This is a genomic window from Escherichia sp. E2562, assembly GCF_005781075.1.
Classification (GTDB): Bacteria; Pseudomonadota; Gammaproteobacteria; order Enterobacterales; family Enterobacteriaceae; genus Escherichia.
The window spans coordinates 1-40,420 of the sequence record NZ_VATM01000014.1; the positions used below are offsets into that span (position 1 = coordinate 1).

25 protein-coding genes and 3 pseudogenes are annotated in these 40,420 nt (G+C 49.5%); 9 read left to right on the plus strand and 19 right to left on the minus strand.

The window, feature by feature from the left end:
- The coding region (locus tag FEK43_RS17750; RefSeq protein WP_138158662.1) for an autotransporter outer membrane beta-barrel domain-containing protein at positions 1-846 on the plus strand (846 nt) is incomplete at its 5' end.
- Positions 847-979: 133 nt separating this feature from the next.
- Entirely contained in the window at positions 980-1,612 is a 633-nt protein-coding gene (locus tag FEK43_RS17755) for a LysE family transporter (protein ID WP_130218317.1), read from the plus strand.
- Between the two features lie 312 nt (positions 1,613-1,924).
- Here the strand turns inward: FEK43_RS17755 and zorD are convergent, their stop codons facing one another.
- Genes zorD through zorA1 form a run of 4 tightly spaced genes read right to left on the minus strand, consistent with a single transcriptional unit; the run spans position 1,925 to position 10,252 of the window.
- A complete protein-coding gene (gene zorD, locus FEK43_RS17760) occupies positions 1,925-5,164 on the minus strand; it encodes a type I Zorya anti-phage system protein ZorD (RefSeq protein WP_135494346.1) in 3,240 nt (1,079 codons plus the stop codon).
- Positions 5,164-6,951, minus strand: a complete 1,788-nt coding sequence (gene zorC, locus FEK43_RS17765; RefSeq protein WP_138158664.1) for a type I Zorya anti-phage system protein ZorC — start codon at positions 6,949-6,951, stop codon at positions 5,164-5,166. The genes zorD and zorC overlap by 1 nt, the downstream gene beginning before the upstream one ends.
- Complete coding sequence (gene zorB1 / locus FEK43_RS17770; protein ID WP_130209798.1) at positions 6,948-7,685, minus strand: type I Zorya anti-phage system protein ZorB1; 738 nt, start codon at positions 7,683-7,685, stop codon at positions 6,948-6,950. Before zorB1 ends, zorC begins: the two co-directional genes overlap by 4 nt.
- 11 nt (positions 7,686-7,696) lie before the next feature.
- A complete protein-coding gene (gene zorA1 / locus FEK43_RS17775) occupies positions 7,697-10,252 on the minus strand; it encodes a type I Zorya anti-phage system protein ZorA1 (RefSeq protein WP_138158666.1) in 2,556 nt (851 codons plus the stop codon).
- Between the two features lie 311 nt (positions 10,253-10,563).
- Between zorA1 and FEK43_RS17780 the strand changes: the two genes are divergently transcribed.
- On the plus strand, positions 10,564-12,429 hold the full coding sequence (locus FEK43_RS17780) for a YaaW family protein (RefSeq protein WP_130209794.1): 1,866 nt from the start codon (positions 10,564-10,566) through the stop codon (positions 12,427-12,429).
- A 153-nt stretch (positions 12,430-12,582) separates the two neighbouring features.
- Here FEK43_RS17780 and FEK43_RS17785 read toward each other — a convergent pair whose 3' ends face one another.
- From FEK43_RS17785 to FEK43_RS17815, 8 genes and pseudogenes are all read right to left on the minus strand, one after another.
- Positions 12,583-13,965, minus strand: coding sequence for an amidohydrolase family protein (locus FEK43_RS17785; RefSeq protein ID WP_138158668.1), 1,383 nt, complete (start codon positions 13,963-13,965; stop codon positions 12,583-12,585).
- A 9-nt stretch (positions 13,966-13,974) separates the two neighbouring features.
- Positions 13,975-14,925, minus strand: coding sequence for a carbamate kinase family protein (locus FEK43_RS17790; protein WP_138158670.1), 951 nt, complete (start codon positions 14,923-14,925; stop codon positions 13,975-13,977).
- A gap of 49 nt (positions 14,926-14,974) precedes the next feature.
- Positions 14,975-15,229: pseudogene (yahH, locus tag FEK43_RS23350) on the minus strand (protein YahH); the annotation flags it as partial.
- 30 nt (positions 15,230-15,259) lie between these two features.
- Positions 15,260-15,515: pseudogene (locus FEK43_RS23355) on the minus strand (hypothetical protein); the annotation flags it as partial.
- Between the two features lie 35 nt (positions 15,516-15,550).
- The gene (locus FEK43_RS17800; RefSeq protein WP_000083461.1) at positions 15,551-16,969 is read right to left on the minus strand and encodes a DUF1116 domain-containing protein; all 1,419 of its coding nucleotides are present in this window, start codon (positions 16,967-16,969) and stop codon (positions 15,551-15,553) included.
- A complete protein-coding gene (gene fdrA / locus FEK43_RS17805; RefSeq protein ID WP_135408109.1) occupies positions 16,969-18,516 on the minus strand; it encodes an acyl-CoA synthetase FdrA in 1,548 nt (515 codons plus the stop codon). The genes FEK43_RS17800 and fdrA overlap by 1 nt, the downstream gene beginning before the upstream one ends.
- The gene (locus FEK43_RS17810; RefSeq protein ID WP_130261247.1) at positions 18,506-19,369 is read right to left on the minus strand and encodes a DUF2877 domain-containing protein; all 864 of its coding nucleotides are present in this window, start codon (positions 19,367-19,369) and stop codon (positions 18,506-18,508) included. The genes fdrA and FEK43_RS17810 overlap by 11 nt, the downstream gene beginning before the upstream one ends.
- 39 nt (positions 19,370-19,408) lie before the next feature.
- Positions 19,409-20,014, minus strand: coding sequence for an ankyrin repeat domain-containing protein (locus tag FEK43_RS17815; RefSeq protein ID WP_130261246.1), 606 nt, complete (start codon positions 20,012-20,014; stop codon positions 19,409-19,411).
- Between the two features lie 257 nt (positions 20,015-20,271).
- On the opposite strand from FEK43_RS17815, the gene FEK43_RS17820 reads away from it, so the two are divergent.
- Both FEK43_RS17820 and FEK43_RS17825 read left to right on the plus strand, forming a co-directional pair.
- Complete coding sequence (locus tag FEK43_RS17820) at positions 20,272-20,769, plus strand: DUF1097 domain-containing protein (protein WP_130261245.1); 498 nt, start codon at positions 20,272-20,274, stop codon at positions 20,767-20,769.
- A gap of 91 nt (positions 20,770-20,860) precedes the next feature.
- Positions 20,861-21,793 (plus strand): LysR substrate-binding domain-containing protein, encoded by a 933-nt coding sequence (locus FEK43_RS17825; RefSeq protein ID WP_135408111.1) that lies wholly within the window; start codon positions 20,861-20,863, stop codon positions 21,791-21,793.
- Between the two features lie 41 nt (positions 21,794-21,834).
- On the opposite strand, the gene FEK43_RS17830 is transcribed toward FEK43_RS17825, so the two are convergent.
- Together FEK43_RS17830 and FEK43_RS17835 are read right to left on the minus strand one after the other, a co-directional pair.
- Positions 21,835-22,923, minus strand: a complete 1,089-nt coding sequence (locus FEK43_RS17830) for an EAL domain-containing protein (protein ID WP_130209778.1) — start codon at positions 22,921-22,923, stop codon at positions 21,835-21,837.
- 139 nt (positions 22,924-23,062) lie between these two features.
- The gene (locus FEK43_RS17835) at positions 23,063-27,052 is read right to left on the minus strand and encodes an autotransporter outer membrane beta-barrel domain-containing protein (protein WP_135408113.1); all 3,990 of its coding nucleotides are present in this window, start codon (positions 27,050-27,052) and stop codon (positions 23,063-23,065) included.
- A 597-nt stretch (positions 27,053-27,649) separates the two neighbouring features.
- Between FEK43_RS17835 and FEK43_RS23185 the strand changes: the two are divergent.
- Positions 27,650-27,879, plus strand: a pseudogene (locus FEK43_RS23185) (choline dehydrogenase); the annotation flags it as partial.
- 95 nt (positions 27,880-27,974) lie between these two features.
- On the opposite strand, the gene FEK43_RS17845 reads toward FEK43_RS23185, so the two are convergent.
- The 4 genes from FEK43_RS17845 to FEK43_RS17860 all read right to left on the minus strand — a co-directional run bounded on the left by FEK43_RS17845 (position 27,975) and on the right by FEK43_RS17860 (position 32,198).
- Entirely contained in the window at positions 27,975-28,670 is a 696-nt protein-coding gene (locus FEK43_RS17845) for a lactate utilization protein C (RefSeq protein WP_135408115.1), read from the minus strand.
- Complete coding sequence (locus tag FEK43_RS17850; protein ID WP_135408117.1) at positions 28,663-30,090, minus strand: LutB/LldF family L-lactate oxidation iron-sulfur protein; 1,428 nt, start codon at positions 30,088-30,090, stop codon at positions 28,663-28,665. Before FEK43_RS17850 ends, FEK43_RS17845 begins: the two co-directional genes overlap by 8 nt.
- 10 nt (positions 30,091-30,100) lie before the next feature.
- Positions 30,101-30,820 (minus strand): (Fe-S)-binding protein, encoded by a 720-nt coding sequence (locus tag FEK43_RS17855; RefSeq protein WP_130218352.1) that lies wholly within the window; start codon positions 30,818-30,820, stop codon positions 30,101-30,103.
- A 508-nt stretch (positions 30,821-31,328) separates the two neighbouring features.
- A complete protein-coding gene (locus FEK43_RS17860) occupies positions 31,329-32,198 on the minus strand; it encodes an aldo/keto reductase (protein WP_135408119.1) in 870 nt (289 codons plus the stop codon).
- A 394-nt stretch (positions 32,199-32,592) separates the two neighbouring features.
- On the opposite strand from FEK43_RS17860, the gene FEK43_RS17865 reads away from it, so the two are divergent.
- Positions 32,593-33,444 carry a helix-turn-helix domain-containing protein gene (locus FEK43_RS17865; protein WP_135408122.1) on the plus strand — a complete coding sequence of 284 codons (852 nt, stop codon included), beginning with the start codon at positions 32,593-32,595 and terminating at the stop codon, positions 33,442-33,444.
- A 139-nt stretch (positions 33,445-33,583) separates the two neighbouring features.
- On the opposite strand, the gene fdeC is transcribed toward FEK43_RS17865, so the two are convergent.
- The gene (fdeC, locus tag FEK43_RS17870) at positions 33,584-37,837 is read right to left on the minus strand and encodes an inverse autotransporter adhesin FdeC (RefSeq protein WP_138158674.1); all 4,254 of its coding nucleotides are present in this window, start codon (positions 37,835-37,837) and stop codon (positions 33,584-33,586) included.
- 565 nt (positions 37,838-38,402) lie between these two features.
- Here fdeC and FEK43_RS17875 point away from each other — a divergent pair.
- Both FEK43_RS17875 and FEK43_RS17880 read left to right on the plus strand, forming a co-directional pair.
- Positions 38,403-39,254 (plus strand): aldo/keto reductase, encoded by an 852-nt coding sequence (locus tag FEK43_RS17875; protein ID WP_135408125.1) that lies wholly within the window; start codon positions 38,403-38,405, stop codon positions 39,252-39,254.
- A gap of 26 nt (positions 39,255-39,280) precedes the next feature.
- Positions 39,281-40,270: an aldo/keto reductase gene (locus FEK43_RS17880; protein ID WP_130218362.1), complete on the plus strand. Its 990-nt coding sequence runs from the start codon at positions 39,281-39,283 to the stop codon at positions 40,268-40,270.
- Positions 40,271-40,420: the final 150 nt, after the last annotated feature.

Below are 40,420 nucleotides of genomic sequence, written 5' to 3' on the forward strand. Positions count from 1 at the left end.
ACCAGTTTGTGGATGCGTAATATTGGCGGACATAATCGCTTTAAAGATCGTTCGGATGAATTGAGCACTCAGAGCAACCGTTATGTTCTGCAACTGGGTGGTGATCTCGCACAATGGAGCAGTAATGACCTTGATCGCTGGCATCTCGGCTTAATGGCTGGCTATGCCAACAGCAAGAGTCACACGCATTCCAGCCTGACCGGGTACAGCTCACGTGGGCAAATCGACGGCTACAGTGTGGGCGTGTATGGCACCTGGTACGCTAACGAAGCAGACAAAACAGGGACTTATGTTGACAGCTGGTTGCTCTATAACTGGTTTGATAACACCGTCTCCGGCGAGTATCTGCCCAGTGAAAAGTATCACTCTGACGGCATCACCGCCGCCATTGAAGCGGGTTATACCTTCCGTCTCGGTGAAAGCGCTGATGCGCGTACCAGCTACTGGTTGCAGCCCAAAATGCAACTGACGTGGATGGATGTGAAGGCAGACAATCATACGGAAGACAATGGCACGCTGGTTGAGGACAGCACCGAAGGCAACCTGCAAACGCGTCTGGGGGTGAAAGCGTATCTGCAGGGTCATAATGCTATTGATGATCATAAAGAGCGTTCTTTCCAGCCTTTCGTGGAAGCCAACTGGATTTATAACTCACGCAATTACAGCGTGAAGATGGATGGCATCGGCGATGAGATCATCGGCGCGCGTAACGCAGGCGAGTTAAAAGTCGGGGTGGAAGGTCAGATTACTCCGCGTCTGCAACTGTGGGGCAACGTCGCCCAGCAGTTGGGCGACAATGGTTACAGTGATACCCAGGGAATGCTGGGCGTGAAATATCTCTTCTGATACCCCTTTGCCACCTGTCACAGTACGGGTGGCACTCTCTTAGATCGACAACCTTTGTGATCGCGCTCGCATTCAGTCATTTTTACTATAAATATGATGAAGTTAATTCAGCTTATTTATGGGTGAAATCACTATGGACCCCTTGCACGCCGTTTACCTGACCGTCGGACTGTTCGTCATCACCTTTTTTAATCCGGGGGCAAATCTCTTTGTCGTGGTACAAACCAGCCTGGCCTCAGGCCGTCGTGCAGGTGTACTCACCGGGCTTGGCGTGGCGCTTGGCGATGCCATCTATTCCGGGTTGGGATTGTTTGGGATGGCGACGCTCATTACCCAGTGTGAAGAGATTTTCTCACTCATTAAAATCGTCGGCGGCGCTTATCTTTTATGGTTTGCCTGGAACAGTATGCGCCGACAATCAACACCACAGATGAGCGCATTACAGCAGCCGCTTAATGCTCCCTGGTATGTATTTTTCCGCCGTGGACTCATTACCGATCTTTCTAATCCACAAACAGTTTTATTTTTTATCAGTATCTTCTCAGTGACGTTAAGCGCAGAAACGCCGACCTGGGCGCGGTTTATGGCCTGGGCGGGGATTGTGCTCGCATCTATTATCTGGCGTGTATTTCTTAGTCAGGCGTTTTCTTTACCCGCCGTGCGTCGTGCATACGGGCGTATGCAGCGCGTTGCCAGTCGGGTTATTGGTGCGATTATTGGTGTCTTTGCGCTACGGCTGATTTATGAAGGAGTGACACATCGGTGAGCTGATAATTGTAACCAACCCAATTGAGAAATTGGACCGCCATCGAGGCCTCGAACCCCGTACCATACAACAATCCTGGTTGTCGTCTGCTCTTCCTGATGAGCTAATGGCGGTTTTTTGATACGAACCTTACAGCATATTTCCTGTCAGGCCCTGGTGCGATGCATAAGATACAGAAACTGCCCTACGCGAACATGACGGAATTATGATTTTTTTCATATGAATGTCAACTTATACATTCACAAAATATCTTTGTTGTTCATTAATAAAGCAATAGCAAATCCCTGTCGATTTACTCGCCCATGGCATTCCCTACGCCAGGGGAGTACCCGCCAGCACTGCTTCAAAATCTGCGGCGGTCAGATCGGTTGCCCCTTTGAGCATATCTCTCGCCAATGCCCGGCGTCGGTTCAGTAATTCATCCAGCGTTTCTTCAAAAGTCATTAACTGAGTATCACGCACCGTCGGATAATAGACGTAAACATCTTTCTGCTGCCCGATACGGTATGCCCGATCGGTCGCCTGATCTTCCTTCGCCGGATTCCAGCAACGGGTAAAGTGGATGACATGATTTGCTTTCTGGACATTGACGCCAAACCCAACCGCGATGGTGGATAAAATAATGATGTTAAAACCGGGCGTTGATTGAAATGCATCGATCAGACTCTGACGATTTTGATCGCTGCCAGATTTGGTGCTGGTATCACCATTAATAATAAAAGGCTTAAAGCCAAAATGCTGCACAATCAGATGTTGCAGTTCTCGTTGAATATCGCGCAGTTCCGTAAAAATAATCACTTTGTCATCAGATGACTGGCGAATGGCGTTTAATGTCTCCAGCAGCCATTTTACTTTCGGAGCATCGTTCCGTAAGCGCAAATCTGCACTTACGGAATAAGGCCATGCGCAAATAAGTTTCAGGCGATGCAGTAACCCCAGCATACCTGAGCCTCGTTGATCCAGCCCTTCGCTGATCTCCTGTTGGTTTCGCCAGCTTGCAACCGAGTGGGTATAGAGCTCCCGTTGCAATGGCAGCATATTCAACTGTTTACAGCGTTGATCTTCAATCTTTTCCGGCAGGTCTTTCGCCACTTCTTCTTTGGTGCGGCGCAGCGTCTGCGGTTCAATTAATTTACGTAGCGATTCGAGGACAGCATTATCATTCTGTTGCTCAATTGGGCGTAAATAATCTTTACCAAAATTGTTTAAAGCCCCCAACAACCCCGGTTGAACGAAGTCAAATAAACACCACAGATCAACAAGGGTATTTTCGACCGGAGTTCCGGTACATGCGACTTTAAATTGTGCCTGAATGGCTTTTGCCGATTGGGTAATTAATGCCGCCGGATTTTTAATTTTCTGCGCTTCGTCGCACACCATTATGGACCAGGGCTGGCGAGCCAGGGAAAATTCCTGATCGCGTAACGTCTCATAGGTGGTAAGAACAATATGCGCGTCCCCCACCCAGTCACTTTGTAGTAAGTTCTTAATCCCCTTACTTTTAAGCGCCTGAGGGATGCTCTCTTTCGCGCATTTCTTAGCCTTAAGTTCATTACCGTAGAGTTTTAAAATCGACACCTGCTCGCGCAGGAAGAAATTCCCAACCTCGCGCTCCCAGTTATCGAGTAGCGACACCGGAGCAACAATCAGCGAAGGAGGCGCATCCGGGAAACGTTCACGATGCCAGATGAGAAAAGTTAGAATCTGTAAGGTTTTACCCAGCCCCATATCGTCTGCGAGTAAACATCCCGCCGTCTCTATTGGCGACTTTAGATACAACTGCTGGAGCCACGCTACCCCTTTACGCTGGTGTTCACGTAGCTGAATGGACGTTTTGAGGATCATCGGCAGTTCGACTTCTGCCTGATGTGCGCCGAGCAAGGAATCCCGCCGTTGTTTAACATACAGCGCCTGCTCGATATTTTGTTCTATCAGCAGAACGGCACGACTGACCGGTTCACTACTTACGCCATCATTTATTTCACCGTCGATTTTCTTTTTCCATTTATCGTGGAAAATTTCTGCTTCTTCACGGGGCAAAAGGTTGTCGTTCCAGGGCATGGCGACTTCCGACGCATCCGTGGCTTTTGCCTCTTCCAGCCGCTCTTCCAGTTCCTGAAAATGTTGATGATTATCGAGATCCCAGCCAGAGAACATGGCCTCGCACATCTCTTGCGCAAGGTTCTCCGGAAGCCATTTTTCACTTTCACTTTTGACCAGATAAGGCGAACTTATTTTTTCAAATTCACCGATCCCGATAACCCGGTCGCTGTATTTGTTCAGATCGAGGACGTGGGTAAAATTCATTCCCGCCGCCTGGTGCTGCCAGTTTTCAAGCAACGCCTGATAACCTTGCAGTTCTTCCTGGCTGAATCTGGAAAGCTCCAGATCGTAACCCTGCCAGACTCCGGCGGGCAGTTGTGCCGCTAACTTTTGCTCCAATTCAGAGAGCAACGCCGCCAGTTCACCTGGACGTTTAAAGATATAGGTTTCATCCGCCACAGATTGCTCAGTTCTGGGGCTGAGAAGAAGCGTTACCGCCGCAATTTGCCTGTTTTCATCAATCTGCGGCTCCAGACGGAAATCATAAAAGTAAATCCCGGCGTCCTGCAAATTCTGCTCATAAACGTCAGGATCGAGCACCTGGCTCGCCTCTTCACCAATCCAGGTGTAGGGGTTGCGAACAAATGAGAGCGCATCATCCCCCGCCACGCGACGTCCCGTAATAGCGTGCACGGAGGTCAAGACGTCTTTGACTTCAGGGGAAAGAATGACATGGTTTAAGACACCGTCGTCCCCTAAAACACGGTAACGATCCTGTACCTGTTGCGTACGGTCAAAACTCTGTAACCAGTTGGCAGGCTGCTCATCAAAAACAGGTTCAATTTCCAGTACCGGAGTATCCACCACCAGCGATTTTCGCAGTTTTAACTGCAACGATTCCGGCCTGATGACGATCGTTTTCGCGAGATAGTCATCCAGTTTTGCCCCTGCTTTTTTGGCCTGCCGCCGTATTTTGGCCCAACGGGTTTGGTTGACCGTTTCGCCCGGCGTCTGTCGCTGCTGCAATCTGAGTTGGTGTAGTGCGTCCAGAAGCTGCCAGTTCTCTTCACTTAACACAAAGGTGCCTTCCGCAGAGGAAAAGCTGGCTCCTGTGCTGGTTATCTCAACGGGGCGATAGTCATCAGGTAGGGTCCATTTATCAATGAAAACGCGAAAAGTGTCATCGCTAATGCTTCCTGTTGCAGCAAGATGAGCCGTCAGATTGCGCTGTGGGGGGAAAGCAAAAATCGCCAGACTGCTGGCATAGTCGTCATTTTTCCGGATGTGATAAAAATCATCCCAGCTAAGAAACCAGCAATCAGACCAGTGTGAAACATAATCTTCCTCATGAAGCTGTTCCAGGCATGAGGCGACAGGCCAGTTATCTTCGCTATCGGCAAGACTAAAGGGGAAAGCAAACCCCTCTTCTTTCATTACATACAGCGGCACAAATGAAGCAGGTAGTGAAGTATTCTCTTTAATAAATTTACCCAACAATTTTTTAAACACTATTTGCTCCAGTAAGTAAATTTACCCAGCACAGGTTTAAACCCAAGGCTGAGTAATTTTTGCGCCGCTTCATGGTCTGGTTCATTGAAATGAATATGGATTGCGCCCCCAAGCCCTCGTTTATCCATCACTTTGCAATCGACCGAACGAATAATCTCCCGGATTTGTTGTTCCCGGTCGGGGAGACCTTTTTTGGCTTTTAACGAGGAGGCGATGATTTTGATTTGCTCTTCCCGGTCTGACTTTGCATCACTGACTTCACGTTCAGGTAACGATGCAGGCACTGACCGACTCATGGTCTTTGAGGCATTGAAACGGGAGATATCCAAAGTGACAGAAGACTGATTTATATCTTCCGCAACGTAATCAATACCCAGCTTACGAAGTTCTTCGTCATATCGGCTCATCCACCCCTCAATTCGGTTGAGTGAGTAGAGAAATACCGGCGATAAATGCGGTAAACGCAACCGGACTTTACGGCGGTTATTCCGCTTATCTTTCAGATCATAATCAATATCAAGAATGCCGGTTTCCGGATTAAAGGGCGCATTCCCCATATGGTAGGCATACATCGCCCCCACTTTCGAAAATTCGACAAACAGATAATCACCAATGCGCATAATCATGGCGTTGTTATCGCGTGAACCAGAACCTTGCAGGCGGCTTAATCGCCCTGCGTTTTTCGCCCTGAATTCAACATAATCGACATCTTTGGATCGCAGCGCATCTTCGCCCAGCACAATGCGCGTATAGCTCATTTGGTTGGCAAAACGTAGCCAGTAGAACAGGCGCGCATGGTCAACATCCCGATTACCTTTCAGCAATTCAAAGAACAGTTTCAGATCGTCTTTGGCGAACCAGCCTTGCACCATCAGTAATACGGGATTTTCAACGTGAACCTGCCAGCTTTTATTACGGCTGGTTAACTGCGGATTTCCCCAATATTCCAGGGCCAATTGCTTGAGTTCGAAATGTGTTTGATGTTTAAAAGCCGACTGATAATAACGGGTCAGAGTGGCTGCCAGAATATTATCTTTAAACCGCGTAAGCTGGCGGCTCAAGGCGATAATAGAATGAATTTTCTGCTGAAAATCATCGTCAGTCAGGCAAAAAATCTCATTGACCAGGTGGTTAACAATTTTGCGCCATAACCAGCTGGTTTGCGGAATTTGTGCGACTTTCTCCAGCACCGAAATATCCGTGATATCTCCACGCCCAAGCTGTTGTCCGAGAAGAAAACCTGCATTATCGGTAAAAATATCGCTATAGGTGTCAATGACCGACATCCAGGACATCTGACGCGGCGCACTCTCTTTTAGCTGTTGAAACCCGCGAGCAATCTGCGTGCGTAGCTGAAGCCACTGCGGATTCTTTTCCGGTGTATCGCTGGAATGACCAAAGTAGCTGGTACATAACGCCAGCCATTCGCGGCGTGTTAACCGCTGCTGCGCAATTTTTTGTTCAATTTCAGCGATAATCCTCGCGAAGTTTTTTGCATCATCAATCAATGCAATTTCAAACAGATCGCCTTCAGCCACGTCATTAAGACCAAAAAAAATCATCTTCCACTCGAAGGGCTTTGGCGTATCCCCCGCACGCAGCCGGGCAATGGCCTGTCGGCGTTTCTCCAGAGGGGGAACCATCTGCACCGCGCGAGCATCTACCTTCCTCTCTAGTTGCGCGATAACGCGCTGAAGATAGTGAAAAGCATGACTTACCGTCGGCTGCAAGTTCTGCTCCCGATAGGGCAGCAAACGGGTTTTCAGTTTTTCAATAGCGCAAGTCATTGCATGGCTCCCAACTGACAGGTTTCCTGACTAATGCCAGGAACAACATCCATGCTTTCGTCGTGCTTTTTGTCTTTCAGACCAAAGAATTGCATCCGCAGTTCTACGCGACGGCTGGCTTCTTTGCTCTCTTTCGCATTGTTAAACGAAACCCCACCCGCCAGAAATAATTTGCGGATCTGAACCTGTTGTTCCGAGGTTATTTTTTGCTGTAGCGCGCTTCTACTATCCAGCAGACTGCACATCACCCATTCCGAGCGTTGCAACGAAAGGTGCAGGTTATAGAGATAAGAACCGTCAGTATCCGTAAAACCTTCTATAACAATTTGCTTAAACCATTTTTTGCCTTCATCGCTATTTGCCGCTTCCAGCACTAACGGCACCACATCCTGTAGCGCCTGTAATCCTTCGGCGTTAAGCGCAAAGCGATTGTGCTCAAAACGCCCTGCTTCACCAAAGCTGATACGGTTGTCATGGCAGTCAACCTGAATCGTCTTGTTGAGATTCTTTGCCTGAAGCTCAAGTTTTTCACACAGGCGAGCAATATCATGCCCGCGCGATTTCTCCCCCGCTTCCGCCTGCTGGATCCGCTGCGTAACAGAGCTAAGTGACGCCACCATCACCACCAGAAACAGCACCATCATGGCGGTCATCAGGTCTGCATAGGAGATCCAGAAGGGTTTTTCCGCTTCATCGCTGCGCCGTTGCCTGCCATTAAATACCCGGTTAAACATCAGCCTGTTCCTTACGCGCGACGATGACGGAGTACTGTTTCCAGCGTATCCACGCTTTCACCAATAATCTCAACCGAAGAACTTAAGGCTCCCGCGGCTTTAGTCAGCTGCGTATCCATCTCCTGCAGTGAACGATTCAGGCCGTTTTCCACCCCGGTCGTAAAGGATTCAAAACTGGTTCCCATCACCTCGGCAATGTTATGCAGGAACTCCTGAGCCTCACGGTTATATTGTTGCAGGCGTTCCGAATACGCTTTCAGATCATCAACAAAACGGCTGCGGGATGATTGTTCATCATGGCTACGGTTAATCAGCGTTTCGAGTGCCGTTATGGCATTCGCCACGACTTCACGGGTATTACGATAATCGGCAATCAATGCCCCCAACTCCGCGCTGGCACTGGAAAGCGTGCGTCCCGCCTGTTGCGTGCCATTGAGCACCTCAGCAGTTAACTGATTAGCCTCAGCAACACGATCGCCCGCAGCTTCAAAGCGGTCGGCAGCCACGCGCATTTTATCGGCTCCTGTTTGTATCTCTTCCAGATGGCGCGTGGTGTTTTGCGCCATCTGTTGCAGCAGATCGCCAGAAGCAGATTGCTGTTCACGCAGCATCTGCATCAGCGACTCAACCTGACTTTCAAGCTGACCAATGATTCGCTGCGCTTCCTGTTGTAACGCACTCTGCGCCGATTGCTGTTGCTGACTGAGCGACTTCTGACCTTCTTCCAGTTGCCCAAACAGGTTGCCAAGTTGGCTACCCAGGTGATCGATACCGCTGGTCATTTTCTCTCGCAGGGCATCCTGACCGGAATGCATGGTTTGCTGTAACGACGCCATAAACTGTTGTTGTTGCTCAGCCGCCGCCTGCTCACGCGCTTCGCTACGTGCCAGAAGCTGCTGAGTTTCTTCATGCAACACGCGTTGCCCCTGTTCCTGAGTCTGGCTCATCTGTTTTTGCCCAGACTCCAGTTGGCTGAATACACCCGCCAGGTTTTGCGTCAGCGTTTCGACACCTTTGCTCATATTGCCTATCAGCAAATTTTGCGCCTGGTTTTGCTGCTGATTAAGTTGCTGCTGACCATTTTCCAGTTGTGCAAAGAGCGTCGCCATATGGCTGCCAAGCGTATCCACGGAAGCCGCCATTTTCTCCATGGTTTCATTTTGCCCGTGCTGAACACTGGACTGGATAGCCTCAATAAACGCGCGCATCTGTTCCGCCATCGCTTTTTCACGCGCTTCGCTGTCGGCAAAGATTTTTTCCAGTTGTTGCGCCATCCGTTCGCCCGCGCCCTCACCTTCTGCGCCAATACGGGCAACGGATTCCTGCAAGCTGCGCAGCATCTCATTCATCCCAGCCTGCATCTCCTGCTGACCGCTTTTCATTTCGCTTAACAGTTGAGAGATCAGTTGCGCGCTGCCCTGACGTGAGTCATCCCCGGCCTGACGCATATCCTGCAACAACGTTGAGAAGCCGCTTTGCATAGACTGAATGGCTTCCACAGAACGCCCCATCATCTCCTGCATGGTGGTGAATTGCTGACCAAAGGTGTTATCCATTTTGCTCATAAAGGCGGTCAGGACGTTCTCCAGCATCGACTGCACACGATGGCTCTGGTCACCGGAGGCGGTTTGCACCACACCAGCAATTTTATCCAGCGGATTTTTCAGACTGGTTTCGATAGCACCACTGACCTGTTCAGCAAACTGTTGGCCTGACTCGCGGTATGTTGTTGATAATGTCTCTGCCAGCTTTTGATTTTCCCGCACATGGCTATCCACCAGGTTTTGCAGCATTTCACGCAGGTCAGTGACCAGACCATCCTTAAGTTGCCGCGCATGGGTGGTGTTTTCTTTAGTACTGGAAAGAAGTTGCGAAAGGTAATCTTCACCGACGCCGCCCTCAAAAAGCTGGTCAATGCTGGCGGTAAGAAGTTCCAGGTTTTTATAGCATTGCGCCAGTCGCCACTTTTCAAACATGGTGACCAGAATGGAGAACGTAATAGCAAACGCCGAACCTAAGAACGCATACAGAACGTCGCGTAAAAGGTTAGCGACGCTGGCGCTGACCTGCTCTGGCGTGCTGGGGTCAAAATGGTGCAAACCAATCATCAGTCCCGAAAAGGTGCCGATGATCCCAATTCCGGTCAGGATGCCAGGGAGATGTTTAAACGCTTCCGTATAGAGAGGAATTTCGACTAATAACGGTTCCGTAAACCATGCTGACGACGGAGCCGTTGAGCGGATGGCGCTAATTTTTTTTTGCCCGCTGTTTTCGTCAAACTCAAACTGACGATGTAGAGACTCTTTAAATTCGCGCCAGGGATGCGCAAAAAATTTATCAGAGAATAACGCGTCTAATTTTTCGAGTTGTTGTGCCGGTTTTTCATTGCCAATTTGCCGAATTGCTTTCGCTTTTTGTTTAAAGCGCGCTGAAACCCTAAATGAAGGAATAGCGTAACGGACAATGAAACCCAACAACAAAACCCCAACCACAATAGCGACATAAATCGGCACATTTTCTGGATTAACAGAGGTTAACGTGTCGAGGAACGAAGTCAGCGAAAACATCTAAATACCTTGAGTGAAGGAAAAGAAATTTGCAGGGCAGAACATCACCAGCAAGGAAAAAAATCGCCTGCTCATTATAGGAAAAGTCTCGATTTTTACATCAATAAAACGTTATATATCTCACAAAAACATTGATCACACGCATACGTAAGAAATTTAAACTGCTTGGTGAAAATAATTCACAGAATTTATGCTTTATGGCACAAAGATTGGGGATTTTATTTTTTTCACCGCCAGACTTACGTATGAAACTTTTTCGTAGGGCGCGCTGCTTCTAATAACGTCCAGTCACTATTCAACGAGACAATTAAATGAGTGAGATTGACATTAAGGGCGACGAAACGCTGGTTGCTCTGCTACTGAATGCCGACAAAAACGATATCGATCTGCTGATTGATTACATTACCCCAGACGGAAAATTTAATTTTTCCCAGTCTGACCGCGTTAAAAAGGCCTTGCGCGATGGTAAAAATAGCGAAGCTGTTGATGAGGAAACATTGCGTTTGCTGATTCGCGAACTGCAACATTTTGGCGGTAACACCGTAATGAATCTGTTCCGACGCAATGGCGTTAGCTATAGCGAAATTGTTGACGATGTCGCCAGCCATCTGAAAATTAAAGTCGCGAAAAATGCCCCGGTAAAAGAAAAAGAATCACTGATTATCGATGCCGTTTTCGCGTCATCCTGGAACAAAATGTCAGATGACGATCGCCGTCAGCTTCTCCGTGATATGGGAATTAACACCAGTATTAGCCTGGATAAGTTGTCACGTATGGAGCTGCCACTTTTGCAACGTGCGGCAATGGTAGCAAGCGGTCTGGCGCAGATCGCCACGGGGAAGGCACTCCCGCTAATTGCGGGTCTGGGGATAGGTCGCGTGTTGGGCGTTCTCACCGGTCCTGTCGGGTTAGCCCTCACCGGTTTATATACCGCTTATGATATTTCCAACCCGGCGTTCCGAATCACCTTGCCCTGTGTAGTGCAAATTGCCTGGATTCGCTTAAAAAATTCCCGCCATCACCGTCTGAGCGAATCGGTATCATCAACGGCAATGTCAACCGCAAACTATGACAATCGCTGGGTGTTTGAAAATGAAAAGTCGCAGCACGTTTTAACTGTATCGTCTATCGCTTTAAATGAAATTACCCACCCCGACACTCTGGTACGGCATGACATTACTGAAATTTCACGGTTAGGCCCACTCTTACAGACGCTTCCTTCGCTCGCCACCGCCGCCCATATCGCCAGTCATCACTATATGGAAGTCATTATTGATGGCGCACTGGCGAAAGTGAAAGATAGCTCGGGATATCGTGGCTTCAGTCTCGGGGAAAAAGGAATTAAAGCGCACGCAGTTTTGCTGAACCCTGACAAACTGAATCAATTAGTCAACGCCAGCATATTACTGAATGTCGCTTCGGCGATACTGGCACAAAAACATCTGGCAGATATCAGCAATAAACTGACGCAGATAATTGAAAGTATTCGGGAGATTTCTGCGTTCCAGAACAATGCCCGCAAATCTGAAATTGTCGGCGCTATTCAGTATTTACAGCAAATCACGCCTGTCGTCATTGAGGGGCAATCTTCGCCAGAAATACGGCAAATACTTGAAGCTATCGAAAAGGATTTTTCAACACTCCAGGATCATCTGCTGACGGATATTGCCTTTGCTGGCGAGAAGGTAGCCTCTATAAATGACGGCAGTTTTTTCAGTAGCGCAACCATCACCAGTAAAATTCAGGCGCAACAAAAAATTATTGAAGAACGGACGATGGAGTGGGATTTAGCGATGAGAGTACGCGGGCAAGCATTACATCTGGTCAGCCATAGTGAGGGTCAGACGATGCTGGTAGAACGCCGTCAGCAGGCTATAGAACATCATTATGCGCAGTTCGATACGGTTATCAGCAAGGTAGAAAAACAATTACAGTCACGAATTGATAGCATCGGCGCCGTAGCGGAACAGGCGAATACCACCAGCGCCAATAAAGTCATTTTGCGAAAATGGAGCAGTAACCGCTTAATGCCGCAAAAAGTCGCAATTAAGGAAGCCCGCATGGCGTTCGACCAATTCCAGCAAAATATGCTGGACAAGCCGTTGCAGACCAGCCGCATGTTGGTGGAAATGAAAGACGGTAAACCGGTGAAGTGTTATGCGTTGCCGGATGCTTAAGGCAGCTCGTAAGGTTTACTGTGTGGTTAGCGGTGCCACACACAATGTCTCCGGCTCAGGAGAATCAAGGCCAACAACCCCATATCCAAGCAGCCCCACTCCCTGGGGCTTAAATCTCTTACTATTCACCGTTGCAGACATATCAAATGCGTATCAACCTGCCACACTCCCCCACACCAGTTGTCCTTTATGGAACGTTGCCGTTCTCGGCGAAATACGCGCCACCGCCTCGGCAGAACAGGAGGCGTCCACCAGCACAAAGCTGGCATCATCCTGCGCTTTTGGCCACACACGCTCGCCTTTTTCATTCAGCGGCAATACATCACCAGTGGCTAAAAACAGCGAGCGGGATAAATTCTGCTCGTTAGGGCGAATATAGAGCTGTGCGTACAGATTGGCTTTTTCCAGCATGTCGCCCAGGCCGTAAGGCGACCAGTGGTCGATAACGCTGTCGGTGCCGGTCATCACTTTTACGCCTTTGTCGTGGAGCTGTTTGAGCGGCATATGCAACGTGCCAATCGGCACCGTCGAGGCGATAGAAATTTGCTGCGCCACCATCCGGTTCGCCAGTTCATCAACCTGTTGCTCGTTGAGCGTTGCCAGCGCAAAGGCGTGACTGATGGTCAGTTTGCCTTTCAGCTGTGGCGTTTTCTCCACCGTTTCAACCATATAATTGATGGCTGCCACGCCTGCCGGAGTGGTTTCGTGCAGGTGAATATCGACGCCTTTGTCGTAGTCCAGCGCAATCTGGAACATGGTGTCGAGAGATTTTTCCATCGCGCCATCGACACTGGTTGGGTCCAGCCCGCCGACGTAATGCGCGCCTGCCTGCATCGCTTCACGCATTAAGGGTTCCGATTTCGACAGCAGCAAACCGTGCTGCGGGAAGGCGACAATTTCACACTCGAAACCCGCCTGACGTCGTGCCAGCACCGCCTGCAAATTTTGCAGATTTTTCAGGCCGGAAACCGGTTCGATATTGCAGTGGCTGCGGGCAATGGTGGTACCTTTCGACTGCAATAAATCGATCAGTTTTTCCGCCCGCTCTTGGGTGTAGGGTTGCAGTTCCGGCAGCATTTTTTGCTCGAGCTTGATCATGTCCTGGATGGTGGTGCCTGCCGGGCGATTAAGCGAGCGCCACGGCCCGCCGTAAAAGGTTTTGTCGAGATGAATATGCATGTCGCGGGTGGTGGGCAGCATCAGCTTACCGCCAGCGTCATAGTGCGGCAGCGTGGCGTCCGGATGCTGCTTGTTCTCGCGCAGGGCAACAATTTTGCCGTCCTGAATCTCTACGGTCTGGCGCGCCGTGCGGGTCTGCACCGCCACAGCGTTTTCGTAGTCAAAACCGGTTTCCAGCAGCACGTTGTCGAGATAGTAATGCGGGTCAGTGATTTTCATGGTGTTGTTCGCTTCGCAGTTTGTAGTGCCAGAAACCGCCGCATGGGCGAGCGGCACAGAGGTACCAAACAGCGCAGCGGCGGTAACCATCTTACCGCTCTGGCTCAGAAACTCACGGCGGCTATTGTTTTCTTTCATCTTACGTCCTTACGTTTTAAAAATATGGGTGCCCGTTTCACCGCGCAGCGCGGCGGGCAGGCATTCCGGCGTGGTGATAATCACTTCTTTGCCGCCCTGTTCCAGGAATGTCAGGCTGGCGATGATTTTTGGCAACATGCTGCCGGGCGGGAAATGCCCTTCCTGCATATAGCGGGTCATGGTGGCAATATCTACGCGATCCAGCGCCTGCTGCTGCGGCTTGCCAAAGTGAATACACACTTTTTCCACGCCGGTGGTGATCACCAGAATGTCGGCGTGAATTTCGCGAGCCAGTAGTGCGGTGGAGAGATCTTTGTCGATAACCGCGTCCACGCTTTGGTAATCCCCTGCTTCGCTGCGCACCACCGGAATTCCGCCGCCGCCCGCGCCAATTACCACAAAGCCTTGTTGGATCAGCGCCTTAATGGCAGGTGCTTCGACAATACGTTTCGGTTCCGGCGAGGCGACTACGCGGCGATAGCCCCGTCCGGCATCTTCAACAAAACGCCAGTCAGGGTTTGCCTTTTGTAATTCGTCACGCTGGCTGTCACTAAAGAATGCGCCGATGGGCTTGGTGGGATGGGCAAATCCCGGATCGTTTTTATCCACTTCCACCTGAGTCACCACGGTGACGGCTTTTTTCTCACCGTGACGCGCCAGCCGGTTGTTCAGCGCCTGCTGGATCAGATAGCCAATGCCACCTTGCGTATCCGCCACACAGTTTGCCAGCGGCGTTAAGGGCAGCCCTTCGCGCTCGTGGGCAATCTCCGCACGGCGTAAATCCAGCCCGACCTGCGGCCCGTTGCCATGGGTCAGCACAATGTCGTAATCGGAAGCCAGCATTTCCAGCACCGTATCGGCGACGGCTTTCACCGCCTCCGCCTGATGCTCAATCGACTGGCTGGCGTTATCTTTGATAATGCTGTTGCCACCAATGGCAACGACCACAAGTTCTTTCATGTTGTTATGTCCGCTACAGAGGGTGATGGGGTTATGACCAACGCCAGACTGCCTGATGCGCTACGCTTATCAGGCCTACAAATTCTCGTGCCATCCGTAGGCCGGATAAGGCGTTCACGCCACATCCGGCAGTGGTGACAAATGCCTGATGCGCTACGCTTATCAGGCCTACAGATTCTTGCGCCATTCGTAGGCCGGATAAGGCGTTTACGCCGCATCCGGCAATCGTGACAAATGCCTGATGCGCTACGCTTATCAGGCCTACAAATTCTCGTGCCATTTGTAGGCCGGATAAGGCGTTCACGCCGCATCCGGCAGTGGTGACAAATGCCTGATGCGCTACGCTTATCAGGCCTACAAATTCTCGTGCCATCCGTAGGCTGGATAAGGCGTTCACGCCGCATCCGGCAGTGGTGACAAATGCCTGATGCGCTACGCTTATCAGGCCTACAAATTCTCGTGCCATCCGTAGGCCGGATAAGGCGTTCACGCCGCATCCGGCAGTGGTGACAAATGCCTGATGCGACGCTCACGCGTCTTATCAGGCCTACAGATTCTTGCGCCATTCGTAGGCCGGATAAGGCGTTCACGCCGCATCCGGCAGAAGCAACGCGCACTTTACAGTTCAGACGCCGTAACGTTCGCACCAGCCAAGAATGGCTTTCTCGAAGCAGGCGAATGGTGGATGCACAATACCCGCACCAATCATGCCGACGCCCGCATCTTTATGGGCGATGGCGGTGTTGATCACCGGTAGAATGCCGCTGCTACCGACGCGGGTGATGTCGATAGCCGACGGCACGCCCATAAAACCGAGCAGCGGAATGGTGACGTTCGGGTTTTCACCGAGGGTGATTTCACGCATCTGACGGGAGAAATCGATAGCCTCTTCCACCGTGCCGCCCACCAGCGCGACGATTGCGGGCGCGGTCGCCATAGCAAATCCGCCAATGCCGTAGGTTTCGGTGATGGCGCTGTCGCCGATATCCAGCCCTGAATCTTCCGGCTTATAACCGGCAAACATCGGGCCGATCACCTGCTGCGCCGGACCGGTAAACCATTGCCCCGGCAGGCCGCTGACCCGCAGGCCAAACTCGACGCCGTTACGCGCCATGGTGGTCACCACGGTGCTGTATTCGATGCCGTGCGCCGCATCCATCGCCGCTTTACACATCGCCATCCACGTCGGGCCGGAGAAGTAGTCGCTGCTGGCAACAAACTCAAACACTTCGCGCTGTTGCTCCACGGAATAACCTGCCTGAATAATCCCCGGCGTCAGCGCCTGAATCAGCAACGTCGTCCCGGCGTTATTGCGGTTATGGCACTCATCGCCCATATGCAGCGCTTGCGCCAACATTAAGCGCAGATCGATCTCGCCGATAATTTTCATGGCGTCGCGCAGCATTGGCCCCTGCACATCGCGCATCCAGTTGAGGCGGTCAATCACGCTCTGGTCGTTAGCGCCCATGCGCAATATCTTCGCCATCTGCTCGCTCATATTGGTGTAAGCGATGTTGCCGTAGGTTTTGTTTTTTACGATGTGCATAAACATCGAGGCAGAGGTGACGCCCGCCATCGATCCCACGCAGTCATGTTCGTGGCACGGCGAGAAGGTGATCTCCCCGGAAGCCGCCAATTCAGCCGCCTCATCGAGATCTTTCGCCAGCCCTTCGAACACCAGCGCTCCGGTGACCGCGCCTTTCATCGCGCCGCACATTTTTTCCCAGGTAACCGGCGGCCCGGCGTGAAGAATGGTTTTCGGCGTCATGCCCGGCACCACGTTAATCGCCTGATCAAAACCAATCAGCACCGGATGCGACTGGATAATGCGCTCCAGCGCCTGCTGGTTAGCGGCGGCGATTTTGTCCGCCAGCGGCGAATCGGCAATGTTGTCCAGCGCCTGCACCACCTGCATATTGCCCTGCCCCGGCGGCGTCCAGTCGAGTTGGGTCACTTCTACATGCTGCTTTTTCAGGTCATCGCTAAACATGGCGATGCCGACGTTAATAACATTCAACGGTTGGCTAAACAGTGACTGGCTCATCAGGCTTCCTCCCCTTTGCAGATAAATTCACGCGCCAGCAATCCGGTATTGGTGCTGCTGCTCGCCAGAATCACTCCGGCATCAAGCAGCATCTGGCTTTGTTGTTCTAACGATGGCGTATCGAGATCGGTACCCAGCACATAGGCGAGAATGATCAACTCGCGTCCTTCGGCAGCGGCGATCGCTTTCGCTTCTTTGATCGCCTCGATGGTGGAGCCGACCGGATCTTCATGCGATCCAAATCCGAGCACAAAATCCATCACGATCACCGCCACTTCTGGATCGCGCGCCTCTTCGATCAAGCGACTGATGCGGTTGGTGGGGTCAATCATTGGATGCGGCTTGCCGTTGGTGAAGTCGTCATCGCCAAAGTCGAGGAAGGTGTGTTTGATGCTGCGGTTGATATCTTTCAGGCGGAATTCAGGATCGGGCTGAATGTTGCTGTAAACATCGCCATGTTTTTCCATCACCGCGAACATGGTTTCGTCACACAGCGTGCCGCCGCAGAACAGGCCACGAATGTATTTCTGTTGCGGCTTCAGGCGAGCGCGCACGTCAGCAATCAACGGCTGGTTCAGGGTATGCAGGTCGAGATGTTCCTGTTTCACGCCGGAGAGCATCACTGCTTTCAGCGCCGCTTCTTTGCTGCCGCGGGCAAACTGGAGTCCCTGCTCGTCAACCGGCGTTTCGCCACGACCGAGGAAGCAGACCACTACCGACTTGCGGCAGGCGCGCGCACGTTCCAGCACTTTGCGGGCCACCGCAGGCGCTGGCGGTTTGGAGATAAGCACAATGATTTCAGTTTGCGGATCGTTTTCCAGCATCCCGATAGCGTCGAGCATCATCAGGCCGCCGATTTTCTCGCTCAGGTCGCGCCCGCCAGTGCCAATCAGTTGCGAAACGCCGCCGCCAAATTCATGGATACGGACGCTCAGTTCCTGGCTGCCGGTGCCGGATGCGCCAACAATACCGATGTTGCCGCGACGCGCGGCGTTACCAAAACAGAGAGCCGCGCCGTTGATAATCGCCGTGCCGCAGTCTGGCCCCATCATCAGCAGCCCTTTTTCGTGGGCCAGCTGCTTGAGCGCCAGTTCATCTTCAACCGAGACGTTATCGGAAAACAGCATCACGTTAAGGTCGTTTTGCAGCGCCTGACGCGCTTCGCGCGCAGCAAACAGGCCGTTGACCGAAATCACTGCCAGGTTACTTTCCGGGATATGCTTTTTGGCGCTGGCAATCGTGGCGTAACGTGCCTCGTGCGAGCCGCTTTGCGCTTTGGTGTTGAACAACTCTTCAATCTCCACCAGCAACTGCTCGTTGTCCGCGCCCGCTTTGCCGTTGATGACAATCATCAGGTCGCCGTTTTTCGCCTGTTCCAGCTCCGGCGTCAGCAGCCCTAAATTTTTCAGTACGCCTTTGTTCATTTCGGTCGCCATCGCCACAAATGCCTGCTCGACGCCGTCGAGTTTATTTGCACGCGTGGAGATAGACATCAGCGAGACAGAATCAAAATAGGTATTCGGTTTAATGACTATTTTAACTGACATAATTCCCTCCGTAGGTTTGGCTCAGCGCACAACCATCGGCCATGCCATACAGCATGTCGCAGCCGGAACTGGAGCCAATATGTTTAATTTTTTCTATTGCCTGAGTTGCGTTCCCAGGGATGTCATAAATAATGTCGTGTATAAAACGATGAATATTTTCCCGGCAGCGTTGTTGTAATGCGGCTTCCAGCGTTATGGCACTTAATAACGTGGTATTATTTTTGCCGCGTTGCAGACCGAGATAAAATTCCTCTTTGTATTTTTCCGCCGGATGCCCGGATATAAATAAAATAAGCGCCAGTCCTGTTAAATAATCGTCGGCTGATGGCGTAAGGCCAATCCCTAAGCCCATCATACTGGCGACCGCTGAGGCGATATTTTGTTTATCGTTTACTGCCTGAATAACTGCCCGTCGTTTAATATGTAATTCTTTATTTAATGCCTGATAAAACGGATTATCGCCGTGATAATTAAACAGGGTTTCATTTTCCCCCAGGTGCTGATGAATAATGTCGTGCCACTGTTGCCAGGCGATAAGGTGAAAATTCAGAGCGGTCATTTGCAAGGTTGGGGACAGCCAACGCTGACATCGACTCATCTCTATATGAAGATGTTGACCAACCGTAATGCCTTGATCGTCAAACTGAACCTTATCACCATGCCGGAACAGACCATCAAAGTGAGTGAGTGCCAACCGACAACTGTTTGGCGCATTGTCGTACTCTTCACAAAGCAGCGTCAGCAACTGCTGGCGGGCCGGGAGAGCGATATTTACCGCTCTGGCAAAGACCTGTTCTACCTGTCCTTGCCCCCGCTGCGCCAGAAAATCCGCATCCGCAGTTAGCGCCCACACACACCGTCTTTCTGGTGTGTCGATAGCCAGCCTCCCGGTTTATGCGCCTGCGGCAATCAGCAACTGCGCAATCTCTTCAAAACCCCGTTCCCGCGCCAATTCCAGCGGCGTTTTGCCATATTTATCCGTCATGTGCGGACTGGCCCCGTGTTCCAGCAATAGCTGGACAATCGCCTGCTGTTTAATCCCGCCATCGTTAAGCACAATCGCTTCCAGTAGCGGCGTCCAGCCAACATGGTTGGTCTGGTTAACGTTGATATCTGTATGTGCCAAAAGCTCTTTTACAATACTTAAATGGCCTTTTTCACAGGCAGGCGTCAGGCCGACACCGCCAAAACGGGTGACACAATTAAGGTCTGGTTTAGCCGGTAAAATAATTCGTAGCAGCGTTAAATCACCGTTCAGGCAGCTCATTAAAAAAGGATTTAAACATGTCAGGTCTTGTTTATTAATATCCGCCCCGGCATCAATTAATGCCTGAACGCAAGCATATTGCTGATATAAACTTGCCAGCGTAATTGCCGTTTTCCCCTGGCGATCGCAGGTATTAATATCGACACCCAGCGCAAGACAGGTTTTTACTTTATCGATATCGCCCTGTTGTGCAGCCAATAAATAGTCGGCAGGTAGATTTTTTATAGTCATTCACATTCCCCTGGTTTTTGTGGCTGTTTTCGATGAATTGAGAATAGCAACGATAATCTGATAAAAGAACCCGCTTAAATTTAATTCGCCGTATTTCGCCTTTTTGTTGAATGATGTTCAACAATCTTTTCGCAGTGTGCGGTAGTGCAATATTTGTTTCTTTGACCCGATACCCTTTCACTCAATCAGGTTTTATTTCTCTATAGTCTGCACATGTAAGCGCAGCTTTCGTCCATGTCTAACCAGAGGGGAACAAGATGAACGGACTCACTGCAACGGGTATAACCGTCGGTGTTTGTGCAGGGCTTTGGCAGTTAGTGTCTTCACATGTTGGGCTTTCTCAGGGATGGGAATTATTAGGAACGACAGGCTTCGTCGCCTTTTGCAGTTTTTATGCCGCAGGCGGCGGTAAATCGGGGTTTATCAGAAGCCTGGCGGTTAACTATTCCGGGATGGTGTGGGCGTTTTTCGCCGCACTGGCTGCCGGTTGGCTGGCCTCGGTGAGTGGGCTGTCCGCGTTCTGGGCGAGCGTGATTACGACTGTACCCTTCTCGGCGGTGGTGGTCTGGCAAGGGCGTTTCTGGTTACTGTCATTTATTCCCGGTGGCTTTCTCGGCATGACGCTGTTTTTTGCCAGCGGGATGAACTGGACGGTGACGTTACTGGGTTTTCTGGCGGGTAACTGCGTGGGGATAATTTCAGAATATGGTGGACAAAAATTAAGCGAAGCGACGACTAAACGCGACGGGTATTAAAAGTTATTCAAAAATGATTACCCATCTTTAATTGATACCTCTACAGTTATGCTTGGAGAAATTCATAGTAGATAATGGCGGGAATGGTTTAATGAACTCAATTTTTACCGAAGAGAACCTGTTAGCGTTTACTACCGCTGCGCGTTTTGGCAGCTTCAGTAAAGCCGCAGAAGAGTTGGGTTTAACCACTTCCGCCATTAGCTACACCATTAAGCGTATGGAGACGGGGCTGGATGTGGTGCTGTTCACTCGCAGTACCCGCAGCATTGAGTTAACCGAGTCCGGGCGTTATTTTTTCCGCAAGGCTACCGACCTGCTGAATGATTTTCACGCCATCAAACGCAGTATCGATACAATTTCGCAGGGCATAGAAGCACGTGTGCGCATTTGTATTAACCAGTTACTTTATACGCCCAAACACACCGCACGCTTATTGCAGGTACTGAAAAAGCAGTTTCCTACCTGCCAGATTACCGTGACGACCGAAGTGTATAACGGCGTCTGGGATGCGATTATCAATAATCAGGCGAATATCGCCATCGGCGCGCCCGACACGCTGCTGGACGGTGGCGGTATTGATTACACTGAAATTGGCGCGATTCGCTGGGCTTTTGCCATTGCCCCGGATCACCCACTGGCCTTTATGCCAGAACCGATCGCTGAAAGTCAGTTGCGTCTTTACCCTAATATTATGGTGGAGGACACCGCGCATACGATTAATAAAAAAGTAGGTTGGTTGCTGCATGGGCAGGAGTCGATTCTGGTGCCAGATTTCAATACCAAATGTCAGTGCCAGATTTTAGGTGAAGGGATTGGTTTTTTGCCGGATTACATGGTCCGTGAGGCGATGACGCAATCCCTGCTGGTTACCCGACAAATCCATAATCCGCGCCAGGATTCGCGCATGTTACTGGCGACTCAGCATTCTGCTACGGGTCAGGTGACGCAGTGGATTAAAAAACAATTTGCGCCAAATGGCATATTAACGGGGATCTATCAGGATCTACTGCATCGGGAGAATTGATACCACTCAACCTCCCGATGCGTTGTGAATAGCGGTTTAGATCAACCACCTGCTTTCATTACCCATTCAGAGATAAATTTATTACCCGGTACTGGCGGAGAATACAAATAGCCCTGCAAAAAGTGAACGCCTTTACCGATCATTAAGTCCGCCTGTTCCTGAGTTTCCACCCCTTCAGCCACGATACTCAGACCAGGTTTACGCGCCAGTTCGACAATGTTGTCGACAATATGACCGGAGATTTCGTCCACGCTCGCCATTTGCACAAATGACTTATCGATCTTAATAAAATCGACCGGGAACGCCTGCAAGTAACGATAGGTCGCATAACCCGTACCAAAATCATCCAGCGCAAAGGTAATGTTGTGCTGATGAAGGCTATCAAATATCGCTCTGGCTTCTGGCGTTACCGGAATAGGGTTACGTTCCGTCAGCTCAAGAACCAGCTTGATTTTATCGTTACCTAATTTCTTAACCAGGTTCAGACACTCTTTTTCAAATCCCGCAGCCAAGAAACAGCCCGCCGAGACGTTGATACCAATATGGAAATTGTCCGGCAGCAAATGTTTTACCGGCATCAGAATATCCGCAGTCTGTTTCATCAACTGGCGGGTCATTATAACGATAAGACCAGATGACTCCGCCAGAGGAATAAATTGATCCGGCGGGATGATTCCCGTTTGCGGATGTTCCCAACGAACAAGCACTTCACAACCTGTCAGTACCCCTGTCTGAGCACAAAATACCGGTTGGATCCACGGTTTGAATTCATGGTTTTCCAGCGCCAGACTGATGGCTTCAGGTGTGACAATATGGTGACAACGGTTGTCAGGAAGATAAATTTTATTTTTATTTCCCGTAGCAGTGGTTACCTGCGGGTGATACTGAAAAAAGATATCCCGCCAGAAGGTAATATCACTCTGGATGCCTAATTTCTCATACAACTGCTTCTTTTGATGTGAAATTGTCTTTGCACTGCGATTTCTGTACTGTGAGATTTCTGTAACCGACATCCCCTCCATTAGCAGCTTGAGTAAAAGCCGTTCTTTTTCGGACACAATACCAGGCAACGTCAAATTAACCGTTGCGCCGAACTCTTCCAAAAAAACACTCAAATCATGCGAAGCCATTGAACACACCTTGATTAAATCTTGTGCGCCAGCTTAATCTGCTTGTCTTCACTCTGGCAGGAAAAGCTGACTGCAAGAAAATGACACAGAGAGCCGAATTGGTACCCATTCGGCTCTCTCCTTTTACTTATTATTCAGATCAGAATTGCCACTTAACGCCAATCATTGCAGAGGTGTCATTATATCCCTTATCAGCAACCTGAACGCCCACATTTCCCCAGACATTCAGGTTGGCATTTAGCTGTCCTTCAACACCCGTCTTTATCTCGGCAATATTTCGGGCGCCATCCTGAGTGACTGACACGCCATCCATGCTGGTGCTGAAATCCTTACTGTTATGCAACCAGTTCACTTCCACAAATGGCTGGAACTCGCGGGATTTACCGTCGTCCATTTTATGATGACTCTTCAGCCAGGTTTTTACACCAAGTCGAGTCTGAATGTTGCCGTCACCGCTGCTATCAACGAGAGTCCCATTGCTTTCGCGGTGCTTATCGGCTTTGACTCCCATCCAGGTAACCTGTGCTTGCGGCTGAACATACCATTCATTACGCGTTCCCTGACTGCCATTAAATTCAGCTAATTTGTGTTTGTATCCAGCTTCCAGTGAAGCGGTAAATCCTTTTGATTTATAGGATTCACTTTGTAAATCATCCCCTTTCACTGTGTTATCAAACCAGCTGTACTGCGCCCAACTGTCGAGATACGCGCCATTATGCGATTCGTCATCAGCATACCAGGTGGCATACAGGCCAGTGCTATATCCATTCACACTCGCTTTTGAACGATAACCGGTTCGCGAGGAAATGGTTTTGCTGTCGCTGTTGCCATATCCCGCCATGACCCCAACATGCCAGCGGTCGTTGCCGTTTTGGCTCCACTGTGCGATGTCGCCTCCCAGTTGCAGAACATAGCGATTGCTTTGGGTTTTCAGCTGGCCGCTGCCATCGCGCCATTTATTATGACCACCTTCATGGCGCATCCACATAGTGGTTTGTTTCTGCTCACCCGTCACCATGTCGGTATAGTACGTATTACCCAGACGCTCATGCAGACGCGTAGTGAACATGGTATTCGCTGCTGCAAGGTTCGCGATGTAGCTGCCCGCTTCCGGTCGCAGGTCATTATCCACATTCAGATCCGGACCCGGCGTCGGCTCTGGAGTCGGAGTCGGAGTCGGAGTCGGAGTCGGATTAGGCTCCGGATTCGGCATCGGCTCTGGCTCCGGTTGCGGTTCAGCTGAATCACCACCACTGGTCAGATACCAGTTTCCGCTGTTTGCCCCCTTACCACGCGCGAGAGTGTAGTCATATGCGCCCGCAACGATACGTCCCGCCTGAACAAATTCCCCCTCAGACTTACCATCAACATGGATAAGTTCGATACCGTTAAGCGTTTTAGCGCCTGTACCACCAGCGTTATTCACCGTAACGGAAGTCGTGCCGCTGGTATCGCCCTCAACAACCAGTTTATCCGTCACTGAATCATCGCCATTCAGTGCCGTATTCATCACCAGTCGGCCGTTATCACCGTGGTAGTTCCCCTTCACAACCAACGCGTTGCCCGCTTGCTGTCCAGACTCTCCGGTCATCAGCGTACCGTTGTTAGTCAGGTTGCCGCCCAGGGTGTAATTCGCAGGCACAGCCGCTCTTTTTTCAGCGCTATTATTCAACACCAGGGTACCGTTGTTCTCAACATTTGCGCTACCCAATCCCTGTGCATGACTTACCAGAACATTAGCCGAGCTGGCAATATTCATATTAGCCGTCAGGTTGTTGTTATCGCCCGCAAGGTCCAGCGTGCCGTCCTGAATATTCAGCTCCCCGTTACCCGTTAACGAACCGGCTGAAGTCCCCCCGTTGGCAAGAGTCAGGCTCCCGCCGTTTAAGTTCAGCAGCGAATCGGCGCTCCCATTGAGCGTATCCACGGTCTGGCTGTGACCATTCATATCCAGTTCAGTCTCTGCCGCCAGACGCAGTTCACGGGTATTACCCAACACGTTATCGTTATTCAACAAGAGCGTCCCGCTGCGCAGATCGGTAATACCGGTATAGTCGTTGTCTTTGTTAGAAAGCGATACGGTCTGACCTTTCTGGCTGCTGAATGCCAGGTCACCACTGCCGGTAATCTTTGCGCTGAGATCGGCGGCATTGTCACTTTTACCGTTAGCGCTCAGCACCAGGGCATCGCTGTCGGTCGCCTGCAAATCAAGCTGCGTCAGGCCATAGCCGATATACAGGCCATCATTGTTTACCCCACTCGTCAGACGATAGTCGTAAGTGCCGACGGCCGCTGTTTGTCCATTCTGCTGAATATCACGTTGGGCGCTGCTGGAGAGAATTTGCCCATTTTTATCCTGCAATTGCAGGTTGCCCGCATCGCCCAGAACTTCCGCACCTTGTGCATCAACCAGCTTAATGGTGCTGTTACCATCATCAACTTCAGTAAGCGATAACGCGGAGTCAATATCACGAGATACTGAGCTTACAACGTCACGGTCAGAAACCTGAATCACACCCTCGCCGCGCAGATCCAGCGTTTTACTAACGTTGACCGTCCCTTCTGTCATCTGTGCACCCGCTGTCAGGGCACCAAAATCAACGGTTCCGCCGGAGAATCCCAAAGTGCTAATGGAGTGAGCGCCCTTACCCACCGTTACCAGGCTTCCCTGACCCGCAGTGATCCCGCCTCTCTGCAGAAACTCAGCATTCTTTTCCAGGTTAAATGTCGTGTTCTGGAACGCCAGTGAACCCTGGAACCAGTCTGTATAAGCAAAATCATCGAAGGAGAATTCGTGATTCCCCATGTTTATTTCAACAATGCCTTTACCTTCAAGATCGTTATCAAATACCCAATCTTTGTTGGCATTAATTTGCAATTTGCCATCAACATCCAGATCCGCGTTGCCAATGTTTTTTTCTTCAGAAATAACCGCGACAGCATCGGAAGCAACATCAATATATCCGCTGAATGCATAGTTATTGCCGGTCAACTCCACCGTCCCACTGTCGATACTTATTGTACCGTTGCCGGAGATCTTATTGGCAAAGGTCATGCTATCCTCAGCCTTCAGGTGTAATTTCCCGCGGTTGGTGATATCTGCAGTGCCTATATTTTGGGTGATCCCCAACGCCCCATTTTTCTCAATCGTTACTTTGCCGCTAAAGGCAGAGTTATCACCGGTTAAGTAAGTCGTGCCATTGAGCGCATTGATGTAACCCAGGCCATCGCTGCCACTGACAATATCCGCGGAAATAGTCGCATTTTTATCCGTGTGGTTTAAGGTGATTTTCTTCTCGGATGTCTTTGCCCACACAAACTCAATTTTTTCGGCATCAATAATCCCTGCTGCTTTCGCATCACTCCCTTGCTGTGCACCTAACGCCAACTCAGAGTTGGTGCTTAAACTAATAGTCGGCGCAGAAATTTTACCACCTTCTGAAACAGCAAGTGTTGTATCGGAGACTTGATCATAATAGCCCAGGCTAATTTTCTCACTGGCATTAACTTCACCGCCGTTATTAACTGACAGGTACTGATTACCACCGTAACTGCCGTAAACGCCCATAAAGAAGGTTTTAGAATTTACCTGGCTGCCTTCACCACTGACATTTCCCTGCAAATAAGTCAGACGACTGGTGCCCTTAACATGGATTTTGCCGCCGTTGGAGACGTTAAAATAGCCGCGATCATGTCTCATGCCTGAGTTTGACTCATATAAATCATCAGCATACAACTCACTGCCGGCATTGGCGACGTTCAGGAAACCTGTACCTTTCAGCAAAAAGTTAAGTGGGCCATTGATATGCACCTTCCCTCCGGTGATATCCAGCCCACCACCAGAGTCGAGCGTAAAACGTGGACGAGAAGATTCTGTCGCATTGATTACCAGATTGGCATTATTGGTCACCGTAATACGGTAATCGATGCTCTTGTTCTCTTTGCCAAAATCAATAGTCGTATCCTTGTTTACGATGACATTATCAGCGAATACCAGAGATGAATATAAACTTATCGCGCTAATTAAAACAGCCCGGGACTTTTTACCTTTTATTTTGCTTCCCAGTTCAGAGCAGACACTCCAACAGTTACGGGACCTGTTCCACTTTAGCCGATATATTTTATTCATCACAATCTCCAGCAATACATCCAAATAAAACCAAGATTGCATAAACAGCAACGCATAAAATGCCATCCCGGTTGCTGCTCATGGCATATATAAATTCAAAAAAATCGCATAACATTGATAACCACATACCTGGGTATGCAGTTCAGAGAGTAATAATAGATTAACTTACTACCGGACACCTATTTCAAATTAACAATCTTAACTTTACCCTTACATTAGCACCCAGTCTCAAACATATGCGCATTATATGTATCTGAAAGCTCAAATCAACTCAAAATATAAACAAGAAGCAGGCATTACACCCATAATATATAACCAACGAAAGTGATAACTCTAATTAGGTATTTAAATATAAGAATTATCTTATTAAGAAATATATATGCGTATAAGACTGAATCCATTCAGCTTTCATTCATATAAAATCGTTAATTAATAGAATATAAGATTTACAAGTGACTAAGAGGAATTACAAGATATGAAATTACAACTATATATAATATATGCATAAAATTCTACAGTGGGTCAATAATTCCCGTACCATATGCAGAGATGGCGCAGTTTTATGCACGTCCTGGAACATCACACTATTTCCTGTGTGTCGATTGTCAGACCGATGAACAGCTCAACGAACTTGTGCGTAATTGCACCGAAACCGCCTTTCCCCCGTGCGATGCGTACAGAACAGACTACGACGAGACGGCGGGCCGTATACGAACTGGAGGGCCTGCGCGTGGTGGATGCATCAATTATGATTGGCGAAAAGCACGGCTGCGTATTTTGTGGCTAATGGAATGCCGCTGAGAACTAAAAATTCAGTCGCGACTTGATTTGGCTGTAGGCCTTGTAAGGTTGAGAGTTACCGTTTTGATATGGGACTGAATCCTGCCATAAAAACGTGAGGTAACTCTCATGTTACTCCCTCTCAGCAATCCTCAATGATCAGGTACACCGCCTTTACCGGGCCATGAACCCCGACGACTTTGATAAGCTCAATATCCGCCGTTGAACTGGGGCCACTAATAATGTTAATGCAGGACGGCATACGTTCACCGGACTGCGCTTTCTGATGCAATTGTTCTGCGAGTTGCGCCACACGTGGCAGGATGGTGCTTTTGCGCAGGATAAAAATTGAGGACTCAGGGAGCAAACTCAACGAGCGCCCACGCTCAGCAGCGGAAAAAAGCACCACGCCTCCCGATTCTGTTAAGCCATATTCAGCATAAACTACGCCAACTTTAGCCTGCTCTGCCTGCGAGATATTCTCGGCACCTTTCAGCGGATCCCACACGACGGCATTGCATTCCTGCTGTAAACGTTCACTGATCCCCAGTTCTTCCAGTCGCCTGTCGCCACTAACCACAACCGACTGATCTCCCAGCTCTTTACACAAACGTAATGCAGCATCCGCGGCCTGCGCCTCGCTGATCAGTTCACAACGCGTCAACATGATATCACTGGCAAACTGGATAAATGCGTCACAGCGCTGTTGCTGGTTAAGTTCAGTAAGACGCTCGTTTGCATAGTTGTTAAGCGGTGCATCTTCTGTTTGCGGTTCAAGTCGCAACGGACGACCCAGTGCCTGAGCAATGTTTTGCAAGAATTCGCTTCGATTATCCATTCTTTTTCTCCTGCGCCTGATGTTTCTTAAACCAACTACGGAAACTCTCGCCGTCAGCTTCAGGAAGATCGCGGGCTTCCATCCAGTCGCTAATCGCACCGATCTTGAGTGGTGTTTTGCCGCCACTGATAAACCAGCTTGCCGCATGAGCGCCTGCCATCATTCCGACTTTCCACAATCCCGGATGACTATTGGCATAAGCGAACATTTTAATCGCCCGTTGCTCTGCTTTTGCGGTGATCCCTTTTTCAGCCATCACTCGACGATGGCGCAAAATCAGTTTTGACAGAGGAATACGCACCGGACACACGCTGTCACAGGCCGTGCATAAAGAGCAGGCGTAGGGTAAATCTTTAAAATCTTTATAGCCGCCAAGTAGCGGAGAAATCACCGCGCCGATTGGCCCTGGGTAAATAGATCCGTATCCGTGACCTCCAATGTGGCGATATGCCGGACAAGTATTCATGCAGGCCCCGCAGCGAATACAGCGCAGCACATCCCGAAATTCAGAGGCCAGCACTTCAGAACGCCCGTTATCAACAATAACCAGATGAAACTCTTCTGGCCCGTCCACATGCCCCGCTTCGCGCGGCCCTGTCAGCCAGGTGTTGTATCCCGTCAAACGTGCGCCAACGGCACTACGCGCCAGCATGGTGATCAATACATCAACCTCGGCAAACGTGGGGGCAATACGCTCCATCCCCATCACCGCGATGTGCGTTTTAGGTAGCGTGGTACACATTCGCGCATTGCCTTCATTGGTCACCAGGCATACCGAACCTGTTTCTGCTACCGCGAAATTACAGCCGGTTATACCGATTTCGGCACTGAGGAAATCTTCACGGATCTTTTGACGAATGAATAAGGTCATCGCTTCAGGCGTCTCCGGGCCATCATAGCCCAGACGTTCGTGTAGCACCCGGCGGATCTGGTGGCGATCTTTATGGATAGCCGGAACCACAACATGAGATGGCGGATCTTGATCCAACTGAAGAATGTATTCACCCAGATCGGTTTCAATCACCTGAATGCCAGCATCCTGCAACACATGATTGACGCCAATCTCTTCGGTCACCATCGATTTAGATTTCACCACCTTCCGGGCATTTTTGCGTTGGGCGACCTGTAAAATGTAGCGGGTAGCGTCTTCTTTGGTTTTTGCAAAATAGACGTGACCGCCGTTTTGCGACACTTTTTCGGAGAGCTGGTACAGATAAGCGTCAAGATTACTCAGAACATGATCACGTATCTGGCTGGCACGATCGCGCCACTCCTCCCAGTGACCTAATTCATCGACCATTTTTTGCCGATTTGCCCCAATACGCTGCTGCGCGTTTGCCACCGCTTTGCGCATGATCGGATCTTCAATTTGCTGACGGATGCGTGTCTTGAATTCTGTATTACTGGTTTTGATCGACATCTTTATACCCTCAGCGGCTCATCAGCACTTCAGCAATATGCATCACTTTGACTTTCTGCCCTTCCCGTTGTAATCGCCCACTTATATTCAGCAAGCAACTAATGTCGGCACCAATTAAATACTCAGGACAGACCTCCATCAGGTGTGAAACCTTTTCTTTCACCATCTCGCCGGAAATTTCGGCCATTTTGACCGAGAACGTACCGCCAAACCCGCAGCAAGTATCCTGTTCGGCAAAGGGCAACAGCTCCAGTCCACGTACATTTTTTAGCAGCGTAAGTGGTTCATCCTTCACGCCCAACTTACGGGCCAGACTACAGGATGGATGGTACACCGCCCTCCCTTGCAAGCTGGCGCCTACATCAACGACCCCAAGTGTATTGACAATAAAAGAAGTGAGATCCTGCATACGCGCGGCGACCTTTTCTGCACGTGATGCCCATTCTGGTTCGTCAGCCAGATATGTTGGGTAACTTTTTACGGCGTAAGTGCAGGAACCGGCGGGCGAAATAATGGGATCGTCGTTATCTTCAAGTGCAGCGATCAGATTTTTCATTCCTGGGATCGCTTCTTTGATATAACCACTATTGATCGCAGGCTGACCGCAGCATCCCTGTTTCTCAGGAAAATTTACGCGACAGCCGAGTTTTTCCAGGAGCAGCACGGAGTCGCGTGCCATCCTTGATTTCAGGGCATCACCGATACAGGTAACAAAGAAATTTACATTCACAACCAATACTCCATTGCTTCATTTCTATTTATGCCTGATCGCAACCACTCCTTCCGGGTTATCAGACATCAATAAAAATGGCGGCTTTTTTATTGGGTAGCAGAATACAAATTCAAACTGATTTGTATGACAAATCAATAATCCATCATTGGATACCTGGATGCAATAGCTAATTTTATTTCTTTCGGCGTCGCTCACATTTTTATAATGATCGCCACTAACAATACGGAATCATGCATTCGATATAATAACGTCATGAATCCAATCGAATTTATCTTAAACACCCATTTAGAGATACTCATTTAGTATCTGTTAAAACAGTCCACCAAATGAGTATAAATGAAATTATTAACAATAATTACACAACCATTAATAACTGTAATTTTATCTTACTGAAGCGATTCAGTGTGTTTTTATAATGAGATCCCGCCTTCGGAAAATATATAATAACATCTGCTATAAGTTATATTTTCAGAGGGCGGGTCAGGTAGCATCCTGATAAGTCTAATTAGTTATGTATTTTTACGCCAAGACAGCCACGAACAAACTCAGGATTAAAATGTTTTACGGATTCGCCAACATACCCCAGATCAAGTGAGCTTATTTGCGCCATTTCTTTCTCTGTCAGTGAAAAATCCCAGATAGCGAAGTTCTCTTCAATACGATGCTGATGAGTCGATTTTGGAATAACAACCACTCCCCGTTGAATATTCCAGCGTAGAATTACCTGAGAAATCGATTTTTGGTGGGCATTTGCAATACCCTGAAGCAGGCTGTTTTCAAATGGTTTATGTCTTCCCCCGCCTAATGGTGCCCATGCTTCAGGTTGCACGTTGTAGTACTTCATGGTTGCCAGCGCTTCTGGTTGGGCAAAATAGGGATGCAACTCAACCTGGTTGACCATTGGCTTAATTCTGACTGTTTCACAAAAATTTGCCAGAACATGAGGATAGAAATTGGAAACCCCAATCGCTTTCAGTTTGCCCTCTTCATAAGCCTCTTCCAGTGCACGCCATGCACTGAAATAATCACGCATTGCCTGGTGCAATAAATAGAGATCAAAGTATTCAAGTCCCGATTTTTTTAATGACGCTTCAATACCTGCTTTTGCCGTATCCTGATCAACCATGTCCTGCACCCACAATTTAGACGTAATAAATAACTCCTCGCGGGTACAGAAACCTTCCGAAATGGCTTCACGAATAGCCTCGCCGACGGCGTCTTCATTACCATATACCGCTGCAGTGTCGATGAGCCGATAACCGGTTCGGATAGCATTCAACACTGATTGTTTACACACTTCTTTATCGGTAACCTGAAAAACACCAAATCCCATCATCGGCATTTTCAGATTGTTGCTTAATACGGAAAATTCCACTAGCAGTCCCTCCATTACATATGAATCATTAGTCTACGTTAAAACATGACCGCAGATTAGTATGTGGATTTTGATATCACTTATGTAAAAATTTCATTAATAATAGGGGACTGTAATCTCTCTATTATGGGAAAAATGAAGCAGACACGATGAGATTGATGACAAGCACAAAATTGCCTGATGCGCTATGATTATCATGCCTACCAGAGAATCGCAATTTATTGAATTTGCGCTATTTTGTTGGCTGGATAAGTTCCGGCATACACAACAAGCATTAGCCAACAATCTGAGATACTGTCAGTCGCCTGGCCTCGGACCTTTCTGTTTTTGATACACTAATAGCCTTTGTCATACGAAAAATGTACGAAATGGCGAAGGGTAAATGGAGAATGTTATGATCAGGCAGAAGATTTTGCAGCAACTCCTGGAGTGGATTGAGTGCAATCTCGGTAACCCTATCTCAATCGAAGATATCGCACAGAAATCTGGCTACAGTAGACGCAATGTCCAGCTCCTGTTCAGAAACTTCATGCATGTGCCGCTGGGAGAATACATTCGCAAACGAAGACTTTGCCGGGCAGCTATTCTTGTCCGACTCACAGCGAAATCTATGCTTGATATTGCACTATCTTTGCATTTTGATTCACAGCAGTCATTCAGTCGCGAATTTAAAAAGTTGTTCGGATGCTCTCCTCGAGAATACCGGCTCCGTGATTATTGGGATCTGGAAAATATCTTCCCTCCATTTTTAGCACGCCAACATACAAAAACTGATTGCACATTAATTCATTTCCCTGAAACACGTATTTTTGGCAATTCATTTAAGTATGATACTGAAATATCGAATAAATCACCGGATGAAGAAGTCAAATTGCGGCGTCATCATTTAGCCAAGTGCATGAAGGATTTTAAGACGGATATCTATTTCGTCTCAACGTTTAAACCATCAACAAAGTCGGTCGATTTACTCACAGTTGAAACCTTTGCTGGTACGGTATGTGAATATGCTGACATGCCGAAAGAGTGGACAACGACCCGAGGACTTTATGCCTCTTTCCGTTATGAAGGAAATTGGGAACATTACTCTGACTGGGTTCGGAACATCTATCTGATAGAGTTGCCTGCCAGAGGGTTAGCCAGAGTGAACGGCAGCGATATTGAGCGATTTTATTACAATGAAGATTTCGTAGAAAAGGATGGCAATGATGTTGTTTGCGAAATTTTTATCCCCGTTCGTCCGGTTTAGTTTGTCGCTATGTCTTATTGAGTTTTATCCTGGCCTGCGACTGTTTAATCAGTAGCAGGCCAGGTATTCAGTGAATAATGGCGTTGAGCATGTCAACACCATTATTCTTTATTAGATCGTCACTTTCATACTATTCAAATTATGGCGTCTCCTCCTCGCCCTTTTCAGTATTTGCATCCACGGCGTTAATTGTCACCTTCACAGGCGTCATTTCGTACCCGCCATACGTCAGTGCGTGGAATGTGAACGTATAGGTACCTGGCTTGGTGGTACTAAATGTACGCGTGATTTTCCCGCTCGAGAAATGGTCGGCCTTCGACGGCGAGAACTTATAATCCGCCTCTGTCACGTCTTTCGGAGCCTCAATGTCAACCCACATAGTTCCTCCTACGGGGTTGTTTGCCGAGAACAGGGTAACCGTCATTGTTGCGGTAGTTACCCCATCCGCCACCAGAGATGACACATCAGATTTTGCGGTGAGCTCCGCGTTTTTATCATCCGCGACGAATTTAGATTCGGCGGTTTTCATCGAGACCTGACCGTCTGCCTGTTCCACTTTCGCCGTGAGTGTATATTTCGCTGCGACAGTGGTCGTGGCGGTGAAAATAGCCTGTCCTTGCTCATTAGTTTTCGCCGTCCCATTGGGAGTCAGCTCTAACTTCGCCGGGCTGGCGGTCAGCGTCACGTCGGTATCTTTCAACAGGTTGTTATTAGCATCAGTCACCGTAACTTTATACGTCTGTTTGGCTTTGCCATCCGCCAGTGCATAGTTGCCAATCACCTCAATACCGGAGACGGTTGCGGTAGCCTTATCGGCCACAAACGTTACAGTCTGCGTATTCGAAGGCTTGTCATTTCCTGCCGACGCCGTGATTTCATACGTTCCGGCAGTCACGGAAACCACTTTCAGTACCGCTTTACCCTCCTCGTTGGCGTTCACCATGATATTACCGTCTGCAAGCGGTTTGACGCCCCGAGGCAGATTAAAGACGACCACAGCGCCAGGAAGAAGGTTGTCGTATTGATCCTTAACCGTTGCCGTCAGCGTAAAGGCATCTTTGTCGTTTGCCACTTTTTCCGCGGCGTCATCAACCTCCAGGGTCGCCTGACCGGTACTGAAATCCGCTTTAAATTTCACCGTAACCGTCTTCTGCGCACCATTCACCGAAGCGGTAATATTGTGTTCCCCGGCAACCGTTGACATCAGCTCAATGTTGGCTTTACCTGCCGCATCGGTTGTTACCGTATTCCCCGTCTTGCTGGTCACACCTTTCGGCAGAGTCAGCGTCACATTTTGTCCCTGCAACGGGTTGCCATAGCGGTCCACAACGGTCAGGGTTACCTGGTTAGTCGACTGTCCATTTGCCACTTGGTTATCAACCTTCACCGTCATATCACTGATCACTGCCTGGGAAGCGTCACCTGCAACATTCAGCACCAGTGGCTGAGCAACGGCATTTTGGCCGTTCACTCGCGGCATCACAGACAACTGACCCGCGGCAGAGCCCAGAGTTAAGGTCGCCACGTAGACCCCATTACTTGTTTCTGTCCAGTCTCCTGTTGAAGGTCGCTCTGTCCCCGTGCTGGCGGCACCACTAAACTGCGGTGCATCTGGCTTCAACCCGGTGACAAGGTTCCCATACGCATCCTTCGCGGTGAAGGTGAGTTCCGTCGTCGCTTTGACGGTCGGAGCATCATTATCCGCAACAAGCGTAGAGTTCGCTGATGACATATCCCCGGCGACGACAGTCAAATGCGCAGCATCGGTGGCTGCTGGCTGGCCGTTGAATAGCGGCATGACGAGAAGCTCACCTGTCTTTCCGCCTGCGGTCAGCGTAGCGACATAGGAACCATCGCCTTGCTCGGTCCAGTTGGATACCGTCGCCCCTGCAGATGCAACACCTGTCAGGCTTGCCGACAGGGAAAGGCCGCTGATAGCGTTGCCATGCACATCTTTTGCAATAAGCGTCACGGTTGTGCTTTCTCCTGCTTTTACGTGATCTTTTGCCACAGAGACTGTCGACTGGCCTGAAGATAAAGCATCGGCCACCACGGTCACTTTAGCCGCACTAGCTGCCGCGTCCTGTCCATTGAGCTTCGGCATAACCACTAATTCACCCGCCGTAGTGCCGAGAGAAATCTGCGCGGTCCAGGTCCCGTCGCCATTATCCGTCCAGCCTGATGCCTTAGAACCCGCAGCGGCTGCGCCCGATAATGATGGTGCATCAGGATTGAGGCCAGTTACAGAGTTGCCATTGGCATCTTTTGCCGCCCAGATTGCCGTAAGCGTACCGCCAACCACCGGTTTATCCGGATTCAGGGTGATGGTCGAATGTGCTGCATCAAGCGGCCCGGCGACAAACTTCAGCGTTTGTTGCAATGAGCCCAACTGATACTGCTCGCTAAAGGCACGCACAACAATGTTTCCGGCACGGGTCGAAGAAACCGTAGCGCTGTAAACGCCTGGTTTTATCTCCGAAATGGTACCAATGGTGACACCGCTGCTATCCTGCGGAACAAATCGCAAGCGGCTGGCCTCTCCCGTCACCGGGTTACCATCAGTATCCACCGCAGTCAGCGTCAGCGTGTGGGATTGCTGACCATCGGCAACCACGTCTCCTGAAGATTCATTCACGCTCAGAGTAGACTTCGACACATCCATCATCGTGGCGCGCAATTCTGCAGTGACGGTTTTGCTCATACCATCAACGCTAACCGTAATCGTTGCCTCACCTGATTGCGTTCCGGTAGTAAAGACAGACTGGTACACCCCAGCTTCAGTTTCGGTGAACTCACTCAGTGTTGGCTGTGCCTGTGATTTAGTGGCCTTCAGGGTACGAGTCACAATATTTCCAGCTGGCTTGAACGTCAGCTCAGACTTGATCTGATCTTTCATACCCGTGACTGGCTGCCCCTCGGCGTCGCGCAGAGAAAGCACCAGTGGCTTTTGCTCACTACCGTTAGCAAGCATTTGGATACGGCTCTGACCGTCAAGCGTTAACGCCGTGCGCTCGGCACTCATACCTGCTCCGGTAATGACCACCTCTGTCTGCACGCGTTTTGAGGCATTGCCTTTGTTATCGTAGGCAACCGCAGAAATCGCATAATAATTGTTTTTGCCTGCCTGATAAGCCGGGAGCGTCACTTGCCACTGATTACCCTGCCCGGTAATTTTTCCGCCTGCGGCCAGCAAAGACGGCGCTTCCCATTGAACATTTTTCAGACCGTGAGTTGCTTTGCTCACCACAAGCCCCAGGGAAACCGTCTGCCCGCCCTTACCTTCAATGCGCTCAGGCAGAGCAATACGGATCACTTCAGATTTGCGATACTCAAGAACGATATTGTTATTACGCTCAACCAGGTCATAGCGGCTGCCTGCCAGTACCCGACGCTCGCGAATGCTATCCGTATCGAGTTGTTTCGCCAAAGGTTCGCCAATTCGGTAGTTAACTTCCAGGCCAAAGCGAGTGTCATTCTCACCGCTCTTGCCCTGCTTATGCCCGGCGCTCAGTGTCAGAAGAGGCACTGGCGTATAGGTCACCTCGGCAGAAATAGCATGCGGGTCTTTCTGGCGCTTATCTTTACCAAACAGCCCGACTTCATCGCCATAATACTGTTCATACATCAGGCTTGCGCCAAGCTGCGGCCAGGCAGGTAAATAGCCCTCTGCGCGGATATCCCAACCATTCGCCGGGCGTTCCTGATAATCCTCAATATCCGGCGATTTTTTCCAGCCAGAAGCGCGGATATAACCATTGGCGCTCAGTTTCAGATAATCGCGCCAGTATTCCGCACCAACACCAATGCGGGTATGACTACGGGATAAATCATGGTCGATAAAGGTGTTCACCCCCGCCATCCAGTCATTTCCTGAAAAATGACGCCAGCCAAAACCAATATTTGACTGAGTACGATCGTCTGTACGATGTATTGCCCCTTGAGTGAACAACATATTTGTCGGTGTATCATAAATCGGATAAAGCATTTCCAGCGAAGAATCCTTCAGCGAGAAATCTTTATCGACATTCAGTTTAACGCGCGCAGTACCATATTTCCCGAGCCACTCCTGGATTTCCTGGGTAGCTTTAGTGGTGGCCATCCCGGTAATAAAATTACGTGTCGCATCGCTATCTGGCTGACTACTCAAAAATGTCCCGGCATTTGCGGCAAACGACGCGACATTTTTCTCCACATTATTATCAGCAGTTACCGTAGTATTTTCCATGCTCAACCGTGGCTGAACCGCATTCTGCGCACGTGCCGCCATTACTGGCGTAAAGGTGACTGCTAGTGGAAAAAGAACCTGAACAGAGATATTTGCCCACGCCACGCAGCGGGCCAGAACTGAATAACGAAATCGTGGTTGTTTATGACCTGTTTTATAACGTGACATTGAGATAATTTCCTGATGAACGAATTAACGAACATAGGCAGACACAAATAATGGCGTCCGCTTGTCAGAAAAACCGGGAATTTCCCGGTTTCCTTTTCCGCAGAAAAGGAAATACCTTTATGTAAGAAAGTACACCGCCACCTAATATATCCAGTGCCTGTAGCCACTCATCAGGTGGTTGGGCGCGGGATTATATTTTTATTTATGGGTGAAAATTTAGCTTTTTGTGCAAGTCATTAAATAGATACCTAAGTTATATTTCTTAGTCTGCGGACAGTGAATAATTCATTATTCAGAGTGAATAATAATGACCTGCCTTTAATTTATCACGATTGGCAATACGTCGAAGTAGGTATATACGCCAGGATAAACCAATATATTTTTTATGGATATTCATTTTCCTTCATCGGACTGTAAATTCCGGGGATATCGAACTTGCACGACTCATCTCAACACTCAAACAGATTTATGAATTTCGTTCATAACCCCTGACAGATCCTGCCGTCTAATCGAGCTCTTCCCTTTACGTTATGCTTCTCATGAACGATAACGGAAGGATAACACCATGCAAAAAGTAAAACTGAACAACGGTATTGAAATGCCCCTGCTGGGCTTTGGTGTATTTCAGATGACCGATGCCGCCGAATGCGAAAGAGCGGTCATTGACGCTATTAACACCGGTTATCGACTGATTGACACCGCCGCCTCCTATCAAAATGAAACCCAGGTCGGGAACGCACTGAAACAAAGCGGTATCGCCCGTAACGAACTCTTTGTCACCACCAAACTCTGGTTGCAGGATACCAGTTATGAAGGAGCCAAAGCCCAGTTCGAACGCTCTCTGAATCGGTTGCAACTTGATTATGTTGACCTGTATTTGATTCACCAGCCATACGGTGATGTCCACGGTGCCTGGCGCGCCATGGAAGAACTGCAACAGGCAGGCAAGATCCGCGCTATTGGCGTCAGTAACTTCCATCCTGACCGACTGGCTGACCTTATCGCCTTTAATAAAGTCGTTCCGGCGGTAAACCAGATTGAAGTTAACCCCTTCAACCAGCAATTACAGGCCGTTCCGTGGATGCAAAGTCGTGGCATTCAGCCAGAAGCCTGGGCACCGTTTGCGGAAGGGAAAAATGGTCTGTTCCAGCATCCTGTTCTCACGGCAATCGGCGCGAAGTATGGCAAAAGCGTGGGCCAGGTTGTTCTGCGCTGGATCTACCAACGAGGCATTGTTTCACTGGCAAAATCAGTGCGAAAAGAACGCATGGAAGAGAACATCAACATTCTCGATTTTGAACTCAGCCCTGAAGATATGCTGCAAATTACCGCCCTGGATACCGCAACCAGCGCGTTCTTCTCTCACCGCGATCCCGCAATGGTGGAATGGCTGACTGGCCGCCAACTTGATGTTTAAGCCGCGATAAAAGAGGTATTCATTCAATGCAAAAACGTTATCTGGGTAAATCCGGACTCGAAGTCTCCGCCCTTGGGCTCGGTTGCATGGGCTTAAGCCACGGCTACGGCCCGGCGACCGATACCCGTCAGGCTATCGAACTTATTCGTGCTGCGGTTGAACGTGGCGTCACCTTCTTCGATACCGCCGAAGTGTATGGTCCGTATCTGAATGAAGAAGTGGTCGGCGAAGCCTTAAAACCGTTTCGTGACCGTGTGGTGATTGCCACTAAATTCGGTTTTACCTTCGGCGATGATAATAAGCAGCAGATTTTAAACAGCCGCCCGGAGCATATCCGTGAAGCCGTTGAAGGCTCATTACGCCGTCTTAAGACTGATGTCATTGACCTTCTGTATCAACACCGTGTTGATCCGGATGTTCCTATTGAAGATGTTGCAGGAACGGTGAAAGACCTAATTGCAGAAGGTAAGGTCAAACATTTCGGCCTGTCTGAAGCGGGAGCACAAACCATTCGTCGTGCACATGCGGTACAACCTGTCACCGCCCTGCAAAGCGAATATTCCATGTGGTGGCGTGAGCCTGAACAGGAAATTCTGCCGTTGCTGGAGGAACTGGGGATTGGTTTTGTACCCTTCAGCCCACTAGGTAAAGGTTTCCTGACGGGGTCGATTAAGCCAGGAACCACTTTCGGCAAGGATGATTACCGTAGCACCGTACCGCGTTTCGCGGCACAAGCTATTGAAGCCAATGAAAAACTGGTCACCTTGTTAGGTGAACTGGCCGCGGAGAAAGGGGTAACATCTGCACAAATCGCACTGGCATGGCTGTTAGCACAAAAGCCATGGATTGTACCCATCCCTGGCACCACTAAACTGCACCGGCTGGAAGAAAACCTGGGTGCTGTCGACATTGTTCTTTCGCGCAATGATACGCAGCAGATAACCGAGGCACTGGAAACAATTAAAATCGTCGGTGAACGTTACTCGCCTGAGCACCAGGCACGCGTAGGCCGTTAATGCCCAAACGGGTCCACAACAAAATGTGGACCCGTTACTCTGAATAGCGAAGTACATCGATCAACAGCGCAAAAGCTGGCGGATGCTGCTTGTGGCTGGGGTAGTAAAGGTAATATCCTGGAAAAGTTGGCTGTAGTGGCATAGTAAATT

Coding starts and splice junctions, on each gene's coding strand:
- zorA1 (WP_138158666.1), bottom strand. CDS start 10,252: ATGTTTTCGCTGACTTCGTTCCTCGACACGTTAACCTCTGTTAATCCA.
- FEK43_RS17820 (WP_130261245.1), top strand. CDS start 20,272: ATGAACGGACTCACTGCAACGGGTATAACCGTCGGTGTTTGTGCAGGG.
- FEK43_RS17755 (WP_130218317.1), top strand. CDS start 980: ATGGACCCCTTGCACGCCGTTTACCTGACCGTCGGACTGTTCGTCATC.
- FEK43_RS17790 (WP_138158670.1), bottom strand. CDS start 14,925: ATGAAAGAACTTGTGGTCGTTGCCATTGGTGGCAACAGCATTATCAAA.
- FEK43_RS17850 (WP_135408117.1), bottom strand. CDS start 30,090: ATGTCGATCAAAACCAGTAATACAGAATTCAAGACACGCATCCGTCAG.
- fdrA (WP_135408109.1), bottom strand. CDS start 18,516: ATGTCAGTTAAAATAGTCATTAAACCGAATACCTATTTTGATTCTGTC.
- FEK43_RS17865 (WP_135408122.1), top strand. CDS start 32,593: ATGATCAGGCAGAAGATTTTGCAGCAACTCCTGGAGTGGATTGAGTGC.
- FEK43_RS17835 (WP_135408113.1), bottom strand. CDS start 27,052: ATGAATAAAATATATCGGCTAAAGTGGAACAGGTCCCGTAACTGTTGG.
- FEK43_RS17800 (WP_000083461.1), bottom strand. CDS start 16,969: ATGAGCCAGTCACTGTTTAGCCAACCGTTGAATGTTATTAACGTCGGC.
- FEK43_RS17785 (WP_138158668.1), bottom strand. CDS start 13,965: ATGAAAGAAAACAATAGCCGCCGTGAGTTTCTGAGCCAGAGCGGTAAG.
- zorC (WP_138158664.1), bottom strand. CDS start 6,951: ATGACTTGCGCTATTGAAAAACTGAAAACCCGTTTGCTGCCCTATCGG.
- FEK43_RS17830 (WP_130209778.1), bottom strand. CDS start 22,923: ATGGCTTCGCATGATTTGAGTGTTTTTTTGGAAGAGTTCGGCGCAACG.
- FEK43_RS17780 (WP_130209794.1), top strand. CDS start 10,564: ATGAGTGAGATTGACATTAAGGGCGACGAAACGCTGGTTGCTCTGCTA.
- fdeC (WP_138158674.1), bottom strand. CDS start 37,837: ATGTCACGTTATAAAACAGGTCATAAACAACCACGATTTCGTTATTCA.
- FEK43_RS17845 (WP_135408115.1), bottom strand. CDS start 28,670: ATGGATAATCGAAGCGAATTCTTGCAAAACATTGCTCAGGCACTGGGT.
- FEK43_RS17815 (WP_130261246.1), bottom strand. CDS start 20,014: ATGACTATAAAAAATCTACCTGCCGACTATTTATTGGCTGCACAACAG.
- FEK43_RS17875 (WP_135408125.1), top strand. CDS start 38,403: ATGCAAAAAGTAAAACTGAACAACGGTATTGAAATGCCCCTGCTGGGC.
- zorB1 (WP_130209798.1), bottom strand. CDS start 7,685: ATGTTTAACCGGGTATTTAATGGCAGGCAACGGCGCAGCGATGAAGCG.
- FEK43_RS17825 (WP_135408111.1), top strand. CDS start 20,861: ATGAACTCAATTTTTACCGAAGAGAACCTGTTAGCGTTTACTACCGCT.
- FEK43_RS17880 (WP_130218362.1), top strand. CDS start 39,281: ATGCAAAAACGTTATCTGGGTAAATCCGGACTCGAAGTCTCCGCCCTT.